At 60.7% G+C, this 51,074-nt stretch carries 26 protein-coding genes; 4 read left to right on the forward strand and 22 right to left on the reverse strand.

The features are described 5' to 3' along the window. Nucleotides 1-48: 48 nt before the first annotated feature. The 9 genes from HX783_RS25035 to HX783_RS25075 all read right to left on the reverse strand — a co-directional run bounded on the left by HX783_RS25035 (nucleotide 49) and on the right by HX783_RS25075 (nucleotide 15,510). On the reverse strand, nucleotides 49-3,159 hold the full coding sequence (locus HX783_RS25035) for an autotransporter serine protease (protein ID WP_177018633.1): 3,111 nt from the start codon (nucleotides 3,157-3,159) through the stop codon (nucleotides 49-51). Between the two features lie 166 nt (nucleotides 3,160-3,325). After that, a complete protein-coding gene (locus HX783_RS25040) occupies nucleotides 3,326-6,283 on the reverse strand; it encodes an autotransporter serine protease (protein ID WP_177018634.1) in 2,958 nt (985 codons plus the stop codon). Between the two features lie 30 nt (nucleotides 6,284-6,313). Next, nucleotides 6,314-7,648, reverse strand: coding sequence for a TolC family outer membrane protein (locus HX783_RS25045; RefSeq protein ID WP_159956407.1), 1,335 nt, complete (start codon nucleotides 7,646-7,648; stop codon nucleotides 6,314-6,316). Between the two features lie 2 nt (nucleotides 7,649-7,650). Continuing rightward, nucleotides 7,651-8,964 (reverse strand): HlyD family type I secretion periplasmic adaptor subunit, encoded by a 1,314-nt coding sequence (locus HX783_RS25050; protein WP_159956405.1) that lies wholly within the window; start codon nucleotides 8,962-8,964, stop codon nucleotides 7,651-7,653. Beyond that, nucleotides 8,961-10,712, reverse strand: a complete 1,752-nt coding sequence (locus HX783_RS25055; RefSeq protein WP_159956403.1) for a type I secretion system permease/ATPase — start codon at nucleotides 10,710-10,712, stop codon at nucleotides 8,961-8,963. Before HX783_RS25055 ends, HX783_RS25050 begins: the two co-directional genes overlap by 4 nt. A gap of 102 nt (nucleotides 10,713-10,814) precedes the next feature. Continuing rightward, nucleotides 10,815-11,183 (reverse strand): AprI/Inh family metalloprotease inhibitor, encoded by a 369-nt coding sequence (locus HX783_RS25060; RefSeq protein ID WP_159961445.1) that lies wholly within the window; start codon nucleotides 11,181-11,183, stop codon nucleotides 10,815-10,817. Nucleotides 11,184-11,231: 48 nt separating this feature from the next. Beyond that, nucleotides 11,232-12,665, reverse strand: coding sequence for a serralysin family metalloprotease (locus tag HX783_RS25065; protein ID WP_159956401.1), 1,434 nt, complete (start codon nucleotides 12,663-12,665; stop codon nucleotides 11,232-11,234). Between the two features lie 367 nt (nucleotides 12,666-13,032). Beyond that, nucleotides 13,033-14,136, reverse strand: coding sequence for a P1 family peptidase (locus HX783_RS25070; RefSeq protein ID WP_177018635.1), 1,104 nt, complete (start codon nucleotides 14,134-14,136; stop codon nucleotides 13,033-13,035). Nucleotides 14,137-14,145: 9 nt separating this feature from the next. Beyond that, nucleotides 14,146-15,510 (reverse strand): APC family permease, encoded by a 1,365-nt coding sequence (locus HX783_RS25075; protein ID WP_177018636.1) that lies wholly within the window; start codon nucleotides 15,508-15,510, stop codon nucleotides 14,146-14,148. A gap of 199 nt (nucleotides 15,511-15,709) precedes the next feature. On the opposite strand from HX783_RS25075, the gene HX783_RS25080 reads away from it, so the two are divergent. Next, entirely contained in the window at nucleotides 15,710-16,495 is a 786-nt protein-coding gene (locus HX783_RS25080; protein ID WP_177018637.1) for a helix-turn-helix transcriptional regulator, read from the forward strand. Between the two features lie 146 nt (nucleotides 16,496-16,641). Here the strand turns inward: HX783_RS25080 and HX783_RS25085 are convergent, their stop codons facing one another. From HX783_RS25085 to HX783_RS25100, 4 genes are read right to left on the reverse strand one after another with little or no spacing between them, the layout of a single operon-like run. Further along, nucleotides 16,642-17,721: a polyamine ABC transporter substrate-binding protein gene (locus tag HX783_RS25085; protein ID WP_177018638.1), complete on the reverse strand. Its 1,080-nt coding sequence runs from the start codon at nucleotides 17,719-17,721 to the stop codon at nucleotides 16,642-16,644. Nucleotides 17,722-17,781: 60 nt separating this feature from the next. Beyond that, on the reverse strand, nucleotides 17,782-18,123 hold the full coding sequence (locus HX783_RS25090; protein ID WP_159956391.1) for a cupin domain-containing protein: 342 nt from the start codon (nucleotides 18,121-18,123) through the stop codon (nucleotides 17,782-17,784). 26 nt (nucleotides 18,124-18,149) lie between these two features. Next, nucleotides 18,150-19,556 carry an FAD-binding oxidoreductase gene (locus tag HX783_RS25095; RefSeq protein ID WP_177018639.1) on the reverse strand — a complete coding sequence of 469 codons (1,407 nt, stop codon included), beginning with the start codon at nucleotides 19,554-19,556 and terminating at the stop codon, nucleotides 18,150-18,152. A 49-nt stretch (nucleotides 19,557-19,605) separates the two neighbouring features. Beyond that, entirely contained in the window at nucleotides 19,606-20,415 is an 810-nt protein-coding gene (locus HX783_RS25100) for an AraC family transcriptional regulator (RefSeq protein WP_177018640.1), read from the reverse strand. Nucleotides 20,416-20,673: 258 nt separating this feature from the next. On the opposite strand from HX783_RS25100, the gene HX783_RS25105 reads away from it, so the two are divergent. Beyond that, nucleotides 20,674-20,946: a DUF1652 domain-containing protein gene (locus tag HX783_RS25105; RefSeq protein ID WP_177018641.1), complete on the forward strand. Its 273-nt coding sequence runs from the start codon at nucleotides 20,674-20,676 to the stop codon at nucleotides 20,944-20,946. Between the two features lie 139 nt (nucleotides 20,947-21,085). Here HX783_RS25105 and HX783_RS25110 read toward each other — a convergent pair whose 3' ends face one another. Further along, a complete protein-coding gene (locus HX783_RS25110; RefSeq protein ID WP_177018642.1) occupies nucleotides 21,086-23,533 on the reverse strand; it encodes a UvrD-helicase domain-containing protein in 2,448 nt (815 codons plus the stop codon). A gap of 218 nt (nucleotides 23,534-23,751) precedes the next feature. Here HX783_RS25110 and HX783_RS25115 point away from each other — a divergent pair, with 218 nt between their 5' ends. Further along, nucleotides 23,752-24,447, forward strand: coding sequence for a pirin family protein (locus HX783_RS25115; RefSeq protein ID WP_177018643.1), 696 nt, complete (start codon nucleotides 23,752-23,754; stop codon nucleotides 24,445-24,447). 70 nt (nucleotides 24,448-24,517) lie between these two features. Here the strand turns inward: HX783_RS25115 and pgm are convergent, their stop codons facing one another. From pgm to HX783_RS25135, 4 genes are all read right to left on the reverse strand, one after another. Continuing rightward, the gene (gene pgm / locus HX783_RS25120; RefSeq protein WP_177018644.1) at nucleotides 24,518-26,161 is read right to left on the reverse strand and encodes a phosphoglucomutase (alpha-D-glucose-1,6-bisphosphate-dependent); all 1,644 of its coding nucleotides are present in this window, start codon (nucleotides 26,159-26,161) and stop codon (nucleotides 24,518-24,520) included. A 106-nt stretch (nucleotides 26,162-26,267) separates the two neighbouring features. Further along, on the reverse strand, nucleotides 26,268-27,674 hold the full coding sequence (locus tag HX783_RS25125) for a PLP-dependent aminotransferase family protein (protein WP_177018645.1): 1,407 nt from the start codon (nucleotides 27,672-27,674) through the stop codon (nucleotides 26,268-26,270). Then, a complete protein-coding gene (locus HX783_RS25130; RefSeq protein ID WP_177018646.1) occupies nucleotides 27,671-29,104 on the reverse strand; it encodes a hypothetical protein in 1,434 nt (477 codons plus the stop codon). Before HX783_RS25130 ends, HX783_RS25125 begins: the two co-directional genes overlap by 4 nt. 715 nt (nucleotides 29,105-29,819) lie before the next feature. After that, nucleotides 29,820-30,842, reverse strand: coding sequence for a zinc-dependent alcohol dehydrogenase family protein (locus tag HX783_RS25135; RefSeq protein ID WP_177018647.1), 1,023 nt, complete (start codon nucleotides 30,840-30,842; stop codon nucleotides 29,820-29,822). Nucleotides 30,843-31,130: 288 nt separating this feature from the next. Between HX783_RS25135 and HX783_RS25140 the strand changes: the two genes are divergently transcribed. Then, nucleotides 31,131-32,045: a LysR substrate-binding domain-containing protein gene (locus tag HX783_RS25140; RefSeq protein WP_256347295.1), complete on the forward strand. Its 915-nt coding sequence runs from the start codon at nucleotides 31,131-31,133 to the stop codon at nucleotides 32,043-32,045. A gap of 100 nt (nucleotides 32,046-32,145) precedes the next feature. Here HX783_RS25140 and HX783_RS25145 read toward each other — a convergent pair whose 3' ends face one another. The 4 genes from HX783_RS25145 to HX783_RS25160 form a co-directional block, all read right to left on the reverse strand. Further along, nucleotides 32,146-36,105: a DUF4365 domain-containing protein gene (locus HX783_RS25145; RefSeq protein WP_177018648.1), complete on the reverse strand. Its 3,960-nt coding sequence runs from the start codon at nucleotides 36,103-36,105 to the stop codon at nucleotides 32,146-32,148. 139 nt (nucleotides 36,106-36,244) lie between these two features. Next, nucleotides 36,245-37,768 (reverse strand): Hsp70 family protein, encoded by a 1,524-nt coding sequence (locus HX783_RS25150; protein WP_177018649.1) that lies wholly within the window; start codon nucleotides 37,766-37,768, stop codon nucleotides 36,245-36,247. 586 nt (nucleotides 37,769-38,354) lie between these two features. After that, a complete protein-coding gene (locus tag HX783_RS25155; protein WP_177018650.1) occupies nucleotides 38,355-38,762 on the reverse strand; it encodes a hypothetical protein in 408 nt (135 codons plus the stop codon). 8 nt (nucleotides 38,763-38,770) lie between these two features. Continuing rightward, nucleotides 38,771-51,073, reverse strand: a complete 12,303-nt coding sequence (locus HX783_RS25160) for a filamentous hemagglutinin N-terminal domain-containing protein (RefSeq protein ID WP_371317709.1) — start codon at nucleotides 51,071-51,073, stop codon at nucleotides 38,771-38,773. Nucleotide 51,074: the final 1 nt, after the last annotated feature.

Below are 51,074 nucleotides of genomic sequence, written 5' to 3' on the forward strand. Positions count from 1 at the left end.
CCCGCTCCCACATAACACCGCGTTCCACATTAAGCAGGCCGTACTTGTTTAGAACGCCCAGTCAAGGCTCAACCCCACCCCGTGCACTTTCTCCTTGCTGGCCAACAGGCCGTTGTAGTCAAAATTCACCCGCGCATCCTTGCTCAACGCCAAGCTGACCCGCGCCCCAACCAGCGCCGCATCGCGCACCATCGGCGCACTTTCCACCGCGAACGAAGGGCCGCCCGAAGCAAACGCCAGGTGCTGCTCGGAATCCGTGCTGCTCAAATTGTGCTGCCAGCCCAAGGTGCCAGACACCTCCAACTGCTGGTGATCATTCACGTTAAAGGTCTTCAACGCGCGCACGCCCAAGGTGCTCAGCACCACATCGCGAGTGTCGTCATGACCTTTCAACGCAGCCGCATCGCCCTTCTCGGTGAACCCATCGGTGTCCAGATGCACGTACGCCAGGTTGGCGAACGGCTCCAGGGCCAGCGGCTGCAGATTGACGCGGTACGCCGCCTCACCGAACACCTGCGTGCTGTTGGCATCCACTTTGACTTTCTGCTTGCCGGCCACATCGCCGTATTGCAGGTCGCGCTTCACATCTGCTCGGTGCCAGCTATAGGTCGCGCCGCCACTCAGGCGCCAGGCGCCGATCTCATGCCCGGCGTACGCGCCGAAGTGGTAGCTGTCCACTGAGGCACGGCTGTGGGTGCCATCGCCCATGTTCAACGAGGTGTCGCTATAACCGGCAACCAACCCGATACGGGTCGCTTCGTCCAACGCGCCATCCACGCCGGCGAGCATGCCGCCGACGGACGTGGTGTAGCCCGCCGTGTCGCTGCGGCTGTCGGTCTTGCCCCACGCGCCCAGCGCCTTGATCCACACGTTGCCACGGCTGTCGACGGTCTGGCTGCTCGCGCCCATCTCGCCATTGCGCAGGCGCTCGCCCACCGCTTCACGCACATAACGGCTGTCATTGACCAGCGCAGTCTCCAGCGCCGGGTAGATTTCGCCGCTCAGTTGCTGGAACGCGCCCTGGGCCGAGGCCGCGTTTGGCGCCAGCAGCACGCTCTCATACACCGCATTGCCCGCGCCCAATTGCTCGGTCGCCGCCGCCACCGCACGCTGGTTAGGCGTAGCCGCCGCACTGGCGAAGCTGTTGGCGCTGCGCACAACATCCAACTGCACGCCGTTGGCCGCGTAGTTCAGCGTGCCACCGATGAACAGGTAATCCGGCAGCACCGAACCGAAGCTGCCGGTAATGCCACCGGCGGCTTGCAGGATGTTGTACTGGCGCCCGATCAAACTCTGCGCTTGTGCGCTGGTCAGCAGGGTCGGGCTGTTTTCCAGCGCCAGGGTCACGGTGCCGCCATTCAGCGTGGCCGTGCCGCCTGCGACAATACGGTCACTGCTGGTCGGCGACAGCTCCACCGCGTAGGTCGAACCGGCGTCGAAGGTCACATTGCCGGCCACGTTCAAGGTGCCGATGGAGTTGCCCGGCGCTACGGTGCCGCCGCTTTTCGCGGTCAGCGAGCCAATCTGCCCCGAGCCCCCCACTTTGCCGCTCTGGCTGACGGTGACGTCGGAGGTCACCGAGCCATTGATCGCCAACAAGCCCTGGTTGACCAAGGTCGGGCCGCTGTAGGTGTTGGTGCCGGTCAGCACCAGCGTGCCAATGCCTTGCTTGGTCAGGCCGCCATGGCCTGCGATGTCATTGCTCCACACGTCCCGCCCGCAGTGCACGTCGGTGCAAATCCGTTGGGTCGGTTTGCCGGCGTCCACCACGGCGCCGATGCCGGGCAGGTCCGCAACGAATTGACCGCTGCCATACGCGCCGTCGATACGAAACTCAGCCGGAATATCCTCGGCGGTGATAAACATGCCCGGGCCGTTGACGGCCTTGCCCAGGTTGATCATGCCCCAGCCATACAACGAGTCGATGCCCGGCGCGCCGAGGTCGGTGGCGGTGGTTTTCAGCAGCGTCGAGACCTGCTCGCCGTTCATGTACGGGAAGCGCTCCATCAGCACCGCCGCACTGCCGGCCACGTGTGGCGCAGCCATGGAGGTGCCGTTGAAGTTGGCGTAGTCGGTGGTGAGGTTTTCCAGGCTGGTGCCGTTGATGATCGAGCTGTAGATCTTGGTGCCGGGGGCCGACACGCAAAAACTCGCCGCATAACCGCAGCGCGAAGAGAAGGTGCTGATCACATACGGATCGGGGCTCGCGGTGTTGGGGTTTTGCTGCAACGCCGCCACCGACAGCCAGTTCGGTGCAATCTCCGGCACAAAGTACGCCAGGCCCGAAATCGCATCCGGGTTGTTGCGGTTGTAGTCGTTACCCGCGGCAAAGATCGTCAGCACGCCACTGCGAGCCGCGTCGATTGCACCTTGATACGCGCCACCGGCAATCGTGCCGAGGATCGGCCGGATGTTATTGAACTGCGCCTGCGCTTCATTGACGGTGAAATTCGGGAACGCCGGATCGCGGCCGCCCTTGGCGTACTGGTCGCCGATGCCGATGCCCCAACTGTTGTTGATGATCCGCGCACCGCTGGCGACCAGGGCATCCCAACCGGCCTTGTACACCGCGCCGTCGTTGCCGAGGATGATCCCGTCTTCCGGGCCCGGGTCACCGTTTTCGGCGCTGATGATCTGCGCGTTGAACGCCACGCCGTGCATCGGCCCGCCGTCGCGGTTGCCTGCGGCAATACCGCCGACGTGGGTGCCGTGGTTACCCAGCTTGCCGTTGGAGCCCAGGGACGGCGTGCCGTCGTAGCGAAACGCATCGCCGGCCTTCACCGGGATATACGGGTCGGTGTACTGGCGAATGCCCTCGGTGACGATCGTCACCACCTTGCCGGGGCTGGCGAATTCCGGGTGCTGGGCGTACACCGGCTGGTCGAAAATGCCCAGCTTGACGCCCTTGCCGGTGTAGCCGGCGGCATAGGCCGCGTCGGCATGCACAGCGCCCAGGCCCCAATCGGCCTTGAACTCATCGCTGCGCCAACTGGCAGCGTCGCCCAACTTGCCGGTTTCCACATAGGGCGCGGCCTGGGCGGTCCCCAGGCTTGCCAGGCAGCACAGCAACGCGCCGTATGGCACGCAGCTCAAAGCCTTGAGCGGGTAGCCCGGGCCTGTGTGAGTGGCGGTAATTAACCCTGACTTGCGTTTGTTCACGGTGACCTTCCTTAGTTTTCTTATTGCACTTTTTTGGAAATCGCTGATCGTTCCCACGCTCCGCGTGGGAATGCAGCCCCGGACGCTCTGCGTCCAAACCTGTGACGCAGAGCGTCACAAGAGGCATTCCCACGCGGAGCGTGGGAACGATCCTTCTGCGTGTTCTCTAGAACTGCCAGTTCAGGCTCAACCCCACGCCCTGGGTGTTCTCCCGCCCACCCAGCTGCCCGGTGTAATCCAGGTTGACCCGCGTGCTCGGGCTCAACGCCAAACTCGCCTGCACGCCCACCAACGCCGCATCGCGCAGCAACGGCGAACTGCGCACGGCAAATGACGGCCCGCCTGCTTCAAACGCCAAATGTTCTTCAGATTCAACCGCCGTCAGGCTGTGCTGCCAGCCCAACGAGCCGGACAGCTCCAACCGCTGATGGTCATTGAGCGGCAAGGTTTTCAACGCCCGCACACCGAGCGTGCCGAGCACCGCATCACGGCGATCACTGCCACGTTCGAGCGCCGCCGCATCGCCTTTTTCGTGAAACGAATCACTGTCCAGATGCACATAAGCCAGGTTGGCGAACGGTTCCAGCGCCAGCGGCTGCAAGCGAATGCGATAGGCCGCCTCGGTAAACAGCTGGGCCGTGCGCGCGTCGAGCTTGGCCTTTTGTTTGCCGCTGACCTCGCCGTATTGCAGGTCACGCTTCACATCACCGCGATGCCAGCTGTAGGCGCCGCCGACGCTGACGCGCCAGTCGCCCAGCTCGCGCCCGGCATACGCACCAAAGTGGTAGCTATCGATGGACGCCGAGGAATGTGTGCCGCTGCCCATGTTCAACGCGCTGTCGCTGTAACCGGCGACCACACCCACGCGGGTCTGCTCGTCCAGCGCCCCGTCGACCCCGGCCAGCAGCCCGCCAATCGAAGTCGTCGAGCCCGCCGTTTCGCTGCGGCTTTCGGTCTTGCCCCAGGCGCCCAGCGCCTTGAGCCACAGGTTGCTTTCGCCGTTGACCGGCACATGGCGCAGGCGCTCACCCACCGCATCGCGCAGTTGCAGGCTGTCGTTGATCAACATCGCGCCAATCGCCGGGTAGATTTCGCCGGACAACTGCTGCAAGCCTTGCTGGGCTGCGGCGCGTGTATCCGACTGCAACAGGCTTTCATACACCGGGTTGCCCGCGCCCAGTTGCTCGGCGGCAGCGGCGACATTGCGCTGGTTACGCGTGGCGGCGACGCTGGCAAACGTGGCGTCGTTGCGCACCACGGCCAACTGCACGCCGTTGGCCGCATAGTCGAGGGTGCCGCCCACGAACAGGTAGTTCGGCAACACCTGACCAAACTGGCCCTGAATGCCACCGGCGGCCTGCAGGATGCTGTACTGGCGGCCAATCAGGCTTTGCGCCTGGCTTTGGCTGAGCAGCGTGGGGCTGTTTTCCAGTGCCAGGGTCACGGTGCCGCCGCCGAGCACGGCCTTGCCACCGGCGACAATGCGGTCGCTGCTGGTGGGCGTGAGTTCCACCGCATAAGTGGAGCCGGCGCCGAGGTTTACATCGCCTGCCACGTTCAACGTGCCGACGGAATTGCCCGGCGCGACGCGGCCGCCGCTGTTCACCGACAGCGCCGCGATCCGGCCGGAACCGCCGAGGGTGCCGCTGTCATTCACGGTCACTGCCGAGGTCAACGAACCGTTTACCGCCAACAGGCCGCCGTTGACAGTGGTCGGGCCGCGATAGGTGCTGTCGCCGCTGAGCAGCAAGCTGCCGGCGCCGGATTTGATCAGGCTGCCTTCGTATACACGACTCGCCGCAGCCTGGTCGCGCGCGGTGCCGACTGCGTAGTCGGTCTGGTCCTGCTGGCTGGCGTTGGCGGCCACGCCGTTTTGCCAGCCTTTGTCGATCAGCGTCTGTTGCCAGGCCGTGTGCTCGGCGCGGTCTTCGGCTTGGCGCTGCAACAACGCCTGGTCGGAGATGCCATTGCTCCACACATCGCCCTGCCCGGCCGCCAGGTTCACGTCCATCGCGCCGAGCAATTGCCCCGGCCCGTGCATCGCCCGGCCGAGGTCCGGCACGCCCCAGCCGACGATGGCATTGGGTGCCTGGGTGATCGAGCCGTCGAGCTGCGTGGCGGTGGTCAACAGCACCTGCAACGCCTGCGCGTTGTTCATGTACGGGTAGCGCTCCATCACCAGCGCCAACGCGCCGGTGGCATGCGGCGCCGACATCGAGGTGCCGGATTTCACCCCATAACCGCCGCCGGGCACGGTGCTGTTGATCAGCGCGCCGGGCGTGGAAATGCACCAGTACTTGGCGATGCCGCACTTGTTGTATTTCTGGTTGTTCGCCTTGTCCAGGCCCGACACGGCCAGCCAATGGCCCTCCAGTTCCGGCTGGAAATACGGCAGCGCCGAACGCACGCTGGCATTCGCATAGCCGCTGTTGCCGGCGCTGAACACATTGATCACACCGGCCTTGGCCACATCCGCTGCCGCATCCAGCCACGTGCCCTGGTTGTAATGCTGGGCGTAGGCCGCGTGCAGGTCGCCGAGGGTCTGGTAGCTGACATTCGGCGGCTGGCTGCCCCAACTGTTGTTGATGGCGCGCACACCGGAATCCACCAAGGCGCTGTACACCGCCTTGAAGTATTTGGGGTCCGGCGTCGGGCCGAACAGGAAGCTGTCGTTGGCGTTGGTATTGCCCACGTAGACTTGCGCGTTGTAGGCCACGCCGTGCATGCCCACGCCGTCGCGGGCCGCGCCCATGGTGCCGGTGACATGGGTGCCGTGGGAATCGTTGTTGGGGTTGAGCGCACCGGTGGTGCTGAAGGGGCTGCCATCCACATAGGTGCCGGTGGCGGTCACCGGGTGAAAACGGTCTTTGGAGGCTTCCGGGTGATCGGCATCGAACCCGGAGTCCAACGCGCCGATCTTCACCCCGCTGCCGCTGATGCCGGCGGCGTAGGCTTCATTCGCCTTCATGCGGTCCAGGCCCCAGTCGCTCTGGTATTCGGCGGAGCGCCAGCTGGCGGGGTTACCCGGTTGGCCGATCTCGGTGTATTGCGCCTGTGCCGCAACGGACAACAGCAGCAAGGAGCCCGCGGTAAACGGTTTGAAGCGCGGTGAATCGGTGATCATCTAAACCATCCTTATTGTTTTTATAAGTGCTCATTTCACCGGGCCGAAGGCCTCGTCGACTTTCGCCAGGTCGGTGTCGCGCAAGTTGCCCGCGTAGTAGTGCAATTTGGTCCAGGCCATCAAATAGTCATAACGCGCCTGGGCCAGGTCGCGGCGGGTGGTGTACAGCTGCTGCTCGGCATTCAGCGCGTCGAGGTTGACCCGCTCGCCGCCGAGGATGCTTTGCTTGGTCGACACCACCAGCGCTTCGGCCGAGGTCAGGGCCTTTTGGTACGCGCGCAATTTGCTCACGCCCGACAGGCACGCACTGAACTGGCGACGCAGCTCGATCAGGGTTTCGCGGGTCTTGCCTTCCAGCTCGTACTCAGCCTGTTCCATGCCGCGGCTGGCCTGGCGGGTGGACGCCGAAACGCCGCCACCGGCATATAACGGCACGCTGATTTCAATGCCGATGGTGTTGGTGTCGTAGCGCTGGTTGTAGGTGTTGCCGCTGTCAGACTCCTGCTTGCGCGAGCTGGCAAACGCGGTGACCTTGGGTAAATGCCCGGCGCGGTTGCGCTCCACTTCATAACGCGCCACTTCCACGGCCTGGCGCTGGGACGCGAGAGTTGGGTTATTGCTGATCGCCAGTTCATGCCAGGTGTCATAGTTGGCCGGGGTCAGGGTGAAAGCGGCAAAGCTTTGGTTCAGCGGCGCCAGGTCGTTGATGTTGACGCTCTGCACACCGATCAACGCGCCCAGTTCGCGCAACGACGCGTCTTGCTCATCCAGCGCCTGAATCTCTTCGGCGGTGGCCAGCTCGTAACGCGATTCGGCTTCGAGAATATCGGTGCGCGTGCCCTCGCCTTGCTGGAACAAGTGCTGGTTTTGCTGGAACTGTTGCTCGAAGGCCTTCTTCTTGGCGCGGGCGATGTCGATCTGGTCCTGGGCGAACAACGCCTGGGTGTAATAGCTCAGCACCCGCACCAGCAGGGCCTGGCTCTTGTCGCGAAAACTTTCATCGGCAAACAGCGACTGGGCCACGCCCTTGCGGTAGTTGGCATAGGCTTCGTAGTCGAACAACGGCTGTTGCAGGCTGAAGGTCGAGCCATAACTGTTGTAGTTGCGGTCGTCGCGATAGGTGCCGCCGCGCCCGTCCGGCAGGTGCGCCTCGGAGTTGTTGCGGCCCTTGTTGTAGTTGTACGACAGCTTCGGCAGCAGCCCGGCGCGGCCGATGGTGCGGTTTTCCAGGCCGGCATCGCGCTCCTTGATCGCGCCGAGAAACACCGGGTCGTTACGCAACGCTTGCTCGTAGACATCAAACGGGCCCATGGCCGCCTGGGCCGACCCGCACAGCAAACACAGAGAAAGGCACACCGACTTCATGCTCATTCCTCGGTCAACGCAGAGCCGGCGCGATCCAGCAGCGGCTTGAACAGGTAATTGAGCAACGAGCGCTCGCCAGTGCGCACGAACATCTCGGCGGGCATGCCCGGCTTGATCACCAGGCCATGCAGTTTCTCCAGCGCGGCCTCGCTGACGGTGGTGCGCAGCACGTAATACGGCTGGCCGGTCTTTTCATCGAGCATCTGGTCGGCGGAAATCAGGCTGACTTCGCCGGGCACACGCGGGGTGCGGCTCTGGTTGAAGGCGGTGAAGAGTATGTCCACCGGCAAGTGCGTGCCGACCTTATCCACCAGGTTCACCGGCAAACGCCCTTCGACTTCCAGGCGTGTGCCCTGGGGCACGATTTCCAGCAGGGTTTCACCGGCACGCACCACGGCGCCTTCGGTGTGCACGCTGAGGTTGACCGCAATGCCATCGGCCGGCGCGTTGATTTCGCTGTGCTGCAGGTCGAACCCGGCGGAGGTGAGTTGCTGCTCCAGGGTCAGGCTGCGCAGTTGGGCGTCGGCCAATTGGCTGCGCACTTCCTTTTGATATTCCTCGCTGTGCTGCTGCAACTTCAGGCGTGACTCAAGGATACCCTGCTCCACGCGGCCGCTTTCGCCGGTGTTTTGTGCCAGGTCCTGCTGCACCTGGGACAGTTGGCGCTGGTAATCGAGCAGGCGGTTGCGCGGGATATAGCCGTTGTCGGCCAAAGGCTGCAGGTTAGCCAGTTGATCGCGCAGGGATTGGGCCTGGGCCGACAAGTCACTGCGCGCGCGGCGCATGCCATTCAGTTGCGAGCTGGCGCCGTCGATGTTCGCGCGAATCCCCGCTTGTTCACGGGCAAACGCTTCGCGGCGGCTGCTGAACAGCTGGCGCTGGCCTTCCAGCACCAGCGCCAGGGCCGGGTCGGGGTTGGCGCTCAGCTCGGCCGGAAAGACGATGCTGGACCGGTTGTCGCGCTCGCTCTGCCAACGCGCCGCACTGGCCCAGGCCATGCGGTACTGGGCTTGCAGCGATTGCACGTCGGCCTGGTTCTGGGTCTGGTCGAGGCGAAACAGTGGCTGGCCCTGTTTGACCAGCTCGCCCTCCTTCACCAGGATTCGGCTGACCACGCCGGGGCTGAAGGTTTGCACGGCCTTGCGCTTGCCCGACACCACCACCGTGCCTTGCACCGGGATGCCTTGGTCGAGTGGGGCGAGGCTGGCCCAAAGGAAAAAGCCGCCGGCACCGACGATGGTCAGCAGCCAACTCATTTTTACGAAAAAACCGGCGTCGCGTTCTTTAAAGCGTGGCTCAACGGTAAGGCTGCTCATGCGCCTGGATTCCTTCCGGCTTGGTACTGACGACTGAAACTCACCCCAGGCTTTTCCTTGGGCGCTTCCTGCTGGCCTGACAACGCGCGCAGCACTTCCTGGCTCGGCCCGAACGCCTGCAAACGCCCGTCGTTGAGCACCAGCAACTTGTCGGCCTGGGCCAACGCCGAGGATCGGTGCGTGACCAGCACCACGCTGCTGCCCTGGGCTTTCATCTGCACGATGGCACTGGCCAGCGCGGCTTCGCCGACGGTGTCGAGGTTGGAGTTGGGCTCATCCAGCACGATCAAACGCGGCCCGCCGTATAGCGCGCGGGCCAGGGCCACGCGTTGTTTCTGGCCACCGGACAGGCCGCCGCCGTTGTCGCCCAGCACCGTGTCGTAGCCTTGCGGCAGACGCAGGATCAGCTCGTGCACACCGGCTTGCTGCGCGGCTTTCACCACGAGTTCCGGGTCGGCGTCGCGAAAACGCGCGATGTTGTCGGCGATGCTGCCGCTGAACAGTTCGATGTCCTGGGGCAAGTAGCCGATATGCGGGCCGAGGTCGTCGCGGTCCCAGCGGTGAATGTCGGCGCCGTCCAGGCGCACGGTGCCGGCCAGGGTGGGCCAGACACCGACCAGCACGCGGGCCAGGGTGGATTTACCCGAACCCGACGCACCCAGCACGCCAAGCACTTCGCCGGCGCCGAGGTTGAAGCTGACTTGCTGCAAGGTCGCCATGCGCCGCCCGGGCGGGCCTGCGCTGACCTGCTCGAAACTCACCTGGCCGTTGGGCGCCGGCAAGGCCATGGGTTCGACTTCCGGCGGGAATTCACGCAGCAAATCATCGAGCCGCTGATAGGCCAACTTGGCCGAACTCCACTGCTTCCACACCGCAATCAACTGGTCGATGGGGCTGAGCACGCGGCCCATCAGGATGGAACCGGCGATCATCATCCCGGCGGTCATATCGCCCTTGATCACCAAAAAGGCGCCCAGGCCCAATACCAACGATTGCAGGCACAGGCGCAGGGATTTACTCAGCGACGTGATCACCGAGCCGGTGTCGCTGGCCTTGTTCTGGTAACCGAGGAATTGCGAGTGCACCGCGAACCAGCGTTTGCGCAACGCGCCGAGCATGCCCATGGCCTGGATCGTTTCGGCGTTGTGCAAATGGCTGGTGGCCAACTGAGTGGACTGCTGGGAAAACGCGCCCGCCTCGCCCAAGGGCTTTTTGGTCAGGTATTCATTCAGGCAGGCCAATGCGATCAGCAACACAGCGCCTGCCGTGGCCAGCACGCCGAGCCACACGTTGAAGAGGAAAATCACGAAGAGGTAGATGGGAAACCACGGCGCATCGAAAAACGCGAACAGCGCCGGCCCGGTGATGAATTGGCGGATCACGGTCAGGTCGCCCAGCGATTGCCCGGCATGCCCCTGGCCACGTTGCAGGTTGCGTTCAAACGCGGCTTTGTACACGCGCAAGTTGAAACGCCGTTCCAATTGGCTGCCGATGCGGATCACGATAAAACTGCGCAGCACTTCCAGTGTGCCGATAAAGGCAAAGAAGCCCACGACCATCAGCGTCAACATCACCAGGGTGGTTTCATTCTGGGAGGACAACACGCGGTCATACACTTGCAGCATGTAAATCGACGGCACCAGCATCAACAGGTTAATCAATGCGGTGAAACAGCCAATGCTGATCAAAATACTCTTGTATTCACCCAACGCCCGGAATAAGGGCGCAACCGCATGGGACTTCGCCATATCGTCTGATCTTCCCTGAAACAAATTACGCGCAATAGTTACCCGCGCCCCAAATAAGGGCGGCCAACTATTAAAATCGAGTTATATGTTTATAACTTTTAATTAGGGTGTTCGTTGCAGGACAACTTCGGGGATCGAAGGCGTCTGCCCTTTATATTCGCCGTCTTTTTCACGGTTCAAATGGATAATGCCGGTGCCTTCGGCGTTCATCAGCCAGATTCCGTCCGGGGTCGGTGTCCAGCTCAGGGGTTTCTGGCCCAGCCATTGTTCTGCGCAGGCGACATCACCGGCCAGCGCGTTCGCCTGTTCCAGCAAGTCCAACGCGCACACCTGATCCTGCTGGTGCAACTGCCAGTGGCCTGCCAACTGGGCGGTGGTGGGTAAAACAAGACTGCTAGCCATTGCGTGGGCTCCTGCCGACATGAACACCACCTGTGAAGCACAGGCGATCAAATGAGAAAAACGCGCCATCTTCTGCTCCATCCTAGAGCGCGGCGCCGGAGCGCCGCGCGCTTTACATCACGCTACGATGTCGCTGGCAACCGCCTGGCCAACGGTGGTGACGAGGAAATCCGCCACGCCGTGCCCGGAGAAGTCCACGGCCAAGGTGCCCAGGTTAGTGCCCGAGGCATAGCTCAGCACCGCGTCGCCGGCATGGCCGGTGAACGCGTTGACGAAGGTCAGGCCTGCACCTTTGGTAATGCCGGACAGGTCGATCTTGTCCGAACCCGAGGTGAAGTCAAAGATCTTGTCGGCTGCACCTGGCTTGGAATCGGAGCTGGCACCAAACACAAACGTGTCGTTGCCGGCGCCGCCCCACAGTTGGTCAGCACCGCCACCACCGTAGATGATGTCGTTGCCGGCACCACCTTTGATGATATTGGCGGCGTTGTTACCAATGATCAGGTCGTTGCCCGCACCACCGAACGCGTTCTCGACGGTCACGCCCTTGGCGATGGACACGTTGCCCACCAGGCCGCCAACGTCGGAGAACGAGCCTTCATTGAGGTTGATCTTCTGGTTTTGGGTAAAGCCGGAGAAGTCCAGGGTGTCATTGCCACCGCCGTCCCACACCGAGAACACCAGCTTGTCGGCATTGGAGGTGGCGCTGTAGAAATCGCGCCCGGTGTTGGAGTTGAAACCGTAGGTGGTGTCACCGGCGCGGGTGCTGTAGTTGGCACCGTAGAGCTTCTGGATCGCGGCAATGTCGTCGATCAGCGGGCCGGAAGCATAGGCCTCGACGCCGCCTTTGGTGAAGTTCTGGTTGGTGTTGCTCTCGCTCCAGTAACTCATGACGCTGTAGCCACGCGTGTCCTGTCCATAGTCCGCGTCTTTGTACGAAGGGTTGCCGGTCCCGGCGTTGTAGTCGCCAGGGTGCGCCAGGCCCAGGGTGTGGCCGATTTCGTGGGTCAGGGTCTGCCGGCCGTAGTTGTTCACGTCCGGGGTCTTGTTCGGCGTGTAGCTGCTGTTGGTCAGGTACCACGACGTGCCGTCGTAGCCTGCGCCGGTGCCGGGCAGGTAGGCGAAGGCTGCTGCGCCGTCCTGGCCGCCGCTGTAGTTGCCGAAGGTCATGTGCGTGTCGCCGCCCGAAGCGCTTTCGGTAAAGCTCACGTTGGCGACATCTGCCCAGGATTGCATGGCCAGTACGGCCTGTGCTTTCTGCTGGGCGTTGAACTGGCTGAACCCGGAGATGCCATGTTTGTTCATGGTCGCCGAGGAAGCCGAGGTCAGGAAGGTATAGGTCAGATCGATCTTGCCGTTGTGATTCACATCCTTGTACGAGGCGCCATCGCGCAGCAGGTGGTCCGCTGCCTGGTCCACGGAAAAGGACGGTTTGCCATTGACCGTGAGGTTGCCGCCACGGTCATACAGATGGCTGAAGCTATCGATTTGCGAGTAAGCAGTGCTGGCTTGCGCGGCAGAAACAATAGCTTTGTCTTTTACTTTTGACATAAACGTACTTCCTTGTTTGCAAGTGCATCAGTCTTTGGTCGATAGGAACCCCGCGGGCGAGATCGTCCTATCACTCGCCTCTTTTGAAGGCGTATCGAAACTGACACAACTTGAAATCTTTCGTCTACAAATATTTCCGGCATGAAAATGTGACGTGGATTCAACTTGAGGAAGTCGCAGGCAGTGTTTATTGGGGACAACTGCGTTTGCGCAAAAGCGCCAGCCCGAGTGGTATTTAAATATTAAATAGCAGTAAAGCCGCTCAACTTGAGCGGCGTACTTGGATAATGGATCCAATATATTGTCACGGTGTCATTGGCGACATTAAACAGCCACTACTTAGATAATTAATTAGAGTTGTCCCCTATTACGGGGACACGCTCCAGCCGCACTTGTTTAGTGCGGTCAATAAGGTCTCGTCCGCCAAGCCGGGGACCTTGACGCCGTCCTCGGTGGTCATGTCCTCGCCGGCCAGCATGGCGTTGATGATCGCCTCCTCCACCGCCTCCGCCGCTGCGCTGAACAACGGCGAAATATGGTCGTTGTTGAGCATCTGCAACGCGCTGCTCAGCGGCAGGTTCTTGCGCCCGTAATCGGCCGGTGGCAGCTCGCGGTTGCCGGTGGCGAATGCCAGGAACAGGTCGCCACTGGAATCCTCGGTGCCACCGCCGGTGCGGGCAATGCCAATGGAAGCGCGTTGCGCCAGGCGCTGGCATTGATGCGGCAGCAAGGGCGCGTCAGTGGCGATGATCACCACAATCGAGCCCATGCCCGGCGTGCCACGCGCGGCGAACGGCGAAGCAATGCCCATCAAGTGGCGGCCCACCGGGTAACCGTCGACCCGCAGTTCCTGACGCTTGCCGTGGTTGGCCTGCACCAGCACGCCGACGGTCCAGCCGCCCTCCTCAGCCGGCAAGCGCCGTGACGCGGTGCCGATGCCGCCCTTGAACTCATGGCAAATCATGCCCGTGCCGCCGCCCACTGCGCCTTCCTGCACCGGGCCACTCTCGGCGTTATCCAGCGCCTGGCGTACATGCTCAGGCTTGACGTGCTGGCCCCAGATATCGTTGAGCAGGCCGTCATAGGTTTCCATCACCACCGGCATGCACCAGTACACCGCAGGGTCCGCCAGGCGCTCGCGCTCCAGGGCGATCAAGGTGTCACGCACAATGCCGAGGCTGTGGGTGTTGATGATGGCCACGGGCGTGGTCAGCAACCCGGCTTCACTGATCCACTCAAGGCCGGTGGCATCGCCATTGCCGTTGAGTACGTGATAGCCGGCAAAGCACGGCTGGTGCCGCGCCTCGCCCGCGCGCGGCTGCACCACGGTGACGCCGGTGCGCACCTGTTTGCCGTCGATACGCGTGTTGAGCGTACTGTGGCCGACCCGAACGCCCGGAACATCGGTGATGGCATTCAATTCGCCGGGCGTGCCCAGCCCCAACGTAATGCCCAATTGACGTGCACGCATACCCACTCCTTACAATTTTTGATACGCCGGACTCAACCGGCCACTGATGCAATACAAAATCACCGACAGCGCGAGCAAGCCGATGATGATCATGATGTCGCGCACTGACGCAGCGTAGATCAAGGTGACCAGCAGGTAACCGGCGCCCAGCACGGCTAATAGCGCCGGCAGCGGCCACAACGGCATGCGATAGGGATGCTCGCGGTCCCGCAGCAGCACCCGGCTCATCAGCGCGCACAAGGCCACCGCCAGGTACACCAGCATGATCAGCAACACGCTGAAGGACGTGAGGTCCGCCAGGTTGGAGCTGAAACTCAGCAGCGCCGAGGGAATGGCCAGGAACAAGGTCGCCAGCCACGGCGAATCCCAACGCGGATGAATACGCGTGAACAGCGTGTTGATGCGCGGCGTCCACAGCGCATCGCGGCCGCTGCTGAACACCACACGGCCAATCTGGATGACGATGGCGACAATCGCGTTGAACACCGAGAGGAAGATCCCCGCGCTGACCAGCCGCGACAGCGTTTCATTGCCGTGGCTGGTGAGCAGGTAGCCGATCGGGTCGGGGCTGCTGATCATCGCACTCAACGACGGCGCGCCGATCAACAGCGCGGTGATGGGCACCAGTTCGATCACCACCACCAGCCCCAACGACCACAACACCGCCTTGTGCACGCCTTTGCCACCGCACTTCATGTCTTCGGCCAACAACACGGCGGGCCCGTAACCGTTGTACGAGAACAAGCCGATACCGACCGCGCCGATCACCAAGCCCCACGGCGCCAGGTGCAGCACGCCGTTTTCGACGATCTGCGGTTGAAACAGCACGCTGGCCGGCTGCACCGGATTACCGAAGCCGATGCACACAATCACCAGCAGCGCGGCGATTTCCAGCAACAAACACGTGCCGGTGATCCAGGCGTTGAGCTTGATATTGAGGATGCCCAGCGCGTAGCTGCACACCACGATGACCAGGGCCACGGTTTGCGAATCGAACCGGGTGCCCAGGGCATTGTTCAGGTAGGTCGCCGCGCCGGTGGCCAACACCGGTGGGATAAACAGCAACATCACCAAAACGGTCAGGAACGTGGCATACCCGGCCATGCCACCAAACACCCGCTTGGCGTACACGTACTCGCCACCGGCGCTGTTGTGCGCACGCCCCAGCTCCGCGTAACAAAAGGCGAACATCAAGGCGAGCAAGCCGGCCATCACAAACGCCAGGAACACACCACTGCCCGCTTGCTGGATGGCAAACGGGGCAATCACAAACACGGAACTGGCCGGCGTCACCGCGGAAACGGTGATGGCGACCACATCGAACACGCTCAGCGTGGGTTTGAGCACGCCATCTGGCGCGGGGGAAGCACTCATATCGTTATCCTCTGTCGTTGTTTTTGGTGTGAGGCAGAAACGAAAGGTCTGGCGTTTGCGGGATATGTTTCCCACTGGATGGTCGAGAAAGTAAACGCTGCGTGTAGCCCGGCCAATTCCCCTATTGGCGTACTCCCCTTGACGGTACGCGCCAAAAGCCGAACCCTTGGCCGATATTTTGAGGGTGGGAGCCTGTGATATGAGCCTGTTCAGAGAGGTCGGCATGCACGCGGGCCTGGGCCGCACCGTCGCGCACATCGGCACCGAGCGGTTCTGGAAACAACTGGTGCTGTTGCTGCACCAATGCCTGCCGTTCGATAACGCGCTGGCAATTTTCTACCCTGCCGACGGCCCGCCCCAGGCCCTGGAAGAATACGACGCCCAGCCGAGCAGTAAACCGGCGTCGATGCTGGTGTACCTCAATGGCCTGTATTTGCTCGACCCGTTTTACCAGGCCTGCCGCGAGGGCTATGCCAGCGGCGTGTATCGACTGGAGGAAGTCGCGCCGGACCATTTTCGCCAGAGTGAATACTTTCTCAACTACTTCCACGACAACGTGCTTGAGGACGAGGTGCAGTTCATCCTGCAAGTGCCGGGTATGGGGACTTTGTCGTTATCGCTGGGCATGCAGCGGCGGTTCAGCGTTGAGGAGACCGGGTTGATGACGCTGCTGGCAGCCTGGGTGTTGCCGTTGATGCAGCAGCATTGGCAGCAAAGCACCCAACGTGCGCCGGCGATGGACAGCCAGATCAGGGATGCATTGAGCCATTTCGGCAGCGGCGTGCTCTCGGAGCGCGAACTGGAAGTGGCGCGCCTGGTGCTGCGCGGGTTCTCGTCCAAGGCCATGGCCGAGCGCTTGAAGATCTCGCCGGACACCGTGAAGGTGCACCGGCGACACCTGTACGCAAAGCTGGATATTGCCTCACAGCCGGAGCTGTTTTCGTTGTTTATCCAGTCACTGGGGCATGATCTGGAAAACCCCTGAAAACCGGACTTGTGCACACTAAATGTGGGAGCGGGCTTGCTCGCGAAAGCGGTGTATCAGCCAACGAAAAAGTTGAATGAAAGACTGCATTCGGGAGCAAGCCCCCTCCCACACAAGCCAGCTCTCACAGGGGCTCTAAGCAAGGGCTATCGCCCGGTACGAATGGTGTTCCAAACCCGCGTACGAATCCGGTCGATGTTCAGCGGCATCGCCTCCAGTGCAAACAACTTGCCCATCATTTCCGGGCTCGGGTACACCTTGGTGTCGGCCTTGATTGCCGGGTCCACCAGGCTGTCGGCCGCGCTGTTGCCGTTGGCGTAGTGCACGTAGTTGGTGATGCTGGCCATCACTTCCGGGCGCAGCAGGTAGTTCATGAACGCATAGCCGGCCTTTTCGTCAGGCGCATCGGCGGGCATGGCGACCATGTCGAACCAGATAGCGGCGCCTTCCTTGGGAATGTTGTAGCCGATGTTCACGCCGTTCTTGGCTTCCTTGGCGCGGCTTTCGGCCTGCAGGATGTCACCGGAGAAGCCCACGGCCACGCAGATGTCGCCATTGGCGAGGTCGGCGGTGTATTTCGAGGAGTGGAAGTACGCCACGTACGGCCGCACTTTCATCAGCAGGTCTTCAGCCTTTTTGTAGTCCTCGGCCTTTTTGCTGTGGTGCGGCAGGCCCAGGTAGTTGAGCGCTGCCGGCAGCAGTTCCGGGCCGTTGTCGAGGATTGCCACGCCGCATTTCTGCAACTTGGCCATGTTTTCCGGCTTGAAGATCAGGTCCCAGGAATCCACCGGCGCGTTGTCGCCGAGCACTGCCTTGACCTTGTCGATGTTGTAGCCGATGCCAGTGCTGCCCCATAGATACGGGAAGCCGTGGGCGTTGCCCGGGTCGTTGTTTTCCAGGGCCTTGAGCAGCACCGGGTTGAGGTTTTTCCAGTTCGGCAGCTGGCTCTTGTCGAGCTTCTTCAGGGCGCCGCCCTGGATCTGCCGGGCCATGAAGTGGTTGGACGGGAACACCACGTCGTAGCCGGATTTGCCGGTCATCAACTTACCGTCGAGGGTTTCGTTGCTGTCGTACACGTCGTAGGTGAAACCGATGCCGGTTTCTTTCTGGAAATTCTTGGTGGTGTCCGGCGCAATGTAGTCCGACCAGTTGTAAATCTTCACCGTCTCGGCGGCCTGGCTGATAGAGGCCACCAACATCAAGGGCAACAGGGCAATGGCTTTCATGGTTCGATTTCCTGGCGGTTTTAGGGCTGTTTTTATGGCAGGCGATCAAGGATCAAAGCGTTACAGAATCAATACGTAGGTCTTGCGCACGGTTTCCTGGATATCCCAGATCCCGGTGCTGTTGGCCGGCAACATCAGTGCATCGCCGGCTTGTAGGTGAACCACTTCACCGTTGTCGGGGGTGAAGGTGCAGCGGCCCTGGATAAAGTGGCAAAACTCCTGGGATTTGATCTGCCGACGCCAGCGCCCCGGGGTGCATGCCCAGATGCCGGTTTCGACGCCGTCGCTGCGTTCCACACTCAAGGTGGAGGCCACGGCGATGGGTTCGCCCAAGGGCACGGCCACCGGGGAGGAGTCCGGCAAATGGGCATTCAGCGTGTCTTTGAAATGAGTGATGCTCATGGGTTTTCCCGTGTGAGTGAAACGGTTTAGTGCATGAAACCTTCCATGAACCCGGCCACGCCGGTCGCCAGCTTGCGGCGCCAAGGGGCGGTGTTGGGGTTGGCCAACACCTGGTCTTCATGGACAAAACTGCGAATGATCGCGTTGTAGCCCAGCCAACGGCACGGCTCGGGCTCCCAGGCTTTAAGCGCTTCCAGGCCGCGCTCGCGGATCACCCAGGGCTGGGTGGTGAGCGGCGTGTCGAGGCCCAGGATCAGGTCGGCCAGGGTGCGGCCGCCCAGGTTGGTGGCGCCTACGCCCTCGCCGCCATAACCGCCGGACAGCGCGATGCCGGTTTTGTGGTCGCAGAGCATGTGCGGGCGGAAATTGCGCGACATGCCGAGGTTGCCGCCCCAGGAGTGGGTAATCCGCACGTTTTTGAGCTGTGGGAAGAGTTCGCCGAACAGGTAGCGACGCAGTTCGACTTCGCTGCTGGTCAGGTCGAAGTTGTGGCGCAGCTTCCCGGCGAACTGGTAGCCGCCACGGGCACCGAACACCAGGCGATTGTCGGCGGAGCGCTGGCCGTAAGTGACCTGGCGGCTGCTTTCGCCGAACGCCTGGCCATGCTCCAGGCCGATTTCAGCCCAGGTGCTGGCGGGCAGCGGCTCGGTGGCCACAATCAGGCTTTGTACCGGCAACTGATAGCGACCCAACGGCGGCAACGTGGTCGCGTAGCCTTCCACCGCCGGCACCACCCAAGCCGCGCGCACACAGGCGTTGGCGGTGCGCAGGCTGCCGGACTGCCAATGGGTGACGGGGCTGTTCTCATAGATCGTGACGCCCATGCTCTCCACCACTCGCGCCAGGCCGCGCACCAGCTTGGCCGGGTTGATGGTCGCCACATGCGGTGCATAAATGCCGCCATAAGGCCTGGCGATGCGGATTTGCTCGGCCAGCTGTTGTGGGCTGAGCCAGCGGTAGTCGTCCTCGGTCAGGCCCTGGGCGTGGAGTTTGTCGAGGTAGCGACGCAGGCTGCCTTCCTGCTCGGGGTAGCGCGCGGCGCAGTACAGCGCGCCGCCCTTGCGGTAGTCGCAATCGATGCCTTCGCGGGCCAGCACCTGGGCGACTTCATCGGGAATGCCGTGCAGCAGGTCAAAGGAGGCGCGGCGTTGCTGCGGCGAAAGCCCGGCCAGCAAGCGGTCTTCGCCCAGCAGGTTGCCCATCAGCCAACCGCCGTTGCGGCCGGAGGCGCCGAAACCTGCGGTCTGCGCCTCGATAATCGCAATTTTCAGCTCAGGCGCCTGGCGCTTCAGGTAGTAGGCGGTCCACAGACCGGTGTAACCGGCGCCGATGATGGCCACGTTGACGTCCAGGTCATGCTCCAGGGACGGCCGCGCCACCAGTGGGTCATTCAGCTGGTCCATCCATAAACTGATATTGCGCCATGCCGGCATGCCAAGCTCCCCACCCTCATTTCGATAGGCAGGATCCTAGAGCGCGGCGTTATGGGCTGTCTTGCGCGCGTGCACGCAGGGAAATTTGTTTGACGTAGGCCTTGGGCGATTGGCCGGTGTGCTGGCGAAACGCGCTGTAGAACGCCGACAGCGAATTGAAACCGGCGGCGAACGCCAGGTCATCGACCTTTATCGGCGGCTGGGCGCTGTCCAGCGCGGCGAGCAAATGCTGGAGCCTGGCCTGGTTGACGTAACGGTAGAAGCTCTGCCCCAGCACCTGGTTCAGCAGGTAGGAAATCTGATTACGGCTGTAGCCACATTCCTTGGCCACCCGCTGCAGGTCGAGTTCCGGGTCCAGGTACGGTTGTTTAAGTTGGAAGTACTGCTGCAAGTCATTGGCCATATGCCCCAATTGCTGGGGCGACAGGCCCAGGCGGCTGACCGTGGGGCGCATGGCCTGGGTTGGCTGCTCGTGCACCAGCGAGGCGTATTCGTTGACTCGCCAGATCAGCCCGTCGCGCACGGTGATGGCTTCGCTGGTGCGAAACGACACAAGGCCCTGACCGCCGCGCAAGGTGATGCGGTACTGGATGAACGCGGTATCGCCGTCGGCCCGGATGCGGTCGGTGTGCTCGATCGCCTCGTCGGCGCCACGCGGCATGCTGGCTTGCAGGTACTCACGCAGTTCGGCGTAGCCGATGACGCGGTTCTGGAAGAAATCGTGGTACTGGATTTCAGGGTGGTAGTAGGACATCACGCCATCCAGGTCACGATGGCGCCAACACAAGTGGTGACGCAAGACCAGCTCGCCGGTGGCTTGGGTGTTCTGGCAATCATCCGCTGGGGCGATGGTGGTCATGTAGGGCTCGACGGCGGATAAACGGTTGAGATTGCCGAAGTTTACCGGCGCGTTCAATGGTCAATGGGCACATCTAAATAGTGGCGTTCTGCCTAGTTTGGGGTAGGACATGACGCACATCAAATTAAACGAATACAACCGCCGAACGGGAGCAAAAAAAAACCCTTGGAGGCGCGAACGAGTGCTATTTTTGAAGCTCTTCGACGCCAAGACCAGTGAAGGTCATGGCCCCCTGCCGCGAGCTAAAGGAAGCGCTCAATGAACAAGGTGGGCAACATGAATAAAGTGACGTTCCCCAACGCCTGCCAGTTGATGCGCTGGCATTTTCATCCGATGGGCTTCGAGGGGAGCATGGACGCCCCTGGCAGCATGGTCGCTCGATTGTTTGACCGAGAGAGCGGTGAGACGTTGATAGCCATTGCTGGCATTCCCTGCGCGACGGTGATGAATGCGGCCGATGTGGAGCGCATTATCGAGGCGGTGGAGGATGAGCTGGAGTGTTTTGTGCCGCCGCTTTCGTTGCGGGCGTGACGACCATTTCTATCAGGCAATGCATATCTAATGTGGGAGCGGGCTTGCTCGCGAAGGCGTTTCGTCAGCCAGTACATCTGCAACTGACACACCGCCTTCGCGAGCAAGCCCGCTCCCACATTTGATTTGTGTCTATGCGCTAATTGCGCTGATCGTCAAAAAAAGCCTTTTTGCCCTCTACCCGTTCTGACGCCCTGGGCACATTCACGCCCTGGCCTTCGGGTTTTTCCACATACCAATAGCAATGGCTCACTGCCCGGGTAATGCCCACGTAGGCCAGGCGCAGCACCTCATCTTTTTGCGCAGAATCATAGGGCTCGCTGTCACCGTCCTTACCCAGGCCGGCCATGCGGTAGACCTGGTTCTTGTACGGCGAGCTGGTCACATGCTGGCAATCCCCAAGCAGGAATACGGCATCCGCCTGCAGGCCTTTGGCACTGTGATACGTCAGTTGTTTCAACCGACGCGCCGCTGGCGGCAAGCTGGAATCCACATTAACCACAGACTGAATATGCTCTTGAATCAGTAACTTATCGCTACTTTTTCGATAAAGCATTAACACCGAATCGCCCTTTTGATAGTGCTCCAACAGCCGCCGACCCAGCGCGGCGTCATCCCGCTCAAGCACCGTCACCGGCACCAAAGCCTTGGGCTCGCCACTGGCCTTGGCCTTCTTGCCGGGGATCGCCGGTGCGGCCCGCACAATATGCTCGGCAGCGTCGATGATGTGCTGGTGGCTGCGGTAGTTCTCGCTCAGCATCACGCGGGTGGTGGTCGGTGACGGGAATTCGTTGTTGAATTCCATGAAGTACTTGGGCGAACTGCCGCGCCAGCCGTAGATCGACTGCCAGTCGTCGCCCACGCACAGCAAGGACGAACGCTGCGCGCCACGGCCAACGTGCATCGCCGGGCCACGGCTGCGTATTTCACGCAGGCTGGCGCGAACCCACGAGACGATCTGCGGCGAGACGTCCTGGAACTCGTCGATCATCAGGTGCGACATTGGCCGCAACAGTGGGTCACTGAGCAGCTTGAGGTTTTCCGGGGTGTTCTCGCCGAACAGCGAGAACATGCGGTTGTAGGTCATGATTGGCGGCGATTGGTCGAGCAGATGGTCTTCCAGGGCTTTCCAGAAAATGCTCAGGGCTTCAAAGAAGCATCGGTCTGGATCATCCTTGGCGAAGCTCATCTGGCCGACGGCGGTCGGCACGTCCAACCCAAGGTTTTCGATGAACCCGGCGGCCATGACAAAACTGTCCAGCAGCGGCGCCGAGGTCAGCTCGCCTTTCACCTTATAGTCAAAACCTGGCCCGGCAGTGGCATCACCGGCAAGGCTGCTTAAAAGACGTTTAGAAGACTCATAACTATCCAGCCATATCAAAGGCTTACGACAGAATGCTTGAAACAAGGTGCGTTTAACCGCCCACTCTGCGCGCACGGAAAGCTTTGAGTTGGGCCGACTGATCTGGGCGTTTTCCCGCGAATCGAAACCCAGCACCACCCAGGCGTCCAACTCGGGAATGTAGCCGTGGCAATGGAACTGCGCGCCATTGATTTCGAAGGTCTGGCGGCTGGGCTCGATACCCTTGATGGGCCAGGCACCGGCGCGAAACCACAAGTCTTCGATCACATCGCAGAGTTCTTCATCGCGCTTGGCGGCCAACTCAGTCACGGCGATGCGCTTTTGCACATCCGGGTGGTCACGTTCCAGCTCTTTGAGTTGCAGGCCATGGCGCGCCAATGGCGCCATCAACTCACGGAAGCGCGCGTGTCGGCCATGCAACCGGTGGTAGCAGGCATTCATCTGTTGGCGCTGGGCGTCGCTGATGCGCAGGTCGAACGGGTTGCTGTCGGCGTCCTCGAAACCACTGCTGAGGTTTTCAAACGCCTGCAGCCGTTCAAAGCCCGGCAAGCTGCGCACCATCGGCAGAATGCGCGAGTGGAAGGTGCGCACCACGGCTTGGGCTTCCTTGCTGCCAAGGGGCTGACCCCACAGGCTGAGAATTTCCATGAGCTTGTGGATGAAGTCCTTGCGCGACTCGCGGGTGAACGTCACCACGGTCATCGAGCTGAGCTCAAAGCCCAGGTAATGGGTGAGCAGCAGGATGCGCAGCACCAGCGAAGTCGACTTACCCGCGCCCGCCCCGGCAATGACTGACGTCGAGGGCGTATCGCTGAAAATCATTTTCCATTGCGCGGCGCTCGGCTGTGCGTGGGCTGGCAGCAAGCGCGCCACGTCGGCCTTCATGCGCTTCTTGACCTCGGCGGTGAGCGGCAGACGCCAGTCGTCGAACAGGCTGTCGTCCACGCCCGGTGCGCGGTGTTCATCCGGGCGGAAGTCGCGAATCAGCAAGACCTGCCGACCCTCTTCAATGCCGTCAGCCTTGCCCTCGCGGTAGCCATACTCCACACCGGCCTCGTGCCCACTGCGAAAACCGTCGGCCTGGCCATGCAGCCAGGAGAACCGATGCTGCGCACGCAGGCGCGTGAGGCCATGGCCAAATAAACGCGCGGCCAGGCGTTTGAGCAGCGGCATTTCTGCCAGAGGGCGAAGCTCAGGGGGCAAATCAGGCGTTTGTTGCGGCACGCGGACTCCAGCGATGAGGTTGGTTTTAGCGAAGGCGCCATGGTCGCCGGAATCGGCGCGCAGTTCCAGCCAATTGCTTTGCCGTCATGCAGTTAGGCGATGAAGTGAAAGTCAAAACGCCAGCAATCAATCGAATTGTTAGATCGGAATCAGGCATTTTTTACGCTTTTTATCGATCATGCACTGCTGGATGATGGCAGCATCAACAGGAGACTCTCATGCTCGAACTTCGACCTTTCCACACCCTGGGTGGCGCCCACCATGGTTGGCTTGACGCCCATCACCACTTTTCATTTGCCGAGTACCACGACCCCAAGCGCATGCACTGGGGCAACCTGCGGGTGTGGAACGACGACATTATTGCGCCGGGCACCGGTTTCCCGCAGCACCCGCACCGCGACATGGAAATCATCACCTATGTGCGCGAAGGCGCCATCAGCCATGCCGACAACCTCGGCAACAAGGGCCGCACCGAGGCTGGCGATGTGCAGGTGATGAGCGCCGGCACCGGCATTGCCCACAGTGAATACAACCTGGAAGCGACGCCGACCAAGATCTTCCAGATCTGGATCATTCCGAATGAAGCCGGCCTGCCGCCGTCGTGGGGCGCCAAACCGTTTCCAAAGGGCGACCGTGAGGGGTTTGTGACCTTGGCCAGCGGCAAGGCCGGCGACAGCGAAAGCCTGCGCATTCGCGCCGACGCACGCCTGGTGGCGGCTAATCTGAAAGCTGGGGAAACGGCTGAATACACGCTGGACAGCGGACGCCGCGCCTACCTGGTACCGGCGACGGGCGTGATTGAAGTCAATGGCTTGCGTGCGCAAGCTCGAGACGGTGTCGCGGTTGAGGATGAGCAGGTGTTGCGAGTCACCGCGATTGAGGACAGCGAGATCGTGCTGGTCGACCTGGCCTGATCTAACCCCCCAGCCCAAAATGACTGTGGGAGCAGGCTAGCCTGCTCCCACCTTTACTGCAGGGTGTCAGTTATTCGGAAATGGCGCCGTCTACCAACACCTGCGCCTCTTCCACCAGTTGCTTGAGGTGGTCTTCGCCAATAAAGCTCTCGGCGTAGATCTTGTAGATGTCTTCGGTGCCCGATGGCCGCGCGGCAAACCAGCCGTTTTCAGTCATCACTTTCAGGCCGCCGATTGCCTGGTTGTTGCCCGGCGCGTGGCTGAGGATTTGCTGGATGCTTTCGCCGGCCAATTGCGTGGAAGTCACCTGCTCCGGCGCCAATTTGCCCAGCAGGGCTTTCTGCGCCGGGGTGGCTTTGGCGTCGACACGAATCGCAAACGGCTCGCCCAGGGCGTCGGTCAGGCCACGGTAGATCTGGCTCGGGTCCTGGCCTTTGCGCGAGGTCATTTCTGCCGCCAGCAAGGCCGGGATCAGGCCGTCCTTGTCGGTGCTCCATACCGTGCCGTCCTTGCGCAGGAACGATGCACCGGCGCTTTCTTCACCGCCAAAGCCCAGCGAGCCTTCGAACAAGCCATCGGCAAACCACTTGAAGCCCACCGGCACTTCGTACAGGCGACGGCCAATACGTGCGGCGACGCGGTCAATAAGGCCACTGCTGACCACGGTCTTGCCCACGGCCGCATCGGCGCGCCACTGCGGACGGTTCTGGAACAGGTAGTCGATGGACACCGCCAGGTAATTGTTCGGCGCCAGCAGGCCACCGGACGGCGTGACGATGCCGTGGCGGTCGTGGTCCGGGTCGCAGGCGAAGGCCACGTCGAAACGCTCCTTCAGGCCAATCAGGCCTTGCATCGCGTAGCTGGAGGACGGGTCCATACGAATCTGGCCGTCCCAATCGACGCTCATGAAGCGGAAGGTGGAATCGACTTCGGTGTTGACCACGTCCAGGTTCAAGCGATAGTGCTCGGCAATCGCCGACCAGTAGCGCACCCCTGCTCCGCCCAACGGATCGACGCCCAGACGCAGGTCGGCGCTGCGGATGGCGTCCATGTCGATCACATTGACCAGGTCAGCCACGTAGCTGTTGAGGTAGTCATGGCGATGGGTGGTATCGGCCTTGAGCGCCTGAGCGTGGGTGATGCGCTTGACGCCGGCGAGCTTATTGGCCAGCAGTTCATTGGCCTTGGCTTCGATCCACTTGGTGACGTGAGTGTCAGCCGGGCCGCCGTTGGGCGGGTTGTACTTGTAGCCGCCACTTTGAGGCGGGTTATGCGACGGCGTGATAACGATGCCGTCGGCCAAACCGCTGGTGCGGCCACGGTTGTAGCAAATGATCGCGTGGGAAATCGCCGGGGTCGGCGTGTATTCATCGCCTTCGGCCAGCATCACGTGCACGCCATTGGCAGCCAGCACTTCCAGGGCACTGGCACCGGCTGGCGTCGACAGCGCATGGGTATCCAGGCCGACAAACAACGGGCCATTGATGCCTTGGGCTTCACGGTACAGGCAAATGGCCTGGCTGATCGCAAGCACATGCCATTCGTTGAAGCTCAGCTCGAACGAGCTGCCACGGTGCCCGGACGTGCCAAAAGCCACGCGCTGGGTGGAGATCGCTGCATCAGGCTGGCCGGTGTAATAGGCCGTGACCAGTCGCGGGATATCCACCAGCAACTGAGCTGGCGCCGGCTTGCCCGCAAAAGGACTGATTGTCATGCATAAACCTCGAAAGAAGGGTTTGGAGAAAAAACGACAGTTTACTGAGAGTTGGACTACTGCGCGACGGTATCGATCCTACGCAGGCAAGAGAAATTTCATGCATTCAGCCGAGTTGCGCCTGCCGCAGCGCCTCACCCAGTGCAGCCAGGGCGATTTCCAGGTTCGGCTGCCCGTGAAAGGTGTGGCTCAAACGCACATGCTGGCTGTGCAGGCCACCGAGGCTGAAGAGTTCACCCGGCGCCACCACCACTTGGCGGGCCAGCAGATGCTGGAACACTTGGCGCATGTCCACGGCATGGACAGAGCCCAGCCAGAACGTGGCGCCGCCGCTGGGCATGCGATAGGTCACTTGATCACCCAGGTGGTGGTCCAGGCGCTGGCTCATCTCGCCTGCTTGCTCGCGCAATAGCTGGCGCAAGGTGTTCAGGTGCTGGTCGATTTGCCCGCTGTGATAGAGCCGCGCAATCGCGCGCTGGCGAATCGAGGACAACCGAAACGAGCGCAACAGGAATTGACGCTGCAACTCGCCGCTCATGTGCCGGGACAGCAGGTAGCCATACGGCGCCTCTGGCCCGAGTATCTTCTCGAAACACGAAAACACCACCAGCCGGTCGGGGTTGACCAGGTCGCGCAGCGCGGCCTGTTGCGGCTGGAAACCCAGCTCGCTGTAGGTGTCGTTTTCCAGCAACCAACACCCGTATTGTTCAAGCAACCGCGCGACTTCCAGGCGTTCGAAAGGCTGCATGGCAACCCCCGAGGGCAGGCTGACCGCTGATGAGAGCAACACCAGGTGCACGGTTTCGTCGATCAGCGTGCCTTCGAGCGCCGGCAGGTCCAGGCGGCCATCGGGCGCCCATGGCAACTCGATGATGCGCACCCCCGCGTCCTGCAACAGGCGCAGGATCAGCCAGTCACAGGGAGACTCGACAATCACCGTGGAGCCGCGCAAACCCAGCACCTCAATCAGAATGTCGAGCACGCCTCGCAGGTCGGCGCCGATGTACACGTCGTCGGCGTGCCAGCAGCGGCTGGGCGAAGAGGTGTACCGCGCCGCCAACGCCGCGCGCAGCTCCCAAACCCCGCAGGGCTGGGACCACGATTGCAAATGGCGCGGATGCTGGCGCACCAGCTCGCGCTCGAGGCGCAGCAACGTTGCGTCCAGCGAGGCCAGCAGCGCGGGCTCATCGGCGCTGAGCACCACCATGCCAGGGCGGCGGGCGGCGACGTAAAGGCGCTCGAGCAGATCCCCGCTGGGCAACGTCGAAGGGCTGCCGGAGAGTGGCCAGGCGTAATAGCCGGACTTGGCCACCGAATACACCCGGCCTTCTTTTTCCAACAGTGAGTAGGCGTACTGGATAGTGGAGATCGATACATTCAGGCGCTGGGATAGCTGGCGCAAAGACGGCAGTTTCACCCGCGTATCGGTACTGACCTCGTTGATCAGGTTAATCATGTAGCGGTAGACCGCCTGATAGGCGAAATCCGCCTGCCGCTCACCACGCAGCGTCATCGCCCGGACAGCTGGAAGGCCAGGTCGCCGTCGGCCATAGACCGCTCGTGTCGCCCGTAATGGGCACGGCCGCCCGGCACGAGCGCCATCGGCCGTTTGCGGTACAGGTGCTGGAGCAACGGCAGCGGCACCCCGCTGGTGTCGGCGACCCATTGTTGCAACATCTCGGCGGCCGGCTTGCCCTGCAGCACCTTATGCAGTTCAGGCAGAGCCACCAGCATGCCGGGGTGACACTGGCGCAGGTAACCTTCCAGGCGTTCACCGTGATGAATGAACGGTGAAAACAACAGGCAGATCAGTTGGCCTTCATCCAGGCCAAAGAACTGCTCGGCAAGGTTGCTCGACAAGGCACGCCCTTCGCGGCTGACGGCCTGGGCTATCAGCGCGTCGGGAATCTGCCGGCGACGCAGGTACTCCGCCGCCTGCCGCAAGAAACCTTCCACACCTTCCTGGTAATCCAACTCTCGCAGGCACTCGGCCTGCAGGCCGCGCAGGTGTGCCATCAGCAATGGATTGGCGAAGGTTGGGTGACTGAAATGAAAGCCCAGCGGGTCCGGCGTATAGGCCATGAACTCACTGAGTACAGGCGCACAGCCACGCTCGGTGCCCTCGAGCAGGTCGGCAACGCCGATATACGCCAAGTGGCGGTGCCCACCGGCGCTGGCGTCGGCCTTTGGCACATAGTGCTCGCCAAACAGATCCCGGTAGAAATCGTCGCTCCATTCGTCCATACGGCGGAACAACCCGGTGAGCGATGCAGGCTTGCCTGTGGGCGCCTTGTCTTCCTTGGCCTGCGCGGATTTTTTCAACCAGGCGATCAACTGCCCCTGCTTGCGCGCGGAATCGCCGCTGACCAACGCATGCACCCCGCCATCCCAGGCAGTGACACGCTGGTAGAAATCACCCAATGCCAGGTAGGTGTCATTGCACAGCGTTGCGCGCACATCGCCGGCGGTCAGGTGCCCGATCATCACCCGCTGGCGCTGGCTGGATTCACGCCCTGGCGTCGATACCGGGCGCTGGTAGTTAAAGGGCAGCACCTGTTCATTTTCCACCATCAGCAGCTCAACCCGGTCGTCGTCGTGGAAAAACAATCGGCTGTAACCACGATGGATGGTGTCGAGGGTTTCCTGAGTCATGCCCACGTGGCGTAGCGTAGCGACCCGCAACTGGAACGTCCTGGGCGCTCGCCCGGCGATGCTTAATTGGGCGGCACGCAACAGCGCCAGGGTGTAGGTGCTGACTTCCCCGCCGCCGTGGGCCACCAGCACCTTGTAATCGCCTATCTGTTCCATGCCACCCGCGGCCACGACAATACGCTGGATCAACAATTGAAGTGCGGTGCGTTCCGCGCGCGTGAAATACCCAATCAACCGTTGCTGAACTTGTTGGTAAACATAATTCATCGCCTGTTCGTGAATAGCGCTCATAGTTCTACTACCTGAGTTGAAATATCAGTTTCAAACAACTACCGAGCGTAGTTGCTCGATCTATTGCATCTGTAAGAATGTTGCCCGCCTGCCGTGCTCGCGAAGCACGAACACTAGCACCTTGCAACAAATCGACATAAGCGGCGCACCCGGCCGTCCGTGGAGTGCTCCGATGGGCTAATGCCTCTACGCCGAGGGTTCTGGCGTCGTTCGCGACAACCCTAGGAAGATTCCGACAGCTTCCTACAGCGCTTTAACCCGGAATTAAAAGATTTGCCTGACAAATATAATTTGCCAAATGTTGATCCTCGCTTGCGCGCTGTTTGAAAGCTGCCCTGAAAATACCCGCATCCTCGGGCAGGGGCAGAGGCTGCACTATTAGTTGCAGAAAGTGCTTGCAGCAGCATCAATAAATCATTCATTACTCAGTCCTTGAGTTCAAAGTGAAGACTCAATTATCAGGGCTGGAATTATGATTAACAGATACAGAACTTGTTGAAAAACCAGTTCAGATGATCATCCGGCGAAAGGCGGATAACGCAGACACAACAACGCCGCACTGAGTTTCAGGGCGGCGCCGGGGAGAAAGGTATCGTTTACAGGACCGAGCGGCCCGTTATCGCGTCGGGCAAGGCGCAGGTTAAGCCCTGTCAAATGGCGCATTTGCCCCATGCGCCAGGGGTTTGGAACACTCCTTTGCGAATATTCCTACATATCAAACAGCTTCAACCTGCAATGCAACGCGCTCGCGGCACGGGCATTCATCCATATAACGGTGCGCTTCCACGAACTGGTTGAACGGAAACACCGTCGTTTTCAGCGGCATCAGCACGCGATCGGCCGTCAGTTGGTTGATATCACGCAAGGCACGCTGCAACGCCACCTGATCCTGAATGATGCCCAGCTCCGGCTTACCGGTGAAGTTGCCGATGCAGTGCACAAAGAACTGAATGTTCTTCTGGAACGCGGCGCAGGCCGGGAATGGCGTCTGGTTGCCACCTTGCAGGCCGTAAAGTACCAGGCTGCCACGCGGCGCCAGCACATCGCCGAGCAACGACATCTGCGGGCCACCCAAGCCATCGAACACCACATCTACGCCGCGGTTGTCGGTGAACTTGTTGACCTGCATGAGCAGGTCCTGCTCTTCGGTGACAATCACCTTTTCCGCCCCGAGGGACAGCAGGTACTCACGCTCGGCACTGTCCTTGGTGGCAGCAATCACCCGCACACCCAGGGCCTTGCCCAGTTGTACAAACGAGGGGCCGGCGCAGTGGCTGGCGTCGGTGACCAAGGCAAATTGCCCAGGCTTGACCCGTGCCAGGTCCACATAGGCAAAGTAGGCAATCAGCAGCGGCGTGTAGTGCACGCTGGCTTCAATCGGGCTCAAGACATCCGGGTAGCGGGTCAAGGCCGAACGGGGCAGGACGATCTGTTCGCCATACACCGGATAATCATTGGGACTTTCGGCCGGAAAACTGGCCACCTTATCGCCCACTGCCAGGTCATCCACGCCGTCGCCAAGGGCAACCACTACCCCGGCCATCTCATGGCCAAGGCCAGACGGCAGACGTGCATGGGAAGACGCCAGGTTCTGGCGCCACAAAATGTCATACCAGCTGATGCCAATCGCGTCGACACGCACCTGCACTTCGCCCGGTGCGGGCTGCGCGGCTACATGCTCTTCGCACTTGAGCACCTCGGCCGGACCAAACTTGTGAAAACGGATCGTGCGGGACATCGCAAACCTCGTCAAAGTAACCTCTAATGCCATGAACTCTATCTGGGCTTTCCGGGTAAGACCACCGGTCGCCGTTAATAGTCGACATGCCTGTCATTGATTCCGCAACTGAGCAATTGACCTCAGCGCGTGTAGAAAAACTCAATTGGACCGTAGGAAAACTCAATTAGCCGGTGCAGAGTACCAGCCTTTGCCCGTAAGATTCATGCCGGTCATGCTTCTAAATGGAACCTTAGGGCTCTTATATGACCGCTCTCGTCAAGCAAGCTGACTCTTCCAGGACACAAGATGAACCGTAACGACCTGCGTCGTGTCGACCTGAACCTCTTGATCGTATTCGAAACCTTGATGCATGAGCGCAGCGTGACCCGCGCCGCCGAGAAGCTGTTTCTCGGCCAGCCGGCCATCAGCGCGGCCCTGTCGCGCCTGCGTGGTCTGTTCGATGACCCGCTGTTTGTGCGCACTGGCCGCAGCATGGAGCCCTCGGCACGCGCGGTGGAAATCTTCGCCCTGCTCTCTCCGGCCCTGGACTCGATTTCCACCGCCGTCAGCCGCGCCGCCGAATTCGACCCGGCCACCAGCACGGCCGTGTTCCGTATCGGCCTGTCCGACGACGTCGAATTCGCCCTGCTGCCCCAACTGCTCAAACGCCTGCGCGCCGAAGCCCCAGGCATTGTGCTGGTGGTGCGCCGCGTCAACTACATCCTGATGCCGAGCCTGCTGGCCTCCGGCGAGATCTCCATCGGCGTCAGCTACACCGCCGACCTGCCAGCCAACGCCAAGCGCAAGGTACTGCGCCGCAGCCTGCCGAAACTGCTGCGCGCCGACAGCGTGCCCGGCTCGCTGAGCCTGGACGACTTCTGCTCACGCCCCCACGCGCTGGTGTCATTCGCCGGCGACCTGAGCGGGTTTATCGATGAAGAGCTGGAGAAGCTCGACCGCAAACGCCACGTGGTCTTGGCCGTACCGCAATTCAACGGGCTGGGGACTTTGCTGGCGGGCACGGATATTCTGGCTACCGTGCCGGATTACGCGGCTGAGGCGCTGACGTCTGCAGGTGGTTTGCGCGCGGAAGACCCGCCACTGCCGGTGCGCTCGTTTGAATTGCACATGGCGTGGCGTGGGTCGCAGGATAATGATCCGGGGGAACGGTGGTTGCGGTCGCGGATTCAGATGTTTTTTGGGGATCCTGAGAGTCTTTAGCCGCCGCTTGGCAGGCCATTCATCTCATCACTATGAGCTGGAATACAAAGGTGAACCCGCTTCTCCTCAACATCGACAGGACTCCTAGAACCGCAACAGATCATACTCTTTTGCCTCCAGAGTCCTGCTGCGCCAGCCCCCTAGAATAGGCGTTAGCAAAAATACGTGCCTCGACTGATCCGTTCGGCAGGCACTTGAAGAGAGCGGAAAAAACGTCAGTTTCCAGACCCAGCGTAACGTGTTCTAGGCGAACACACTCGCCCCCCAACGCCTGTATTGCCAACTCTATTTTAGTGTCATCGAGATGCCCGTGATGCCACTCGACAATCAGAAGATAGACTCCCCAAAGTCGCTTCCCCGCGCGCCCCTCTAAGGGCCTGATGCTCGCCACAAAGGTTACGAGTCGAGTAATCGTTCGCAGGGCTTGATCTGGAGCATCTTTACTCATTCCAGCCTTCACAAACCACTGAATCATAACTGCTGCGATAGCAGTGTTGGATATCGGCTCCAGGGTGAGCATCAAACCAAGCAGCGCAGCAGCATGTTCCATGGTTTTCTGGAAGGGAAGCCGATAATCCCACACAGCTGAGACCAGCATTTTGAACTCAGGATCGCGGTCAAGAACCTGAATGCCTTGACTCACACCCGTCACCTGCAAAAGCCTCAAAGGAAGAAGTGCAATAAAGTCCCTCCATCTGACAATTAGGCCGACATTCCACTGACAGAGCAACGCAACCTTACGGGCCTTTTCTCTGATATCTAGAACCCCCAACTCGACTAAGCTGTCGAGCACATCGAGGGTGCATATACCGTCAGGCTCAGCCCCTCCAGCGCAAAATACTCGAAAGATTGCGTCGTCAGAATAAAGCCTGAAGTCCGCCGCTTGATCCGCACAAATATCCGCGATATGAAAGTTCCCTCGACCAACCACGGCATATTTTTCTTGATCACGGCCCGTCGCGGATGACGACGGTTGGAGAATCGAGCTCAAATGTGGCCTCAGCGCCTGCTGTAAAGCCAAGCACTTGTTATGCACGGGGCTGCCGAACATGGGGCTGGAAAGCTCCATCAATTCTTCCAAGGTGGCTTTGGACACAGCGATCGTGCCGAAGAAAGCCACTATTGGATCGATGAGCTCCAGATCGAGAAGCACCAGCAAGGCCGTGAGGTCCAACAGAGGTACACGCTCGCGTAAGTCTTGCGCCGTCAGGATCGGGCGATCTGGCCCCATCGTCATTGCAAGATGATATTTCGCGTCATCGCGGCTTGACGCCTTAGCAACCTCCCAGAGATGTACCACATCAGATACCGATGAAAGAGCAAAGCGTGGTCGCCAGGAAAAAGGAACCAGGGTCGAACCCTGCTGCAATCCTTTCTCTAACCTTCTTTGCAGAGCTTCAGCAGCATCTGTGATACCCGCCAGAGACTTGAGGGCTGACAAAAACGCCTCATGAGACCAATCTGCTCGAATCTCACCTCTGCGCAAGATCTTGGAGTTCGGGAATTTATCGAAGAACGCCGACGCCCTCTCCTGAAAGCGTTCACGATCCGTGGCAACGTCTCCATCGGCATCGCCCGAAGGGGCGGCCAGCACCATCAGCAGGAAAGCCCCCTCCTGCTGCTCATCGTTTCGATCAATCATCTCTCCGATTTTTAGCGCCAAGGCGTAGAGCCTGGCACTCGCAGGATCAGCTAGATGGACCAACGAATATAGCGTTCTCATGCATTCGAGACGCTGCGCCTTGGATTCGACCACTTCCAGGAAGCGTTCCGCAGCATCGATGGCTTCACTCACATAGCCGCACCGCGTCGCGATAGTGACATAAGTATCCAGCGCAACATGATCAGTTGAGCCTGAGGCAAGAAGAGTGGCTAGACGTTCACGTGCCGCGCCAGAGCGGCCGATGTGATCAAGCGCCAAAGCTTCGAATGCCAGCATGCGATCCCCGGGTTCCGCACGGACCTTTCCCCCCTGGCACAGATTCAACAGCGCAGACCAGTCTTTCAACGTGATCAGCGCCAGCCCAACCCGAACCGCCATCACGGGTGGCAGCAGGCTCTCCTGGGTGATTCGCTCTGCAATCTTAATACAGAGTGGCGCCTCTTCCATCTGAGTCGGACTCAGCTCCTGCAACAGCGTGAGAGCTAGGTCTTGAGGGTGACCGAGTTGCTCATAGCAGGAGTGCAATGTGCGCAGCGCTTCACTCTTCTCAATCTGATTGCACTCTAGAGCCAGATGATATTGCGCAAGCGCGGCAAAGCTCCGCAGGCTCGGCTCACGCTGGAGTTCATCCAGCCAGGCTCGTACAAGGTCTGGCCGAACCATTTTCTGCGCCGACAAGATGGCCGCAACAGCCGCTGTGCCAAAGCGCGGATGCAGACGATCAGCACACTCATAACACCCCTGGAAGCTCTGCACGGAAAGGCGATGCTTGCCAGTCGAGTGAAACAGGAGTGTTGCCCACAGACTGTTGATCGCGGAGGGGGGCAACGAGCCGTTTGCCTTAAGTGCCAACTCATGATCACCACACTCCACGGCGACAATTCGAAGCGCTTCCTGTAGACCGAGCAATTTAGGGCGCGCCGTGGTTGCCTCGACCAACAGAGGCAGAATTTCCGGCCCCTTACCCAAGGCAAGCGCGGTCGACGGCCAGATATCGGAAAGGTGTTCGATGTTAGATTGCCATCCTGCTGCTCTGAACGACTCCACCCCAGCGTTAACCGCTGTCCACACCTCCAGAAGCATCACCGGGTCGACACCAGGGAGACCACAGGCCGGGATAAAAGGAAACTCGGCGTCAAGGGTTCCAGCATGAGCCAACGCGAACTTAGCTCGTGCTTTGTAAAGGAGGAGCGCTTGCCCTACAGAGGAGAGCGAGTCGGCGAGCGCAAGCCCGTTATCGCAGCAATTAACGACAGCGGCATGGTCGCCATTGAGCAGATGAACTAGGGCTGTTGCAGATGAGCACTCAGGCTCCGGCAGCGCCCCGGCGATCTGAATTGCCCTCAGATAATCCCCCTGGATCGCGGCGAGACGCGAGCGGGTGGCATTGATCAGCGGATCCTCTCCCTGAAGCTGCGCCTCCAGTTCGGGTAACGTTTCACGGGCATCGTCAAAGCGAAGTCGGATCTCGGCCTCGCACCAAGCGGCTTGATACTTCGGCAATGGGTTCAGTTGATAGGCTCGTTGATACGCAGAACTTGCGGATACATCAGCACCAGATTCGACATGCCAGTTGCCCAGCAGGCACCAGTACTCGGCTTGTTCAAGAACGGTAGCTCCTCCCAGCATCAGCTCAGCAACGTCCAAGTGCGTGCGAGCGCGCTCCAACGCATTCGCTAGCAGGTCGGCCCTCGCCTGGCTAAGCGCCCAAGCAAGGGATCCCTTCGCCGGGGCGATCCAGTGCCCCTGCGCCGGGGCTGCGAGGGCTTCGATAAAGGATGCCCCTCGTGCGGTGATTCCCTGTGTCGCTCCTTGCACCAGCAATAACCGTTCTTCGGAAGGCATATCCGGGTGGGTCTGTTCAGTGTGTCCACCCAACAGATGACCGACGCGGGAATAATCATTTTGCTGGTCGATGTCCAAAGACAGATCGGTCTTTCTATTGATGAGATTCTTTCGAGGTGCTTTCAGCGTTACGGACTTCTGCTCGGCGGGCAAATCCAACACATTGATCCGGCTTAACTCCTCATGAATCCAGACGTAATGCAGGGGGCAATCAACCGGATCCTCATTAACAGATAAATCGCAGATCACTAGAAGTATGGGTTCGACCACACGATTGTAGTACCTGACCGTCGAGGCCTTTAAGGCCACCGAGATGAACTCACCGTCCGCTGAAATCGACGGTGAACGCGTCCCTTTGAGCTGGATACGAAAGACGTCCCTGACCTGTTGGTTGGGCGTTGTCTGGACTTGATAGTCGAACCCGTAGTCGTCGGTCCCTTCCAAGCTCTGGATACGCCAATGCTGGGGACGTCGCGCCCGGAGACAAGAGTCCGCATCTGCATTGATATCGTGCTGATCACCGGTTTGAGGCAGAGGTCCTTCTACTGACATGCGACAATCTCCGAGGACTCAGTGGGGCTACAATTTCGGCGGTGCGCTCGGATAAGTCCAGGGATGCAGGTGGTGTGCTGGTACGAAGTTGCCCACATTGATGGAGGACCTTCAACCGTGACTTGGTGAAGTAGCCTGGTCATTTCGCATGAGCTTCAGAGGCCGTCCTGTGCACCGTGGCCGCATGCATCGCCAAGCCACCTACTACCCCTAGCGACGCATCTCCATGGTGTATCTCACTACCTGGAAAGTGACGTTTGACAGCATCTGCGATATAGGGCGCTCGCGACATGCCGCCGGTAAGCAGCACAATCGGAGTTCGGCCAGCGGTCGCACCCCTCACCTGACTGAGCAACTCGTTGAAGGAGCGCATGAACCTTTCACATCCAAACTCCAGATCAGACGTCCCCGCCTTGGCTCGAAGCCCCTTCTGCACGTAATCGAGAGAAACGTCTGCTTCAGCTTCTGAACTGAGAGCGACCTTGAGCCTTTCTACGTCACGATTCATCCTGACAGTGACCCCATACCGCTGTAGCGCAAGCAAACGCTTCTTGTAGGGAGCTTTGATCGAATCAACGTCTACTTTTCGAAAGGCCGCTTGCCGGTTCTGGTCGCTGACCATGGCGGCGTCGACGTAAAACGGTGCGAGTAGGCGACAGTCATTTTTTCCAAATAGTGGCATTACCGCTCGAAGAGAAAGTCCAAGGTCCACATCGGTGCCGCCCTTAGCTAAGCCCCAACTGGCGTCCAGCTTCGGCGCCACCTCCTGACCACCGACATGCCCAACGGCGATATCAGTGGTACCACCTCCTACATCCACGACTACCGCAAACTGGGGCTCTGGGAAATCCATGTGATAGGTTATTGCGGCGGCTGCGGGCTCTGCTAGGAAATCCACTGATTTGAATCCCGCACGATGTGCTGCTTCGCGCAGCAGCTCCACTGCCTGGTCACTTCCCTCTGGCCCCATGGAGCTTCTAAATACAACAGGCCTGCCAATAGTGGCTTCAGTGACATCGACACTCAATTGCTCAGTCGCCGCACGCCGGACGTGCTTTAGGACATTCGAGACGATTTTCACAATCGCTTCGCGCTGTGGAGCAGCTAACCTGAAACCAAGCATGGATTTCGGAGATTGGATGAGTCGGCCTTCCTCGTACCAAAAGAATTCCTCAATCGCGTCTTCGCCAAAAACTGCTGATTCGTCGACGTTAATCGAGCTAGCCCTGCCCGTCTCCCTCTGCTCATGGGCCCAATGGCGTCGAGCTGCGGAAATGGTCGCTCTCCGAATTTCCGCAGCCAAAGGCGATACAGGCTTCTTCAGCTCCGAGGTAGCCAAGGAAATTCGAGCCTGTGCCTCCTCTTGAGTAATGTCGCCATTCTTCGCTAGCGATCGATAGCGGAACCGAATTTTGCTGGTTGCCTCGTCGTATTCTCCGAGAGCCTTCGTATACGCCGCCGTCGAAGCACTAAGGTTGTCGCGGACCTGCTGCTCATAGGCGTCTGGCTGGAAAAGGGTCCAGTCAATAGACTTCTCAGGTATGAATACCGCAGTTCGAAACTGGCTGTCGCCGGCGAAGGAAACATGCCGAAGCTCACCATCTATGTAGGCAGCTGCTGCGGTGTAGCTCGTTCCGAAATCAATCCCTATGCGCATGGTCATCCTAGACATTCAAAGCGGAGGTCGCAGAACCCACCTCCCAACGTTACCGGGGTATAGGCAATATGCTATCACTTTCAGTGAGGTTGTGATCGGGGGTTCACAATTGGAGTGTCAACTGATCCATGCGCAGCCTCATACTTTGCCAGAATGCCGGACGCCCTCCGCGTTCCAGCGAGGTGGCGCTGAAGCCCCAAACATGACTGTTGCCGCACAGCTACGGAAGAAGTAACTGCCGTAAGCGAACCAGCAACGCCGCCTGAAGGAGGGGAGGCAGATCCGCAAAGAGCCACTGACAGCCCACCATGGAGGTACACTGGAGTCCAGTGGGCACCACCTCGACAGCTGTTAGAAATCGCCGTTCGCGATCACTCGTACACCCTAAGTCAATGGGGGCAAAAATGGGGGCATAATTAGTTTTTCATGACCTGAAACAACCGCCATAGAGCTTTGTCAAAATGTTTTTTGGGGATCCTGAGAGTCTTTAGTCGTCATTGCCAACGCCACGCTCTGCGTCTCAAGAACCCGACGCAGAGCGCCCGGTGCACCACTCACCCCCCAAGCACCGCGCCTCAACAGATAATCAGGCTCAAGGGAATTCCACCTTGCAACCTGAAAGAGCAATCGAGCGCCCGTCGGACACAACAAACTGATCACCGTCAATTCGGGCAAGGAGCAATCCACGGGCTTTGGCTCCAGCCTCAACTGCCTCCCGCCACCCCTCTATATCACCATGGTATGAGAGGGCATGGAACTGAAGCCCCTCCGGCAGATGAATTTTACAGCTGTCAGAAACAACCCCACCGCGGGTGGCCCTTATCTCACCTGCCGAGTCCAGGAGGGCATTGAACTGCATCTTTGCCTTACTCTTTCCATCAGCTTGGTAGTAAACAAACTCTACGCCCTCAACAGGATTCAAGCCGGGTACGGCACGCTGCCCGCGCTGCTCGATGGTGCCGCCTAAGACTTTCTCCAACGCATCCCGATCACTGCTCATTACAGACCTCACTTAGCCGCCGGGGTAATGACAAACTTGATGTTTTTTATCCCCGCATCGGTAAATATTTTTGAGTAATAACTGGCCAACTCCGGGCTGTTCGTATGGTAAATGGCACCGCCATCAAAGCCTGAAGAATACTTCTTCGCCTGATCCACCATTTTTGTCTGCTCCGCCGCAGACCACGGCTTGGTGCCTGCCGAGCTTGCCGGGTTGCGAATGGAGTCACTCCAATCATCCACAAACTTTGCTTCGATCGCGGTTCTCTTACCACCGATAACGGCAACATCGTCGGCCACACCACTGACAACTTTCCCATCCACCACTGTTCTGAACTGACGCTCTTCAAATGCAGTAGTACCACCATACATTCCGCGCACTCCGCCCTCGTAGCTCTGCGCCTTGTCAATGGAACGACTCCCGCTGACAGTAATGGGGTTGGTCGTCTCCAGCGCAGCCCCGCCCGCATTTGGACTACCTCCCGAACCCGGGTTGATAGGGCATGGTCCCGTATTGTGCACCCACGTTTTCAGTTTGCCCACATAGAAGGTATGACCGATATCGACCGTGAGGTTGTAGGACTTGCCTTGCGGTTGGAACAGCTTCAAAGAGGTAACACGTGTCGATACGTTCTCGCTTGCACCGTCCCCTAGAGACTGGAGCAAATCGCCCGGCTCAAGGTCAATCACGGGGATAAAGTCGTGCTTTGCCGGAACGTAGAAAGGATGCGACGGTGTTACCAGCAACGTTTCACTCTCAGCGGCACCGTCTGCACGGATGCTCGTGAGTCTGAGCTTGTAGATAGGCTGGTCGGAGCGTTTGTGAGTCGCCAGAATGGCCGCCGCAAATGGCTCACCGCCGTTTTCAGGCTTGCTCCAGACGATATCGCCAATATTGAGCGTTTCGATCGCCTTGGCCCCCGAAGGGGTGGCTACCATGGTGCCGGCAGCGAAGCAGCACGGTCCTTTGCCACCCCCTGGATTCACACCGAAGCCATCGGCATCCTTCGAGACCCCGCTACCGGTTTTCCCACCTTTAACGACACCTGCAACAACTTTGGTCCCCCAGCCCTCGGTCAGTAACGTAGTGCCCATGTTGCTGATCATGGCGGCTCTTTCGGCCACGCTGAGTTTGCGACCTGCCGCATCGTCGAGCCAGGAAGTCTTGTTCTCCCACTCCTTGAGATTGGCGCTCTCGGCAGGCGTCAACCAGCCTTCCTTGATGTACTTGGCCGTGATGATCTGGTCATCGGTCACATAGGTATTGCCCCAAGGGTCATACCCTTGAGCCGGTTGCGCGATCAGCCCTGGATTGCCCACCAGCATCCCGGTCATGTCATAGGAAACTTTGTTCCGGTAGAAGCTGACCAACTCCTGCGCAACCGGGTCGTCCATGGCAATGGTGTTGGCTTTGAGGCCTTCGACACAGGCGCGGGTTTCACACAGGTCGATCAACTGCGAACGTTCGGCCGAGATCTTTTCAAACTTGCCTATCAGGTCGCGCTGCTTCGCTTCGGTGCAATTGCCACCGGCCTTGCACGCCTTCAGCTCGTTAAGCAATCGCTCGGCGGTCGGGTGATCAAGGCTGTTGAACTTGGTCGCCTGCTGGGTGACCCAGCCCGCCACTGCCTGGTCTTTATCCGAGCCGCCTGCGGCTGCCGAGACCGTTACGCCGATCAACTGGGAGGTCATCGCCAGCAGTTGATCATGCATGTCGCCCACGAAGATCTTGTCGCCCACCGAGGCGACAAAGGCCTCATTGGCACCGGCTGCCAAGGCCCCAGTCCGGAAGCTGCCTCCGGCCGCTTCCGCGATCAGGCCACCGACAATCGCGTGTGCGCCGACCTTGGCCGGAACCCCGGTGAACTCAAGCTGAGTACCCAACCGGTTGTAGATGGAGGCCGACAGGACATCCGCAGCCGCACTGATACTGGCCTGTGCCAGATTGTTCTTGAGGCTGCCACCATTGATCGCAGTGTTGGTAACCGCACCAAAGCCCTTTTCTGCCAAGGTGTAGCCAGCAAACTTGGTCAGGCCGTCGGTGCTGGCCAGTTCAAAACCGTGGGTCGCTTTACCGGCATTTTCGGCAGAAACACCGAACGCCTTGTCCAGAACACCCGATGCAAAGCCCGCAACCAGCCCGCTGGTCAAATACCCCTTGAGGCTTTCCGTCGAAGTGACATCCTTGAGCACCGCGCCCAGGTTGCCCTTGTTGTTTATCGTGCTGACCACCGACTGAACCACGGCAGCGGTGTAGGCTGCCGATGCCGCCGCGCCAATCGCGGCGGCGGTGGTCGCACTGATGCCCACGGCTGTGGCAGCCCCGCTTGCGCTGGTGCCAACGACAGTGGCCGTTCCCGAACCTGCGGTCAGCACCGTCACGATAATCACGACCGCCAGCATCGCGCCCACGCCCATGCCGGAGTTGCTGTACTTGAAGGACTCGTGAACCTCCTTCACGCGTTGCCAATCGACGTCCCCGCGTTTATCGGCTTCTTTGAGCCAGGCCAGTTGAGGGTCGGCCTGGACCATCGCATCAATTGTCTGGCTGACTGTCTTCTGGTCAATCTGCTTGATGTCGATGTGCAGACCTTTTGCGGCAGTGATCGCCAGGTCGCCCTTGCTGATCAATTCGCTCTGACGCAGGGTTTCGTCGGTATGTCCCTTACCCTTCGAGGAGTTCCACGCGAGGCTGTTTTTACTCTTCTCGTGGCTTTCCTGGTTCAGGTCCTTGACCGCCTCAAAGGTAATTGAGCCCTCGCTGTTGAGTATCAATTCTGCGCCGCTTTCAAGTTTCGCGGCCTGATAACGCTGATCGCCACCGCTGATCAGTGTCAGATCACTGCCCGTGGTGATCTGGGTGCCGACATGGGTGATCTTTGTCACCTCATCGCGCCTGGTCTGCTTGCGCCCCCAACTGCCCTTGCTCTTTTTGTCATACAGCGAGTAATCGGTGTCCTGAGCCGCCAACACATCCAGCTGCCCAGCCGCTGCCAGGTAGGCCTCGTTGCCGGCATTGATCCGGCTCGAGATCAGCGTCATATCTTTGCCAGCGTTGAAAGTCACGTCTTGCCCGGCGCTTACGACACTGGAAATCTGTTTGACGTGGTCTTCCTGAGCCGTAACCTTCTTGGACTTGGAATACGAATGGCTTTCATCGGCAGCCGAAGCCACCGTAAGGTTTTCACCTGCGCCGAAATCGATGTTCCGATTTGCCTCTATCTGGCTGGCAACCACTGCCAGATCACGCCCCGTCTGGATAGAGAGGTCACGCCCCACCGTCAGATCCGAGCCGTATTGAGTAACGCTGCTGCTCTGGGCACCGGCCACCACGCTGTTGTGCTGCTCGGTGGCGGCAATAAAGGCATCCCGGCCTGCGGTGATCGTTGTGTCACCGCCGCTTTGCAGTGTGCTGCCAGTGCTGACGAAGTCTCGCGCAGCCTTGATGGTCAGGTCGTTCGCAGCTTCTATTCGAGACCCGCTGTCGACATACTCGCTGTGTGTGTTTTCGCCCTTGTAGCGTATGTCGGTGCCGGTCACCATACGCTGGTTGATCACGTCCCCGGCAATCGCGGTCATGCTCACATCGCGCCCCGCGATGACGCCGCCCGCTTTGTTGATGATGTCGTTACCGGCCAACAAGTCCAGACGGTTACCGGCCTCGATCAGCCCCGTGTTGACCAGATCATTGCCGGCCGTGGCCGCCAGATTGTTGCTGGCACGCAGCGTACCGGCGTTGTTCAGGTCTTTGCCCGCAATCAGCGTAACGTCCGAGCCTTGGATCAAGGCCCCGTTCGGTGCCAGGCGGTTGGTGGCCTGGGCCAGGTACAGCACCGGCACCAGGACCTTCTCGCCATTCACCTCATGCTCTTCGAGCCAGACGATATCGTGGGTCAGCGCCGCGACCTGTTGTGATGTGAGGCTGACACCCACCGACAGTTCGAGCTGCTGCTTACTCTGGATGGCGTTGTCCATCAAGTACTTGTAGAGCGCTTCGTCGGAGGTCTGGCCATCTATAAAACGTTGACCGGTGCGCGCGACCACCGCCTGCTGGATCAGCTTCTGTTCATAGAAACCATCGCCCAGGCGCTTGGCGCTTTCATCAGGGTTGTAGCCGAGGTTCGCCAGCAGGTAGTCCGAACTCATGAACTGTTTGAGGTCGGTCAGCACCGGGTTGGTTTCGATCAGGTACTTCTGCGGATTGGACCGACCCGAAGTGTACGGCAAGCCCTGCACGCGATTGATAACCTGGTTGCCCACCGAGGACACCAAGCCGCCCTGCCCCGGCAGTTGGACACTGCCGGTATCGCCCGGTGCGCTGACAGTGATCACGCTGCCCGAAACACCGTCGCCCGTGGCCTGACGGGTATTTTGTTCGAGCTGAAGATTGCTCGCAGCGATCCGCGCCGCATCAGTGAACTGCAGGTTGCGCGCCTGGACGTCATCCGCTCCCTGTTGGCGCTGGGCATTGCTGACTGCCGCGCTGCCCATGCTCCAGGTCTGGGGCCCCGCGTTGGCCTGGTTGGCCTGTGTCGCCGAACTGCCCTGCCCACTCAGGCGGAACAGGCCGTTTTGTCCGGTTGGCAGGCTGAATCCGGGTAGAACCAGGGGATTGACCTGCTGCTTGGCAAGGTCCGGCGGCAACTGAGCATTGAGCCGGATCACAACGGGCGTGCCGGTGCCCGCCGCTTGCGTGCTCTGGACTTTGTTGGCGCCCGAACTGACCCCGTAATCCTGGTGAATGACGCTGTTGTTCAGATTCTGCGACGCAGTAATCGAAACCTTGCCACCTGCCTGGATAATTGCACTGCGCCCGGCCCCACTGCCATCTCTGGAAACCTCAACGTCACCGGTCTGGGTGTACGACTGCAATTGAGCCGGCAGCGCCATCAAGTTATTAGGATCGTACTGGGCCTGTTGGTTCAGCCCATACCGGGTACCGAAGGCCAATGTGGTTATCAACTGGCCAGTGACGGCATCCCTGAACCGAACAGCCGGAGCCGTGGTTCCAGGGCTTCCTACAGGGACAGGACGCTGATAAGTCTCGGCAATCGCCTTGCTCAGGCCGCCAGCGTCATTGATGTAGTAGATGTTCGGGTAGTCAGGATCATTTCGCGCGTTGTAGCTGACCACCTGGTTGACGAAGGCAAGGGCCGTGGTGTTTGGAATCGCTTGTGTGCGATAACTGCGCGTGCGCTCGATGATGCCGCCCATCGATCCTACGTTGGTCAGGTTGCTTGCCTGGATGGAAATATTGCCGCCTGCGCTGACGGTACTTTTGCTATTGAGAAAGTTGCCACCACTGAAAACAAAGTCTGTGCCGGCTGACAGCAGGGCCGCCGCACTGGTGTCGTTGTCCTGCCCTTCGTAAGTCTCACGAACTGCAATGGCGAGGTCATAATCCCCCCCCGCACAGTCCAGACATTTGACGGCAATAGTTGCTGAAACCAGTTTGCGCCCCAGGCTAAAACCTTCTGTGCGGTTTTCGACGCTGGCAGCATTTATGCTGAATCTGCCCCGACTCTCCAACGACCCGGAGATATTGGTCACTTGAGCCGACTGGACCTGCCCCCCATAGCCTTCAATACTGACGTTACCCAGGCTGTAGAGCTGCGCCGTATGGTTAGTGAAACCGTTGACCTGTAGCGTTGTGTCGCCGCCGCTGAAGATCAGGCCATTTTCGTTGAGTAAGCCAGGGGTGTTCAGCACAAGGTTGGCATTGCTGCCCAAAGTTGCGTAGTTGTTGATCGCCCCGGCGTTCACCCTCATCCCGGCAGCCGAGGTGATTCGGCCGTAATTATTCACCTGCCCACCGACGTTGATCAGCGTATCGGCCCCTCCGGCGATACTGCCGGTGCTGCCAAGGTTCAACGCGGCGGCGGTCAGGCCCAGCGTATTCAAACTGGTATAACGTCCTTGGCCGTTGTAGCTGCCACTCAGGTTCAGGTTGGCCGTCCCATCGCTGGCGATCAGCCCATCGTTGTTCCAATTGCCGCCGTTGCCGGTCAGGCTGTCCGAGGCCAGCAGTTGTCCACCCGCCGTCTGGTTGAGGGTGTTGACGTTCACCGTCAGGCGCCCGGCCTGGATCACGCTGCTGTTGGCCCAGCTGTCCGCCGTGAGCGTGAGGCCACCGCGGGTCACCAGGCTGCCGCCGGCATTGGTGATATTGCCGGTGCTGATATCAAAGGTGCCGTTGCCCACATGCAGCAGGCTGCCGCCCAGGTTCTGGAAGCTGCCGGCGTTAAGGGTCAGGTCGCTGTTGGCGGTTTCCAGCTTGCCGTTGCGGTTGTCGAACAGGCCGCCGATCTGGAAATCGGTCTTGCCGCTGGTGCCCAGCGCACGGATCTGACCGGCCTGGTTGTCGACGCTGGCTGCACGTACGCGCAGGGTGCTGTCGCTTTCAATGATACCCAGACGATTGTTCAGCGCGCCGTTGAGGCTGAGGTCGATGCGCTGGCCGGCGATCTGCCCGCCGTTGTCGCCGCTGTTGTCGAAGGTGTTGCCGCTGACCTGCATCAGGCCCTTGGCGTAAAGGCCGCCATTGCGGTTATCGAAGGCGGCGGTGGTGACCAGGGCATCGCCGCTCTGCGCCGCGATCCGCCCGCCGTAGTTGTCGATCCCGCCCAGGGCGCTGAGGTTCAGGCGCTGAGCCTGAATGATTCCGCCCTGGCGATTGTTGTTCAGGTCATAGCCGTTTTTCAGCACGCCGACGATACGGGTTTCAAGGGCGCCCTTGACGCTGGCCAGGGTGCCGCCACGGTTGTCGAGGTTGGCCGCGCTGACGTTCAGGTCGCCATTCTGGGCAATCAGCCTGCCGCTCTGGTTGTCGATAGCGCCGCTGACCGTCAAGTTCAGCGCGCCCTGCCCTTGCAAGGCGCCCTTGCCGTTGGCGAGGCTCGTGGCGTCGACGCGCACGTCACCGTTCTGGCTGTAGATCAGGCCGTCGTTGTTGTTCTGGACTGCGCCAGTGCTGTTGATGACGAGGTTGTCATTGGCCGCGACGGTCCCGCGATTGCGGTTATCCAGGCTGCCGGTGAACAGGCTCAGCAAGCCCTGGCTGACCAGTTGGCCGCCCTGGTTGACGACTTGGCTGCTGCGACTGATCACCAACGGCCCGGCACTGGCGAGCTTGCCGTTGGTGTTGGTCAGGGCACCGAGCAGATCGAGGCTGACTGCGCCCTTGCCGCTCAGGGTACCGTTACTGTTGTCCAGCGTGCTGCCGGTGAAATCCAGGGCCTGTTGCGCGCTGATGCTGGCGCTGTTGTTCAGGGCCATGGCTTGCAGTGTCAAGCTAGCGGCGCTGTCGATGGAGCCACCTTGGGCGTTGGTCAACAGACCGCTGACCGTCAGGCGCTGGGCCGCGCCACTGGACAGAATACCGGCGCTGTTGTCGAGGCTGGCCGCGTTGACGGTCAAGGCCGACTGGCTGACCAGCGCACCGGCGTTGCTGTTGAGCAATGCGCCACTGATGTTGACATCAAGATTACCGCTGCGGCTGGACAAGGTGCCGCTGTTACGGTTGTCCAGGCTCGCGCCGTTGACGGCCAGCCCCTGCCAGCCGGAAATCAGGCCGCCCTGGTTGATCAGGCTATTGGCGGTCACGCCCAGCTGGTTGCTGCTGATCAGCTTGCCGGCGCTGTTGTCCAGTGTGCGCCCGACCAGGTTGAAGCTCTGGCTACTGGAAAGCTCGCCGCCCTGGTTGTTCAGGTCGCGAAGACGAGTGAGGGTCAGGGCGCCCTTGGCGTTGAGCAGGCCGTTGCGGTTGTCCAGATCACCCCCCGCCAGGTCGAGGCGAATGGCCTGGTCGCCGAGCAGACGACCTCCGTTCTGGGCCAGGGCGCCGAGGCTCAGGTCGATATCGCCCTTGGCCGAAACCTCACCGCCATTGCCGGAGTCCAGGCTGCTGGCGTTGATCGTCAGGCCACCCTGGCTGTTGATCAGGCCCTTGCCGCTGTTGTTCAGGGCCATCGCGTTGAGGGTCACGGCGCCGGCACCGAGCAAGGTGCCGCCCTGGTTGTCGAAGTCGGCGCTGCTGAGCGTCAAGGCTTGCGCGGCGTTGATCAGGCCCTGGCTGCGATTGCTCAGTTGACCACGGGTGGTCAGGTCGAGGTCGCCACGGCTGGTGACGGTACCGCCACTGTTATCGAGGCTGGCGGCGCGGATATCGAGCGCGGCGGCGGCGATCAGTCCCTTGAGGTTGATCAGTGCCTGGTTGATCCGCAGGGTCACGGCCTGATTGCTCAGCAGTTTGCCATTGCTGTTGTCCAGGCTGTCGGCGGTCAGTGCGAAGGCCTGGGCACTGGAGATTTCACCGCCCTGGTTGTTCACGTCCTTGAGGTTGTTGAGCAGCAATGACGGCGCGTTGATCAGACCGTTCTGGTTGTTCAACTGGCCGTTGTTCAGGTCCAGGCTCAGTGCCGTGTTGCTGAAGAGCTTGCCGTTCTGCTGGTCCAGGCCGGTGAGGCTGGCGACCAGGGCCTTGTCGCTGCCGATGCGGCCGTTCTGGTTGCTGACCTGCCCTGCCGTGAGGGTGAGGCTGTCGCTGCTGCTCAGGCTGCCGCTGCGATTGTCATAGGCACCGGTACTGACCGTGACCGCACCTTTACCACTGATCACTCCCAGCTCGGTGTTGTCGAGGCTGGCACTGCTCAGGTTGATACTGCTGTCACTGACCAGGCGTCCACCCCTGTTGCCCAATGCACCGCTGGCGTTGGCCGTGAGCGCCCCGGCACTCGACAGGCTGCCGGCCGTGTTGGTCAGTCCGGCGCTGCTGACGTCCAGCCGGCCTTCACTGCTGATCAGGCCCCCGCTGTTGTCGACGCCAGCGCCGAGGGTGAGTCGTGCATCACCGCCGCTGAGTAGTTGGCCGCCGGTATTGTCGAAGGTCTGGCCGTCCAGCGTGACGCTGGTCTTGCCCTTGAGCAGTCCCAGGTTACGGTTGAGTACCTCGGCCATTTCGAGTGTCAGTGTCGTATCGGCAAGGAGCTTGCCGCTGTCGCTATTGTCCAGGCGCTTGCCGGTCAGGCGGATATCGGCACTGCTGGAGAGTTCACCGCCGCGGTTGTCGATAGCGTCGACATCCAGTTTCAGCGCTTTTGTCGCCCCTACCAGACCGTTCTCGCGGTTATCCACGGAAGCTGCGTTCATGGTCAGCGCGCCGCTGGCGATCAGCTTGCCGTTGCGATTGTCCAGAGCGGCAATTTTCGCCGTGACATCGGCCTTGCCGGAGACAGCGCCGTTGCTGTTATCCAGGCTGTTGGCCGCCAACAGAAGCGCGCCGTCGCCCACCAGGGTGCCGTCTGTGTTGATCAACGCCCCGCTCACACCCAGGTCGACCGCACCCCGGCTGCTGATAAGGCCTTGGCTGTTGTCCAGGCTGGCGCTACGGCTGTCCAGAGCAGCCGCGGCCACCAGGCCCTTGATGTTGCTCAGCGCCTGATCGATACGCAGGGTCAGGTCCCCGTTGCTCAGCAGCTTGCCGTTGCTGTTGTCGAGGCTTTTGGCGGCCAGGGCAAAAGCTTGGGCGCTGGAGATTTCACCGCCCCGGTTAACCACCTCGTCGAGGTTTTTCAGCACCAGCAGCGGGCCGTTGATCAGGCCGCCGCTGTTGTCCAGGCGTCCGTTGTGCAGGTCCAGGCTCAGCTGGGTCTTGCTGAACAATTCGCCGCCCTGCTGGTCGAGGTCGGTGACGCTGGCGGTCAGCTCTCTGGTACTGGCAATACGGCCGGTAGCACCATTGCTGACGTGGGTCGCCGTCAGGTCCAGGCGGTCGTCGCTGGTCAGGCGGCCGCCCTGGCTGTTATCGAGGGTGCCGGTGGTGACGCGGATGGCACCCTTGCCACTGATCAGGCCTTTGCGGCTGTTGTCGAGGCTGCTGCTGGCGAGTACCAGGCCCTGGTCCGTGAGGATCGAACCACCCTGGTTGAGCACGTCACCAAGGCTGTCGATCGACAGGTCGGCGGCACTGCCGAGCTTGCCCGCCGTGTTGTCCAGGCTGCCGACCTTGAGCCCCAGGGCGCCTTCGCTGCTGAGCCAGCCGGTGTTGTTGAGCAGCGCTCCATCGAGGCGGATATCCAGGCCCTGGAGCGCGGAGAGGTTCCCGCCGCGGTTATCCAGGGCCGAGCCGTTCAGGTTGACGCTGCCCTTGGCGAACAGGCGGCCAGTGTTCTGGTTGATCACTTGCGCCACGATAAGGCCGAGGTCGGTCTCGGTCAGCAGCTTGCCGCCATCGCTGTTATCCAGGCGCTGCCCGCTGACACTGACGCTGCTGCGGGTGCTGGACAGCTCGCCGGCACGGTTGTCGATCTGCTCGACATTGACGGTCAGGCCCTGGGTGCTGGCGACCGTACCGCCATTACGGTTGTCGAGGCTCTTGCCGGTGAGCAGCAGGGAACCCTGGGCCACCAGCGCACCGCCCTGCTGGCTCAGGCTGTCGATGCTCGCCTGGAGGTCGCCCTGGCTGGCAATGCGGCCTTGGGTGTTGGCAACCTCCTTGGCCTTGAGATTGACCGGGCCGACTGCGCTGAGCAGGCCGCCGCTGTTGTCCAGGCGGGTGCCTTCCAAGTCAAAGGCCGCCTTAGCGACAAGATTGCCCTTGTCGCGATTGTCCAACTGATCGACCAGCAGCTTGAGGTCTTTGTCGGCCTGGATCAGGCCGCCACGATTGTCCGCCGAAGCGCTGTGCAAGGTCAGGTGGTCCTTGCCCGCCAGGCTGCCGCCACGGTTGTCAAGGCTGCCGGTGTTCAGTTCGATGTTGCCGGTGGCGCGCAGCTTGCCCTGTTCGCGGTTATCGAATGCGCCGCTGAGGGTGGCGCTCAGCTTGCCGTCCGCCGCAAGCACTGTGCCCGCCGCGCGGTTGTCGAGGCTGGCGGCGGCCAGGGTCAAGGCCTTTCCGGAACCCAGGGTCCCAGCGTGGTTATCCAAGGCACCGCTTAGGTCGATGTTCAAGCCCAGATCGCCGGTGATCTGCCCTCGAGTATTGTCCAGGGTGACGGCCTTCAGGGTGGCTTCGGCCAGGCTGGAAATTTCCCCGTCGCGATTGCCCAGCGCGCCGACGTTGACCACCAGTTCGCCGTCACTAGAGATCAGGCCACCTAGGCTGTTGAGCAGTTGGTCGGCGTTGATGGCGAGGCTGCCGGCGCTGAGGATGCGGCCTTGGTTTTGGTTGTCCAGGGATATGGCTTTGAGTTGCGCATCGCGTTGAGCGCTCAGCGTACCGCCCTGGTTGGCGAGTTCGCCGGTGTTGACGCTGAGGTCGCGGCTGGCGATGACGGTCTTGCCGGTGTTGTCGAGAGACTGGGCAGTCAGGCGTACGTCGCCTTGGGTGTTGCGGGTGTTGTCGGCGTTGACGCCGGCTTCGATGATGCCGTTGTTGGTCAAACGGCCACCCGCGTCCAGGGTGATGCTGTCTTTAGCTGCGAGGGTTTGCTGGTTGGTCAGTGCGCCCTGGGTTTTGATCGCCAAATCCGTACCGGCATAGACCGCGCCTTTGGCCTCGACACTCTGCGCCTTGACGTTAACGGCCGTACCGGCCGAGGTCTGGCCCATCACCACATTGCCAGCGGCATCAATCTGAATATCGCCGCCAGCCACCATGTCACCCGACAGCCGCACGCCCACACCGGCCTCGGTGCCGACCAGCTTGACCGCGCCCACATACATGCCGCCCAGCGCCGACGAATCAATCGCCAAATCCGGCGCCTGGCTGCCATCCGCCGCACGCGCTGTGGCATTCAAGGTGCGGGCGTCGACGTCGTTGCGACCGGCGACGATGGTGAGTTTTTTTGCCTGGATCTGCGCGTTGATGGTGGTCGCGCGGGTGATGATTTCGAACTGGTCGACGCTGCTCGCATTCAGGCCGGCGCCTTCGATGGCGACGCTGCCACGGTCGACTTGGTAGCGATTGATCTGGCCGTTTTCGATCACCGCTTTACCGGTGGTGAGCGTGGCTTGCGGGGTGTTGATAAAGCCGCAGCCGTTGCAGCTGATGCCGTACGGGTTGGCGACGATTACATGGGCCGACTGCCCCGCCACTTCGGTGTAGCCGCGCAGTTGGCTGGGGCTGCCGCCATTGACTTCATTGAGGATGATATTGGCGGCGGTGCCGCGAAAATTCGGGTTGCCGAGAATAATCCCGCCCAGTTGCGTGGACTCGGTCCGATTTGTCGAGTTGTTGAGAATGACGCCGTTGGCACCGACGTTGTAGTCATGGAATTGGTTGTGCGACAGCCCGCTGGCGTTCGGCGCGGCGATGTTGACGATGGGCACGCCATTGCCCGCTTGCCCGAGCGTAGTGCCCGGTGCGCTCACCACG

This window comes from Pseudomonas sp. D2002, assembly GCF_013385735.1.
GTDB lineage: Bacteria > Pseudomonadota > Gammaproteobacteria > Pseudomonadales > Pseudomonadaceae > Aquipseudomonas.

What these genes read in the sequence shown, in the direction of transcription:
- HX783_RS25080 (WP_177018637.1), top strand. Translation starts at nt 15,710, where the DNA reads ATGAGCCTGTTCAGAGAGGTCGGCATGCACGCGGGCCTGGGCCGCACC.
- pgm (WP_177018644.1), bottom strand. Translation starts at nt 26,161, where the DNA reads ATGACAATCAGTCCTTTTGCGGGCAAGCCGGCGCCAGCTCAGTTGCTG.
- HX783_RS25155 (WP_177018650.1), bottom strand. Translation starts at nt 38,762, where the DNA reads ATGAGCAGTGATCGGGATGCGTTGGAGAAAGTCTTAGGCGGCACCATC.
- HX783_RS25070 (WP_177018635.1), bottom strand. Translation starts at nt 14,136, where the DNA reads ATGCGTGCACGTCAATTGGGCATTACGTTGGGGCTGGGCACGCCCGGC.
- HX783_RS25050 (WP_159956405.1), bottom strand. Translation starts at nt 8,964, where the DNA reads ATGAGCAGCCTTACCGTTGAGCCACGCTTTAAAGAACGCGACGCCGGT.
- HX783_RS25150 (WP_177018649.1), bottom strand. Translation starts at nt 37,768, where the DNA reads ATGACCATGCGCATAGGGATTGATTTCGGAACGAGCTACACCGCAGCA.
- HX783_RS25055 (WP_159956403.1), bottom strand. Translation starts at nt 10,712, where the DNA reads ATGGCGAAGTCCCATGCGGTTGCGCCCTTATTCCGGGCGTTGGGTGAA.
- HX783_RS25075 (WP_177018636.1), bottom strand. Translation starts at nt 15,510, where the DNA reads ATGAGTGCTTCCCCCGCGCCAGATGGCGTGCTCAAACCCACGCTGAGC.
- HX783_RS25100 (WP_177018640.1), bottom strand. Translation starts at nt 20,415, where the DNA reads ATGACCACCATCGCCCCAGCGGATGATTGCCAGAACACCCAAGCCACC.
- HX783_RS25095 (WP_177018639.1), bottom strand. Translation starts at nt 19,556, where the DNA reads ATGCCGGCATGGCGCAATATCAGTTTATGGATGGACCAGCTGAATGAC.
- HX783_RS25040 (WP_177018634.1), bottom strand. Translation starts at nt 6,283, where the DNA reads ATGATCACCGATTCACCGCGCTTCAAACCGTTTACCGCGGGCTCCTTG.
- HX783_RS25060 (WP_159961445.1), bottom strand. Translation starts at nt 11,183, where the DNA reads ATGGCGCGTTTTTCTCATTTGATCGCCTGTGCTTCACAGGTGGTGTTC.
- HX783_RS25085 (WP_177018638.1), bottom strand. Translation starts at nt 17,721, where the DNA reads ATGAAAGCCATTGCCCTGTTGCCCTTGATGTTGGTGGCCTCTATCAGC.
- HX783_RS25130 (WP_177018646.1), bottom strand. Translation starts at nt 29,104, where the DNA reads ATGAGCGCTATTCACGAACAGGCGATGAATTATGTTTACCAACAAGTT.
- HX783_RS25140 (WP_256347295.1), top strand. Translation starts at nt 31,131, where the DNA reads ATGAACCGTAACGACCTGCGTCGTGTCGACCTGAACCTCTTGATCGTA.
- HX783_RS25105 (WP_177018641.1), top strand. Translation starts at nt 20,674, where the DNA reads ATGAACAAGGTGGGCAACATGAATAAAGTGACGTTCCCCAACGCCTGC.
- HX783_RS25125 (WP_177018645.1), bottom strand. Translation starts at nt 27,674, where the DNA reads ATGACGCTGCGTGGTGAGCGGCAGGCGGATTTCGCCTATCAGGCGGTC.
- HX783_RS25045 (WP_159956407.1), bottom strand. Translation starts at nt 7,648, where the DNA reads ATGAAGTCGGTGTGCCTTTCTCTGTGTTTGCTGTGCGGGTCGGCCCAG.
- HX783_RS25135 (WP_177018647.1), bottom strand. Translation starts at nt 30,842, where the DNA reads ATGTCCCGCACGATCCGTTTTCACAAGTTTGGTCCGGCCGAGGTGCTC.
- HX783_RS25090 (WP_159956391.1), bottom strand. Translation starts at nt 18,123, where the DNA reads ATGAGCATCACTCATTTCAAAGACACGCTGAATGCCCATTTGCCGGAC.
- HX783_RS25065 (WP_159956401.1), bottom strand. Translation starts at nt 12,665, where the DNA reads ATGTCAAAAGTAAAAGACAAAGCTATTGTTTCTGCCGCGCAAGCCAGC.
- HX783_RS25115 (WP_177018643.1), top strand. Translation starts at nt 23,752, where the DNA reads ATGCTCGAACTTCGACCTTTCCACACCCTGGGTGGCGCCCACCATGGT.
- HX783_RS25145 (WP_177018648.1), bottom strand. Translation starts at nt 36,105, where the DNA reads ATGTCAGTAGAAGGACCTCTGCCTCAAACCGGTGATCAGCACGATATC.